The organism is Providencia rettgeri (assembly GCF_013702265.1).
GTDB classification, from domain to species: domain Bacteria; phylum Pseudomonadota; class Gammaproteobacteria; order Enterobacterales; family Enterobacteriaceae; genus Providencia; species Providencia zhijiangensis.
Window position 1 is genome coordinate 3,169,628 of sequence record NZ_CP059348.1, and the last position, 57,671, is coordinate 3,227,298.

Annotated in this window: 53 protein-coding genes, 2 tRNA genes and 3 rRNA genes (2 of these 58 running past the window's edge); 28 read left to right on the forward strand and 30 right to left on the reverse strand. The window is 42.4% G+C overall.

Annotation, left to right across the window (positions count from 1 at the left end; translation table 11 throughout):
* The 15 genes from H0913_RS14535 to H0913_RS14605 form a co-directional block, all read left to right on the forward strand.
* On the forward strand, nucleotides 1–43 hold the final stretch of the coding sequence (locus H0913_RS14535; protein WP_004255431.1) for a hypothetical protein. It extends 137 nt beyond the left edge of the window; the window shows 43 of its 180 coding nt (coding positions 138–180); its start codon lies beyond the left edge, outside the window; its stop codon occupies nucleotides 41–43.
* The gene (locus H0913_RS14540; protein WP_004906529.1) at nucleotides 40–249 is read left to right on the forward strand and encodes a hypothetical protein; all 210 of its coding nucleotides are present in this window, start codon (nucleotides 40–42) and stop codon (nucleotides 247–249) included. The genes H0913_RS14535 and H0913_RS14540 overlap by 4 nt, the downstream gene beginning before the upstream one ends.
* On the forward strand, nucleotides 246–827 hold the full coding sequence (locus H0913_RS14545; RefSeq protein ID WP_181477496.1) for an ORF6N domain-containing protein: 582 nt from the start codon (nucleotides 246–248) through the stop codon (nucleotides 825–827). The genes H0913_RS14540 and H0913_RS14545 overlap by 4 nt, the downstream gene beginning before the upstream one ends.
* Nucleotides 824–997 (forward strand): hypothetical protein, encoded by a 174-nt coding sequence (locus tag H0913_RS18925; protein WP_181477497.1) that lies wholly within the window; start codon nucleotides 824–826, stop codon nucleotides 995–997. The genes H0913_RS14545 and H0913_RS18925 overlap by 4 nt, the downstream gene beginning before the upstream one ends.
* On the forward strand, nucleotides 997–1,191 hold the full coding sequence (locus tag H0913_RS14555; protein ID WP_094960719.1) for a hypothetical protein: 195 nt from the start codon (nucleotides 997–999) through the stop codon (nucleotides 1,189–1,191). Before H0913_RS18925 ends, H0913_RS14555 begins: the two co-directional genes overlap by 1 nt.
* Entirely contained in the window at nucleotides 1,191–1,412 is a 222-nt protein-coding gene (locus H0913_RS18930) for a hypothetical protein (protein WP_094960720.1), read from the forward strand. Before H0913_RS14555 ends, H0913_RS18930 begins: the two co-directional genes overlap by 1 nt.
* Nucleotides 1,409–1,783 (forward strand): hypothetical protein, encoded by a 375-nt coding sequence (locus tag H0913_RS14565; protein ID WP_137021871.1) that lies wholly within the window; start codon nucleotides 1,409–1,411, stop codon nucleotides 1,781–1,783. Before H0913_RS18930 ends, H0913_RS14565 begins: the two co-directional genes overlap by 4 nt.
* Nucleotides 1,770–4,517 (forward strand): DUF927 domain-containing protein, encoded by a 2,748-nt coding sequence (locus H0913_RS14570; protein WP_181477498.1) that lies wholly within the window; start codon nucleotides 1,770–1,772, stop codon nucleotides 4,515–4,517. The genes H0913_RS14565 and H0913_RS14570 overlap by 14 nt, the downstream gene beginning before the upstream one ends.
* 23 nt (nucleotides 4,518–4,540) lie before the next feature.
* Nucleotides 4,541–4,678 carry a hypothetical protein gene (locus H0913_RS14575; protein WP_154632360.1) on the forward strand — a complete coding sequence of 46 codons (138 nt, stop codon included), beginning with the start codon at nucleotides 4,541–4,543 and terminating at the stop codon, nucleotides 4,676–4,678.
* A gap of 158 nt (nucleotides 4,679–4,836) precedes the next feature.
* Nucleotides 4,837–5,274, forward strand: coding sequence for a ProQ/FINO family protein (locus H0913_RS14580; protein ID WP_181477499.1), 438 nt, complete (start codon nucleotides 4,837–4,839; stop codon nucleotides 5,272–5,274).
* 74 nt (nucleotides 5,275–5,348) lie between these two features.
* Nucleotides 5,349–5,864, forward strand: coding sequence for a hypothetical protein (locus H0913_RS14585; protein WP_181477500.1), 516 nt, complete (start codon nucleotides 5,349–5,351; stop codon nucleotides 5,862–5,864).
* A 184-nt stretch (nucleotides 5,865–6,048) separates the two neighbouring features.
* Nucleotides 6,049–6,222, forward strand: coding sequence for a hypothetical protein (locus H0913_RS14590; protein WP_004255410.1), 174 nt, complete (start codon nucleotides 6,049–6,051; stop codon nucleotides 6,220–6,222).
* Nucleotides 6,222–6,563 (forward strand): hypothetical protein, encoded by a 342-nt coding sequence (locus H0913_RS14595; RefSeq protein ID WP_232368793.1) that lies wholly within the window; start codon nucleotides 6,222–6,224, stop codon nucleotides 6,561–6,563. Before H0913_RS14590 ends, H0913_RS14595 begins: the two co-directional genes overlap by 1 nt.
* Nucleotides 6,564–6,574: 11 nt before the next feature.
* Nucleotides 6,575–9,925 carry a hypothetical protein gene (locus tag H0913_RS14600; protein ID WP_181477501.1) on the forward strand — a complete coding sequence of 1,117 codons (3,351 nt, stop codon included), beginning with the start codon at nucleotides 6,575–6,577 and terminating at the stop codon, nucleotides 9,923–9,925.
* An 885-nt stretch (nucleotides 9,926–10,810) separates the two neighbouring features.
* Entirely contained in the window at nucleotides 10,811–11,785 is a 975-nt protein-coding gene (locus H0913_RS14605) for an Abi family protein (protein ID WP_336298347.1), read from the forward strand.
* On the opposite strand, the gene H0913_RS14610 is transcribed toward H0913_RS14605, so the two are convergent.
* Nucleotides 11,782–12,207 (reverse strand): hypothetical protein, encoded by a 426-nt coding sequence (locus H0913_RS14610; protein ID WP_181477502.1) that lies wholly within the window; start codon nucleotides 12,205–12,207, stop codon nucleotides 11,782–11,784. The two genes, H0913_RS14605 and H0913_RS14610, sit on opposite strands and share 4 nt — an antisense overlap.
* A 979-nt stretch (nucleotides 12,208–13,186) precedes the next feature.
* On the opposite strand from H0913_RS14610, the gene H0913_RS18685 reads away from it, so the two are divergent.
* The 5 genes from H0913_RS18685 to H0913_RS14630 all read left to right on the forward strand — a co-directional run bounded on the left by H0913_RS18685 (nucleotide 13,187) and on the right by H0913_RS14630 (nucleotide 19,503).
* Entirely contained in the window at nucleotides 13,187–13,375 is a 189-nt protein-coding gene (locus H0913_RS18685; RefSeq protein ID WP_187710247.1) for a hypothetical protein, read from the forward strand.
* 832 nt (nucleotides 13,376–14,207) lie between these two features.
* Nucleotides 14,208–14,456, forward strand: coding sequence for a hypothetical protein (locus tag H0913_RS14615; protein ID WP_232368794.1), 249 nt, complete (start codon nucleotides 14,208–14,210; stop codon nucleotides 14,454–14,456).
* Between the two features lie 20 nt (nucleotides 14,457–14,476).
* A complete protein-coding gene (locus H0913_RS14620; protein WP_181477503.1) occupies nucleotides 14,477–15,673 on the forward strand; it encodes an ATP-binding protein in 1,197 nt (398 codons plus the stop codon).
* Between the two features lie 2 nt (nucleotides 15,674–15,675).
* Entirely contained in the window at nucleotides 15,676–16,233 is a 558-nt protein-coding gene (locus H0913_RS14625) for a hypothetical protein (protein ID WP_181477504.1), read from the forward strand.
* A 966-nt stretch (nucleotides 16,234–17,199) separates the two neighbouring features.
* Nucleotides 17,200–19,503 carry an FdhF/YdeP family oxidoreductase gene (locus H0913_RS14630; RefSeq protein ID WP_181477505.1) on the forward strand — a complete coding sequence of 768 codons (2,304 nt, stop codon included), beginning with the start codon at nucleotides 17,200–17,202 and terminating at the stop codon, nucleotides 19,501–19,503.
* 110 nt (nucleotides 19,504–19,613) lie between these two features.
* Here H0913_RS14630 and H0913_RS14635 read toward each other — a convergent pair whose 3' ends face one another.
* The 5 genes from H0913_RS14635 to H0913_RS14655 form a co-directional block, all read right to left on the reverse strand.
* Complete coding sequence (locus H0913_RS14635; RefSeq protein ID WP_000082736.1) at nucleotides 19,614–20,594, reverse strand: IS5-like element ISEc68 family transposase; 981 nt, start codon at nucleotides 20,592–20,594, stop codon at nucleotides 19,614–19,616.
* Between the two features lie 24 nt (nucleotides 20,595–20,618).
* The gene (locus H0913_RS14640; RefSeq protein ID WP_181478855.1) at nucleotides 20,619–20,819 is read right to left on the reverse strand and encodes a hypothetical protein; all 201 of its coding nucleotides are present in this window, start codon (nucleotides 20,817–20,819) and stop codon (nucleotides 20,619–20,621) included.
* Between the two features lie 13 nt (nucleotides 20,820–20,832).
* Nucleotides 20,833–22,020, reverse strand: a complete 1,188-nt coding sequence (locus tag H0913_RS14645) for an NAD(P)/FAD-dependent oxidoreductase (RefSeq protein ID WP_154602352.1) — start codon at nucleotides 22,018–22,020, stop codon at nucleotides 20,833–20,835.
* Between the two features lie 242 nt (nucleotides 22,021–22,262).
* Nucleotides 22,263–22,796, reverse strand: a complete 534-nt coding sequence (locus tag H0913_RS14650; protein WP_181478807.1) for a DUF1287 domain-containing protein — start codon at nucleotides 22,794–22,796, stop codon at nucleotides 22,263–22,265.
* Nucleotides 22,797–22,911: 115 nt separating this feature from the next.
* Entirely contained in the window at nucleotides 22,912–23,703 is a 792-nt protein-coding gene (locus tag H0913_RS14655; RefSeq protein ID WP_181477506.1) for an endonuclease/exonuclease/phosphatase family protein, read from the reverse strand.
* Between the two features lie 287 nt (nucleotides 23,704–23,990).
* On the opposite strand from H0913_RS14655, the gene H0913_RS14660 reads away from it, so the two are divergent.
* A complete protein-coding gene (locus H0913_RS14660; protein WP_181477507.1) occupies nucleotides 23,991–24,218 on the forward strand; it encodes a hypothetical protein in 228 nt (75 codons plus the stop codon).
* Between the two features lies 1 nt (nucleotide 24,219).
* Here H0913_RS14660 and rrf read toward each other — a convergent pair.
* The 6 genes from rrf to gmhB all read right to left on the reverse strand — a co-directional run bounded on the left by rrf (nucleotide 24,220) and on the right by gmhB (nucleotide 30,471).
* Nucleotides 24,220–24,335 (reverse strand): 5S ribosomal RNA (gene rrf / locus H0913_RS14665).
* Between the two features lie 142 nt (nucleotides 24,336–24,477).
* Nucleotides 24,478–27,382: ribosomal RNA gene (locus tag H0913_RS14670) — 23S ribosomal RNA — on the reverse strand.
* A gap of 201 nt (nucleotides 27,383–27,583) precedes the next feature.
* Nucleotides 27,584–27,659 (reverse strand) — tRNA-Ala (locus tag H0913_RS14675).
* 133 nt (nucleotides 27,660–27,792) lie between these two features.
* Nucleotides 27,793–27,869 (reverse strand) — tRNA-Ile (locus tag H0913_RS14680).
* Nucleotides 27,870–27,934: 65 nt separating this feature from the next.
* Nucleotides 27,935–29,475, reverse strand: a 16S ribosomal RNA gene (locus tag H0913_RS14685).
* The 16S, 23S and 5S rRNA genes sit together here with 2 tRNA genes alongside, the layout of an rRNA operon.
* 429 nt (nucleotides 29,476–29,904) lie before the next feature.
* On the reverse strand, nucleotides 29,905–30,471 hold the full coding sequence (gene gmhB / locus H0913_RS14690) for a D-glycero-beta-D-manno-heptose 1,7-bisphosphate 7-phosphatase (protein WP_181477508.1): 567 nt from the start codon (nucleotides 30,469–30,471) through the stop codon (nucleotides 29,905–29,907).
* 169 nt (nucleotides 30,472–30,640) lie between these two features.
* Here gmhB and metN point away from each other — a divergent pair, with 169 nt between their 5' ends.
* The 6 genes from metN (at nucleotide 30,641) to proS (ending at nucleotide 36,372) form a co-directional block, all read left to right on the forward strand.
* On the forward strand, nucleotides 30,641–31,672 hold the full coding sequence (metN, locus tag H0913_RS14695; RefSeq protein WP_181477509.1) for a methionine ABC transporter ATP-binding protein MetN: 1,032 nt from the start codon (nucleotides 30,641–30,643) through the stop codon (nucleotides 31,670–31,672).
* Nucleotides 31,665–32,318: a methionine ABC transporter permease MetI gene (metI, locus tag H0913_RS14700; RefSeq protein ID WP_036968878.1), complete on the forward strand. Its 654-nt coding sequence runs from the start codon at nucleotides 31,665–31,667 to the stop codon at nucleotides 32,316–32,318. Before metN ends, metI begins: the two co-directional genes overlap by 8 nt.
* Nucleotides 32,319–32,409: 91 nt before the next feature.
* Nucleotides 32,410–33,231, forward strand: coding sequence for a MetQ/NlpA family lipoprotein (locus H0913_RS14705; RefSeq protein ID WP_036956390.1), 822 nt, complete (start codon nucleotides 32,410–32,412; stop codon nucleotides 33,229–33,231).
* A 164-nt stretch (nucleotides 33,232–33,395) separates the two neighbouring features.
* A complete protein-coding gene (gene rcsF, locus H0913_RS14710; protein ID WP_181477510.1) occupies nucleotides 33,396–33,806 on the forward strand; it encodes an Rcs stress response system protein RcsF in 411 nt (136 codons plus the stop codon).
* A 7-nt stretch (nucleotides 33,807–33,813) separates the two neighbouring features.
* The gene (gene tsaA / locus H0913_RS14715) at nucleotides 33,814–34,533 is read left to right on the forward strand and encodes a tRNA (N6-threonylcarbamoyladenosine(37)-N6)-methyltransferase TrmO (protein ID WP_154603334.1); all 720 of its coding nucleotides are present in this window, start codon (nucleotides 33,814–33,816) and stop codon (nucleotides 34,531–34,533) included.
* A 120-nt stretch (nucleotides 34,534–34,653) separates the two neighbouring features.
* Nucleotides 34,654–36,372, forward strand: coding sequence for a proline--tRNA ligase (proS, locus tag H0913_RS14720; RefSeq protein ID WP_181477511.1), 1,719 nt, complete (start codon nucleotides 34,654–34,656; stop codon nucleotides 36,370–36,372).
* A gap of 106 nt (nucleotides 36,373–36,478) precedes the next feature.
* Here the strand turns inward: proS and H0913_RS14725 are convergent, their stop codons facing one another.
* Nucleotides 36,479–37,135: a copper resistance protein NlpE N-terminal domain-containing protein gene (locus H0913_RS14725; protein ID WP_154603336.1), complete on the reverse strand. Its 657-nt coding sequence runs from the start codon at nucleotides 37,133–37,135 to the stop codon at nucleotides 36,479–36,481.
* Nucleotides 37,136–37,460: 325 nt separating this feature from the next.
* On the opposite strand from H0913_RS14725, the gene rof reads away from it, so the two are divergent.
* Nucleotides 37,461–37,724, forward strand: coding sequence for a Rho-binding antiterminator (gene rof, locus H0913_RS14730; RefSeq protein WP_006658392.1), 264 nt, complete (start codon nucleotides 37,461–37,463; stop codon nucleotides 37,722–37,724).
* Nucleotides 37,725–37,809: 85 nt separating this feature from the next.
* Here the strand turns inward: rof and tilS are convergent, their stop codons facing one another.
* From tilS to tsf, 17 genes are all read right to left on the reverse strand, one after another.
* A complete protein-coding gene (tilS, locus tag H0913_RS14735; protein WP_181477512.1) occupies nucleotides 37,810–39,177 on the reverse strand; it encodes a tRNA lysidine(34) synthetase TilS in 1,368 nt (455 codons plus the stop codon).
* 123 nt (nucleotides 39,178–39,300) lie between these two features.
* Complete coding sequence (gene accA, locus H0913_RS14740; RefSeq protein WP_036956378.1) at nucleotides 39,301–40,260, reverse strand: acetyl-CoA carboxylase carboxyl transferase subunit alpha; 960 nt, start codon at nucleotides 40,258–40,260, stop codon at nucleotides 39,301–39,303.
* Between the two features lie 12 nt (nucleotides 40,261–40,272).
* The gene (gene dnaE, locus H0913_RS14745; protein WP_181477513.1) at nucleotides 40,273–43,755 is read right to left on the reverse strand and encodes a DNA polymerase III subunit alpha; all 3,483 of its coding nucleotides are present in this window, start codon (nucleotides 43,753–43,755) and stop codon (nucleotides 40,273–40,275) included.
* 29 nt (nucleotides 43,756–43,784) lie between these two features.
* On the reverse strand, nucleotides 43,785–44,375 hold the full coding sequence (gene rnhB, locus H0913_RS14750) for a ribonuclease HII (protein ID WP_154603340.1): 591 nt from the start codon (nucleotides 44,373–44,375) through the stop codon (nucleotides 43,785–43,787).
* A complete protein-coding gene (gene lpxB / locus H0913_RS14755; RefSeq protein ID WP_154603341.1) occupies nucleotides 44,375–45,529 on the reverse strand; it encodes a lipid-A-disaccharide synthase in 1,155 nt (384 codons plus the stop codon). The genes rnhB and lpxB overlap by 1 nt, the downstream gene beginning before the upstream one ends.
* 52 nt (nucleotides 45,530–45,581) lie before the next feature.
* Nucleotides 45,582–46,379, reverse strand: a complete 798-nt coding sequence (lpxA, locus tag H0913_RS14760) for an acyl-ACP--UDP-N-acetylglucosamine O-acyltransferase (RefSeq protein ID WP_108478503.1) — start codon at nucleotides 46,377–46,379, stop codon at nucleotides 45,582–45,584.
* Between the two features lies 1 nt (nucleotide 46,380).
* Complete coding sequence (gene fabZ / locus H0913_RS14765; RefSeq protein WP_006658399.1) at nucleotides 46,381–46,833, reverse strand: 3-hydroxyacyl-ACP dehydratase FabZ; 453 nt, start codon at nucleotides 46,831–46,833, stop codon at nucleotides 46,381–46,383.
* A gap of 130 nt (nucleotides 46,834–46,963) precedes the next feature.
* Nucleotides 46,964–48,001 (reverse strand): UDP-3-O-(3-hydroxymyristoyl)glucosamine N-acyltransferase, encoded by a 1,038-nt coding sequence (gene lpxD / locus H0913_RS14770; protein ID WP_108478502.1) that lies wholly within the window; start codon nucleotides 47,999–48,001, stop codon nucleotides 46,964–46,966.
* Nucleotides 48,002–48,004: 3 nt separating this feature from the next.
* Nucleotides 48,005–48,499 (reverse strand): molecular chaperone Skp, encoded by a 495-nt coding sequence (gene skp / locus H0913_RS14775; protein WP_036956365.1) that lies wholly within the window; start codon nucleotides 48,497–48,499, stop codon nucleotides 48,005–48,007.
* Between the two features lie 87 nt (nucleotides 48,500–48,586).
* Nucleotides 48,587–51,001: an outer membrane protein assembly factor BamA gene (gene bamA, locus H0913_RS14780; RefSeq protein ID WP_154603342.1), complete on the reverse strand. Its 2,415-nt coding sequence runs from the start codon at nucleotides 50,999–51,001 to the stop codon at nucleotides 48,587–48,589.
* Nucleotides 51,002–51,042: 41 nt separating this feature from the next.
* Entirely contained in the window at nucleotides 51,043–52,395 is a 1,353-nt protein-coding gene (gene rseP / locus H0913_RS14785; RefSeq protein WP_154603343.1) for a sigma E protease regulator RseP, read from the reverse strand.
* An 8-nt stretch (nucleotides 52,396–52,403) separates the two neighbouring features.
* Nucleotides 52,404–53,270, reverse strand: a complete 867-nt coding sequence (gene cdsA, locus H0913_RS14790; protein ID WP_154599812.1) for a phosphatidate cytidylyltransferase — start codon at nucleotides 53,268–53,270, stop codon at nucleotides 52,404–52,406.
* A 6-nt stretch (nucleotides 53,271–53,276) separates the two neighbouring features.
* Complete coding sequence (gene uppS, locus H0913_RS14795) at nucleotides 53,277–54,029, reverse strand: polyprenyl diphosphate synthase (protein ID WP_036956360.1); 753 nt, start codon at nucleotides 54,027–54,029, stop codon at nucleotides 53,277–53,279.
* A 181-nt stretch (nucleotides 54,030–54,210) separates the two neighbouring features.
* Nucleotides 54,211–55,404, reverse strand: coding sequence for a 1-deoxy-D-xylulose-5-phosphate reductoisomerase (gene ispC / locus H0913_RS14800; RefSeq protein WP_154603344.1), 1,194 nt, complete (start codon nucleotides 55,402–55,404; stop codon nucleotides 54,211–54,213).
* 149 nt (nucleotides 55,405–55,553) lie between these two features.
* Complete coding sequence (gene frr / locus H0913_RS14805) at nucleotides 55,554–56,111, reverse strand: ribosome recycling factor (protein ID WP_036956356.1); 558 nt, start codon at nucleotides 56,109–56,111, stop codon at nucleotides 55,554–55,556.
* A gap of 108 nt (nucleotides 56,112–56,219) precedes the next feature.
* Nucleotides 56,220–56,948 carry a UMP kinase gene (gene pyrH / locus H0913_RS14810; protein WP_006814045.1) on the reverse strand — a complete coding sequence of 243 codons (729 nt, stop codon included), beginning with the start codon at nucleotides 56,946–56,948 and terminating at the stop codon, nucleotides 56,220–56,222.
* A 206-nt stretch (nucleotides 56,949–57,154) separates the two neighbouring features.
* Nucleotides 57,155–57,671: the 3' portion of a translation elongation factor Ts gene (gene tsf, locus H0913_RS14815; RefSeq protein WP_036956353.1), read on the reverse strand. The gene runs 335 nt beyond the window's last position; the window shows 517 of its 852 coding nt (coding positions 336–852); its start codon lies beyond the right edge, outside the window; its stop codon occupies nucleotides 57,155–57,157.

The window sequence follows — 57,671 nt, forward strand, 5'->3', positions numbered from 1 at the left end:
CAACGCAGAAATATGCGAATCCCTCGAGGAGGCGACTAAATGAAAACAATTAAATTAAAAGTTGGTCATTTATCTACCTTGGAAGAAGTCGAGCATATCAACGAGGAGCTCCAAGCGTTGTTAATCCCACTGTTAACGGCTGTAGAGAATGAGGCTGATACAGATACACATTTTCTACTGAGAGCAGTTAATCGCCTTGTACATGCTCAAGGGAAAGAAATTACTCGGTTAGCGGAGGTGATGAAATGAGACAAGTTACTATCAATGCCACCAGCCTAAGCCCATTCATGTATCAAGGTAAGCGAGTTGTGACCTTTGCCATGATTGACGAGGTACACCAACGCCCGAAAGGTACAGCAAGGCGTACATTCACCAAGCATAAACGCCATTTCATTGATGGAGTTGATTACTTTTTGTTAGGTCAGGACGTATTACGTCCACACCTTGATGAAAATATCACCAAGTACACGCCTGAAATAATGGTATTGGCTGAATCTGGTTATCTCATGTTGGTTAAGCCATTTACCGATGATTTGTCGTGGCAGGTCCAACGCTCAATGGTTAACAGCTACTTTCGTTTGTCTGAGTTTCCCGAAATTAAACACATTCAAATACCCACGCTGGCGGAACTTGAAGCCATGCCAATTGGTGAGGCTCAGAACTTGATTAGCCGCTTAGAGGCTGACTCTTATCAGGGGCACGGTAGGCGCGGAAGTTATGCCATGAACCTACGTCGCAAGGAGAAGAAAGCACTTAAACCAATGGTAATGGCCATTGAACAAGCCTCACAGCTACACATTCAGGATATGGGGGATTATCGCTCATGAGAACGTTTCAAATCGCAGGGTATGGCACAACACCGAAAGGGTTAACGCTAGGTATTAGCAAGCGTGTGATATCTGCCACCCAGAAAGACGCTCAATCGCAAGTCATGCGAGAAGCGCAACGTGACGGTTTAACCGATATCCGAATTAACTATGCGCGTGAGGTGAAGTGATGACACCAGAACAGAAGCGTGAAATAGAAATACTGATTGAAACACCTGAGAACCAGACTTCCGCATTACTGACTTTGTTGTCTACATGGTGCGCGGCTGAGGAAGATAACGAAACTCGAAACATGATAAGTATTGCCTTAACGATTGCTTGCCAGATTAAAAAATCACTGGAAGAAGTAACGGAGGGCAAATAATGAAACTCAATTATTTTGACGGGGGCGCAGTCGCCAAAATCACCGTAACTAGCAATCTATTTCAATATAAAAAACATCGTCGGGTTGTGGATGCGGTACTACTTAAAATGAATGTAACAGCCAGCACAAAGCGTGGCTTAGTGATTAAAACCATTATTACAGGTAAGTCCTCGCATGTGTTGAGAGCTTACAAAGTAGCAGTAGCGGAGGCAAATAAATGAGCAACATTATTCCATTCAAAACCAAAGCGAACTCGCTTGATGATGCGCTGAAAGCCTTTGCCTTTGCTGTATTTAAAAGCCGCCCGAATGACTTTGAGGAATGTTACACCTACACGGAAACATGCCAAGGACGTACTAACAAGCAACAAATTTCACCGATTGAGTACCTTTGTTTCTTAACTGAGGTTTGCTTTATTGAGCCGTTAATAGACCAGTTTGAAGAATACGAAACGGCCGCACTGGAAGCCTTAACCAAAGCGGTAGATTGTGGACGCCTTACTCTGGAAGGAGAGGCGTTATATCAATCGATTTTAAGTGTATCGCATGAAATGGCTGAACCTGCAGGAGGCGAAGAGGATGAAACCAATTGATGTTATCCGTGATGTGAAGCTGAAAGCTAACGGACAATGGCAAAACATATTATCTAACCTTGGGGCAGAAGTGCCCCTAAATACTCACACAGCTTGTCCTCATTGTGGCGGTAAAGACCGTTTTAGATTCGACGACAAAGACGGCAACGGCACGTTTATTTGTAGTCAGTGCGGCTCTGGGGATGGGTTGGACTTAGTTCAGCGTGTTCTGGGTGGTAGCGTGACAGAAGCCGCTTATGAGGTGGCTGGCATGATTGGTATTGATACCCGTTCAGATAATCCACCAGCCTATAACACCGCAGAGACAAAAGCGCAACAGGAAGCCCGTAGAGCCGAGCAAGAAGAACAACGTGCAATCGAACAGATAGAGAAGCATAAACGCTTTACAGCGCGATACAGCCGCACTATTGCCAATGCTAAACAGGGCGAATCGGAGTACCTGAAAGCGAAAGGCTTTGATAGTACCACCGTGACCCTGTTAACAGATGGTTCGCTGATTATTCCATTGATGGACGCTGACGGCACAATTACAGCAGCACAAACCATTAAACCTAATGGCGATAAACGGCTATTACTCGATAGTGCGAAGAATGGCAGCTATTACCCCATTAATGAGCCTGTAAACGTTTCTACGGTGATTATCGCCGAGGGATTGGCAACCGCCATGACGTGCCAGTTAGTCCAACCAGAAGCGTACACAGTAGCGGCAATTGATGCGGGTAACTTAATTCATGTGGCTAAGGTGATGCGGACAAAGTACCCAGAGAGCCAAATTATCATTGCAGGTGACAACGATATTAAGCCAGACCAAGACAATATAGGAAAATTGGCGGCAGAAAAGGCAGCTAAAGCGGTTAATGGCATTACGGTTTTACCGCCTACCGATGATAAAGCGGATTGGGATGATTACCGCTTATCACACGGCATTGAGTCAGCAAGACAGGCATTTAATGCTCAAGTGGATCAGCAGAAAGGTGAAGCAGTGAAAGAGGATAACGTGGTCCACATTGGCGCGAAAAAGAAAGTTAGAACCCACGATGATTTAGCCCCATTTTTTGATAAGCGTCACGGTGGTTTGTATTACATCGAACGCAAGCAAAATAACACGACGGGCGAAATTGACGAAAAAGAAACATGGTTTTCGGATGAAATGGCAACGGTAGGCATTGGCTCTGATGGTAAAGACAGTTATTTAGTTATCCAGATGAAGCAAGAGGGCAGTAACCGCATAATTTATGAAGCCATTCCGAGGCGTGAACTAGGCTCACCTCAAGGGTGGGGAAGATTGCGCTCCCGTGGCGTTAATATCACAACAAAGCGCGGTCAATTGGATTTACTGGCTAACTATCTTCAGCGGAAAGGAACGCGCGACGAATGGACAATCACACATACCGCTGGTTGGCATGATGGGGCATACGTGATGCCAGATGGTCATATTATTGGTACACCTAGCCGCCCCGTTGCCTTTTGTGGTGGAACGTCTGCCGTTGCGGGTTATATCGTCAGGGGAACCGCTGAAAGCTGGCGGAAGAATGTTGGTAATTTAATGAAAGGCAACCAATCCATGATTTTAGGTGGGTTAGTCGCGTTAGCTGCCCCACTGAACTCATTATCAGGTGGTAGCTCATTTGGCATTCACTTATTCGCTCAGTCCTCAGCAGGGAAAACCACCACCGTAGAAGCTGCCTCAAGTATTTACGGTGTGCCCGATGAACTGAAATTGACATGGGATGCGACAAAGTACGGGCTAACGATTGAAGCCGCTTCACGAAATGATGGGTTTATGCCGATTGATGAAATTGGACAGGGTAACGATGTGCGGCATGTCGCAGGAAGTGCCTATAGCCTATTTAATGGCACAGGGCGCATTCAAGGCAATAAAGACGGTGGGAATAAAGCTGTTTTACGTTGGGCGATTGTGGCGTTATCAACGGGTGAGGAAGATTTTGAAACCTATCTCATTCGTAATGGCGTGACACCAAAAGCAGGGCAATTAGTGCGGCTGGTTAGTGTGCCATTTACCGATACTGTCGAGTTTCACAGCCTTGATGATGGTGATTTACATTCACGAGCAATCAAACGCGCATCAACGCAGCATTGCGGGGCTGTCGGTAGAGCATGGATTGAGTATTTAGCTAATAATCAGGACATGGCCAACCAGAAAGTAACCTTCAAAGAAAACGAATGGTTATCGAGTTTACCCGAAGAAGTATCACCACAGGTTAAGCGAGTGGCTACCCGTTTTGCCATGTTGGACGCTACCGCAGAGCTAGCAACATCAATCACGGGTTGGGATATTGCCGAATGTAGCCGTTTTATTCGTAATAGCTTTAATGAGTGGCTGGAGAACTACGGCACAGGGAACCGCGAAAAATACCAAGTTGTTAAACGGGCAAGGGATTTTATTCAACGTTATGGATTGAATCGCTTTCAGCCGTACACCTATGGCAAGCGTAATGGAGACCTAGACAGAACTTACGCAGGCAGGATAACAAACCTTGCGGGCTATTTGGTTTCTGGACGCAGAGAGGACGGCAAGGACGAATATCACATTATCCCGTCAGTGTTCGAAGATGAAATACTCTCAGGCATTCAAAAGAAATTGGGGGCAGAGGCACTCGACGAGGCAGGTATTTTAGTCAGACCAGAATCAGGGCGTGTAGACGGTAAGACCATCAGTATTAACGGAAGCCAGCAGCGATTTGTTGTCTTAATTGATAGCGAGGAAGAATAGCCAGCCAGAACAGAATCCCTGTGATGAATCAAAAACGTTGGGATAAGTGGGATAACGGGATAAGAACTAAAAAAGATAACAGTATTATTAAGTTAGGTTACTTCTATTTATCCCATGTTATCCCAAGCTATCCCAAAGGCAATGATAACGAATTGTTATAAATGTTAATTAAAAACCAAAGTTATCCCAAAAATAAAAAGTCTGGGATAAGAAAATAGGGTGTTTGGGATAAGTTAACTTGATGATATTAAATAGAAATAATGAACTTATCCCGTTATCCCAAAGAAAAATCGTTTTTCGCCTATAGAGAGATATTTAAATGAGCACTCAAACATTGACACTAAAACGGGAAAAATCACCAGTGACGAACACACCAAAAAGCATACAAGCTAAAACGCCACAGGAAGCCTCACAGCAACCGAAGAAGAAAAACAAGGCAGATGTTCACGCGAAGAAGAAACAACACCGTATCGACCGTATAGCGAAGCACTGGACGCTATTCAGTGAACCAGAAGCCAAGCCGTTAATGATTGGCATCAAGGAAGCTATGATTGCTGAGGCTACAGATAAAGGGCTGGATATCCCAGAGAGCCACATTAAACAGGGATTACACTCATATATCAGCCGCAAGGCTTATTTGAAAGCTCTTACTCTGGGCGGCAATCGGTTTGATATGTACGGGCAACCTAACGGAGGAATCACACCAGAACAGCAAGCCATAGCAGAGAAAACGCTGGTGGAATGGAACAAAAAATAGCAAGGTAACAACCGCCAAAGCATAAGCCGAGGCGGTTATGTATAATTGGCCTTATCAACTAAAGGGATCACCAAATGAAAAAAATCATGATAACGGCTCTATTGGCTTTGTTTCTATCGGGATGTGATAACAGTCCACCAGCCCCCTACGGATTTAAGTGGGGGCAATCGGTGGAGGAAATTCAAAAGTTAAACTTAGAGGGGACTATATGCTACGGAGAGACAACATGTAACGTTGAAGAAATGGCAGACCACACTCGCGGACACGCCGTGCTAATGTTTAACAAGGAATCAAAATTAGTTCATATACTTCATACAGACACGCTTGAAATCATAAATACGAGCGAAGAACAGGCGCTAAATGAATATGAACAAGCAATCACCAGCTTGACAGCAATATATGACCCCCCGATACAAAATATAAAAAGATTAGATGATACCTCTAATTTGTTTGGGTGCTTACAAAAAGCCGGTTGCGCTGAATTTGCCGCCAAGTTTAGCAAAGATGGATATACCGTAAATTTGTATATGGTAGATGGAAAAAATAACATGATAAAAATCCTTGCTGATTACGCAACGCCTCAAAAATAATCACCTAGAACAGAAAAACAAAAGCCGACCTTGAGTCGGTTTTTTGTTGTCTTAAATTTCAATTAAATCAAGTTAAGTAGAAAATATTTCTATATTTATATCTTTTTATAGCAATATATTATTGTTTATTTTTTGCTCTGGATTATAATTGTAGTGTATATAACAACAGGGTGTATAAATAATCATGGATAAGCAAAAAAGAACCTTCAAAGCAGTGTCAATTGAAAGCGACATAGTAGATCGCGTTAAAAAATTTAAAGAAAAACAGGGTGAAAAAGATGTTTTCATTCAACGAGCGCCTATTAGCCAATTGATTCAAGGGCTATTAAGTGATGCCTTACAGCGTGAGGGGTTCTAATGGAAAAGTTACAGCAGTTAGCAAGCACCATAGCTCAGATTTATGTTGATGGGCTAAAAGCGGAAACGGGAACAACATTAGTGACTTATAACGGCATTACAGGCGAGGTGATCCCTGAGTTGCTGGCGGCAGGGCTATTTGATAATGCGGTGTATATCGTTAAAACGGATGGAGAGCAAATTGACGTTGAAGGTAAGGCGTTTAATTTACTGTCACCACTGATTAACCTTTCAACAAAGCCTTACTCACTAACAGAGCGTGCTTATAACGTGATTAATTTTTTAAATACAAAAGCATTAAAAGCGCGAAATATTTTATCCAATAAAACGAATTGTAATTAATAGGTGATGATATGGCTGACAGTCAAAGTGTAGGTGGTATTCATTATGATGTAGACATGAATATTGAGGGGTTAGTCGGAGGTGGAAAGGCTGTAGAAAAAGAACTAACCAAGCTTGAGAAAGGGTTTGATGGGGCCAGTAAGGGGATTGCCCGATTAGATAAAGCAGCAATGGCAGTATCTAACTCATTAAAAATGCCCGAGCTAAATAGGCTATCCAGAGATATGGCTCAATTATCAGGGAAGATGGGGGCTAACTCCATCGCAACAGATAAGGCCATGCAGTCACATAATAGATTTACAGGTGTACTTAGCACCGTATCAAGCCAATTAAGCGCTGGATATATTGGTAATGTAGGTAGCGCTACGGCATCACTAATCAATCATACTAAAGCAGCCTTAGAAGCGACACAGGCGGAATTAGCGAACGCTGAAGCCAACAAGAAACAAGCTGAGACCTATCAAGCATCAGCGGCGCAAATGGTGTTAAATGCCAAAGAAGAAAAAGCAGCCGCACAATCAGCAATTGAACTCGCTAAAGATAAAGTGGCGGCAGCAGATAGCTTGACGATATCGTTAGAAAAACAGCGAGTAGAGCTAGAGCAGCAGGTAAAAGTCCAAAGGCAGATATTAAGGGACGCTAAAGAAACATATAAAATAGCGCCAAAAGATGAAAATTTTCAAGATGTTGTTGTCGCTAGAAATAAAATGATGGCTACCGAAAAGAAAATACAAGCCATCGGTAATCAGATAGACAAAGAGCAAGTTTCCGCATCACAGGCCCTGAAAAAAGCTAAAGAAGCAGAAATAGCGGCAAGCGCAAAAGTAACAGCCGCTACAGCGCTTGAACAGAAAGCTAAGGCGACACTGGCAACCGCCAATGAAGCAGTTGCTACAGCTAGCGCAAAAGCGACAGCGGCAACCAAAGCACAAGCTATAGCGATGAATGGCTTGCGTGGTGTAATGGCTTTGCTTGGTGGGCCTACTGGTTTATTCCTTTTGGCAGCCGCAGGAGTTTACGCTCTCTATGAGGCAATGACTGATGACACGGCAATAAAAGAGTACAACGCTAAAATCGATGAGATGATCACTAAGATTGACTCACTCACATCTAAACAAGCGGAAGTAGTTTCTAGAGAGCTTGGCATCAGGATTGCCAAAACAAAAGAAGAATTAGCAAAAAGCGTTGAACAGGCTAAAAAGCTAGAGGCTGGCCTAGCTAACATGAATGATATCCCTAATAAAAACTCGGATGTATTACAATCTATCAAGTTGGCTACTAAACAGTTAGGGGAATACAATCTTGTTATTGTTGAGGGAACAAAGCGAATTAGAGAGCAAGAAGCTCAACAAAAACAATTAAATAAAATTGAAGCAGATAGAAAAGGCCTTAAAGATGAACGCGTAGATGCGATGAACATCTTTAACGAGGCTGCTAAAGGTGCTATTGAATCCAACAAAATGCTAGCCAAAACGATAGAACTAGGCTCTCCTGCGCTAGCTAAGATGGAAATGGAAGTTTCCGCACTTGAACTAAGTTTATCTGCGGCAGGAATTAGCTCAGAAGAAGCTGAAATTCAAATTTCCAATTTAAAGCAAACATTAGAAGCTGGAAGATCTGACAGCTTTGAATTAATGCTTCAGGGTATTGAGGAAAATGTTCAAGCTTTAAAAATCGAGATGGAAGAAGGTAAAGACGCTGCTATAGAGTATTTGGCTACAGTCCAAATGGCTAAGGCTGGTATTAGCGATGATGGTATGCTTGACCGACTTATTTCTGGACTAAGAGAGCAACACGCGCTTCAAACTAAGATATCTAATGGTAAGAAGAAAGGTAGTGGCAGCGGCAAAAAAGATAAAGCGGCGGAGGAGCTTAAACGCCAACAAAATGAAGTCGCAGCACTTAATAAAAGGTTTGAATTGCTTAGCACTGGCGTAGCTGATGCCAATAGAGATATGGCGATATTTGAAGCTGTTCAAAAGCTAGGCGAGAAAGCTACAGTTAAGCAAAAAGAGGCTGTGGAAAAAGAAGCAGCGGAAATATATGACCTTACTCAAAAGGTCAATGACTTCATCCAAGCGCAAGAAGCCACTCCAGAATTAAAGCTGGCTCGTGAGTTCGGAGAGGAAGCTAAAACTATTCGCCGCATGTTTGATGAGGGATTCATCGATAAAGAAACGTTTACGCGATTAGGCAGAGAAGCAACTCAGGCATTTGAGCAGGGCATGTCTGATATTCGCATAGAAACAACCTCAAACAATATCATCACAGATATTGGTGAAAACCGCGCCAAGTTCGACCCTATCCAAGCATTGGCTAATGAAAACACCCGTAAGCTTGCAATGATGAAAGAGTATTACGATCAGGAACAGAAGCTACTGGATGATTCATACGCTAAGCAGCAAATGACCCACGAGCAGTACACAGCGGCTAAATCTGCAACCGATATGCAATATCATCTGTTAATCACAGCAATGGATAAACAATATCAACAGCAGCAGTTAGCGGCACAATGGGAGCTAATGAGGCAGCAGAATCTAGGCTATGAAATGTTGGCTTCAGCGGTTGATTCTCTGGCTGGAAATGCTTCAAACGTTATTACTGGATTAATGACGGGTACGATGTCAGCGGCTGATGCTATGCGCTCATTGGGTAATACGATTCTAAACAGTGTCGTTAACTCAATCGTGCAGGTTGGCGTTGAGATGCTGAAAAACTTCATCATAGAGCAGACTATTGGTAAGGCCTCTCAAGTTGCCAATGCCTTAGCAGCCAAAGCTGGTGGGGCGGCAGCATTAGCAGCATGGACGCCAGCAGCAATAGCAGCATCAATTGCTACAGGTGGGGCAGCCTCATCGACAGGGTTAGGTGCTTTCCAAGCATCAATGCTATCTGGTCAAGCTCTCTCTATCGGGTTAGCCGGTGCAAGATATAACGGTGGACCCGTAAAAGGTGGTTCAGCTTATGAACTTGGTGAGAAGAACCTGCCAGAATTGATGCAAATCGGAAATAAGCTCATCGGCATACCCGGTAATAACGGGAGGGTGTTCAGTTATGACGAAATAACAGGCGCACCAGTGATACCCAAAGCGCCTACAGGTAAGCAGTATCTGAACCATAAGAATAATGAGCGAGCAATATCGAATAAAGATATGCAAGGGGCTGGCGTTGGTGGTGGACTTACGGTAATTATCAATAATTCAGGATCCCCGATGGAAATTACAAACCAAAGAGAGTTTACAGCTCAAGACGGGCAAAAATTCTTAGAGTTATGGTGTCAGAACTTTACTATAGGCGGTATTACAAGAGATACGGTAACACGGTATACAACTGCTAATAGTAAAGCTCATGGATCACTATAAGCAATAAGGGCAGGTTTCTGCCCTTTATTTTGGTACTTTCGTGAACAGTACGCGCGCGAGGGAGAAATATGACTTTTCGGGCACGTTAGCAAAGGCAGTTAGATAGTTTTTACACATCGTAGGACGGGAGTTTTTACACACGCTAGACGGAATTATCGGACACGTTAGCGGTTAGTTTTCGGACATCGTAGCAAGAGTTTTCGAAGTCCATAAAAAGGGTTGAATTAGCGACAAATATAGACATTAAATCTTAACAATTCTTAACGTTTTTCTAATGCCAAAATCTTAAGAAATCCTAAGATTATTACTGGTCGGATGTTAACAATTGTAAACATTCAGATGATAACATTTGATAACGTATTTCAGGCTGTACCACCTCACGAAACATCACGCTATTGATATTTTACTACTAGGGAAAACTAGAGTTGCTACTACAGAAAACTACAGGTTGAACTCAGTAAAATTTAGTCATTGCTGGTGGCTTGAGATGTATAGATATGTCGAGGTGAATTGTGCATATCACTACAAAAAAATGGCGTATCATATCGCTCTGTTTAATATTAAGTATAACAAGCACAATTAAATTTTTGTTTGCGACTAATATCACGATATGCAGATAAATAATTTTTCTTGTGCATTAATAGGTAATCCCGATTAAACTATATGTGGTGTGTATATTTGTTCAAGTCATCTATATATTGAATTTTATGTATGTGAAAGTTGGATTAAGGTAAAGCTAGTGTTGTAGCTTCTATTGACTTATTCAGTTTATGTAGTAAATTTTATCTCAACTGAGCCCGATCCTCTGTTTCTCCATGCTTAAATGCTTTGTGAGTCTCATGGTCGGGCCTTCTATTTTATGGCTCAGATAAAAATAAATAAATCATGATGATAGCTGCAAAACCACATAAGGAATATGCCGAGCAATTAAGCCTTTTACTTGAAAGGGGAATGCAGATTTCTGATCATGATCGAGCAATAAAAAAATTAACTCAAGTTGGTTATTATAGGCTATCAGGTTTTTGGTATACAGCTAGAATAATTGTTACTGGTGATGATGGCCTTTCACGCAGAACAGATCAGTTTCTATCAGGAACAACGTTTGAAAGCGCTTATGACCTCTATTTGTTTGATAAAAAGCTTCGCCTATTAATGCTAGATGCCTTAGAGCGTATAGAAATACATATTAGGTCAGTTGTCGCACATGAAATAGGCCGATTAGATCCTCTTGCGTACCGTAAAACCTCCTTTATGAATCCTCGATTTACTTCTGAGGCAAATAATAAATTTGTTCAATGGCTAACAGCTCTTGATGGAAAAATAAAAGCTAGTAGAGATGAGTGTATTCATTGGCATATTGAACAAAAAAAGGAAATTCCATTTTGGGTTGCGGTTGAAACATGGGATTTTGGGCAAATGTCGAAATATTACTCAATGCTCAATGGTAACTTACAAAAGAAAATCACTCGTCGATTCGGTATAAATAACACACGGCTATTTGCTAATTGGCTGAATGGACTTAATATATTACGAAATAGATGCGCACATCATTCGAGAATATGGAATCGTAAATATGTGCCTTTAATGATTCCGCAAATAGCTTATTTTGATTCACTGATCTCTACCAGTCTCCAAAAAGAACGAATCTATGGACTAGTTTGTGTAATCTGGTATTTAGTTAAACGCATTGCGCCAAACTCAAATTGGCTTCGACAAGTTGCTGACCTTATAGACTCTAAACCGAACATGCCAGGATGTAGCTTTAATCATATGGGATTATCTTCTAGAGGATTCCCTCGGGAAGCATTTGGCGCTGATTTAGGATTTATTACTGCAAGCAATGAGGATAATATATCTTAACGCCCAACTTGTAGTTTTCCTGCTATATCCTTGTGACGCTTCCACGCTGAATAAATATCCTTATCCCACGCTTTACCGCCTTTAGTTTGATATCCAGCCTCGTTAATTCGCTCAGCGATAATGCGACCGTTATCTATACCCTCTGATAGCACCAAATTAACCACAGAAACGACAGCAGACTCATTATAGGTATACGGTGGGATATCTGCCTTACCAGCAATCAAAGATGCCACAGACGATTCTAGGCGTTCCACCAGCGATAACATACGAGCATCAGGATTACTGTCTGGTCGATTTAGTTTCTCTTTGATAGCTGAGACTATCCACGCTGTTTTATCAGTACCAGAGTTCGATACAGCATCATTAAACAGTGCTTGCAGTTCAGCAGGTAAACGAAAGGCAATAAGATTAGATTTACTCATGATAATAGTCCGTTATTAACTCAATAAGTATTTATTATACCAGCGTATAACATTGTTATACAGATTAGAAAATATAAAATTGCTAGTAGATTTAATGAGTAATTGTATAACTTAATATAACAAAGTCAGGGTAACTTACTGTAAAACAAGCAGAGCGTATTATTGCGCCTTGTAACTGACTAAATATATGGCAAAGCTCAAATTTGAGCGCAGTCTAATTTTACCAATAGAATCAATCGGCTCATTTTTGAGCCTGTATTTATCAATAGAAACAATGCCCTCAAAATTGAGGAGAGGTAACGATTGTGATTATGGCCATAGTCGGAAAGGGTGACAGTTGAAATGCTACCCTTGATACTAAGGACGGCTTGAAATGAAGCTCTCATATCAAAACCACAAATTAGTGCCTTTAGCCAATGTAGCTAAGTATTAGCCAATACAGCTAACTATCCAAAAAACACGGTGTAGTTATTTTGATAACAAAAAGAATCACAGTAATAACGTACCGAAATGGTACTAATATAAACCACGGCGGTACTATAGTGTTGCTATAGTGATTGTAAGGTATCCGCTTTGGTATCCACCGAAAAGGCTATATTTTACTGGATACTCTATCCGCTGAATGTTGACAATTGTTGACATCAGAACCTGACAAAACCTGACATCGAGTCAAATAAATTTATAAGCCCCGTCCAAAATTAAATAGGTACGCAGTAGGTATGTGTTTAATTCTAACGATTCGTTATAATCAAATAAAATCATGATGTTGTATAAAAGTACGCAGAATGGTACGCAGCAAAACAAGGGTAATAAGTTTTGACTAGTCTTGACGGATTTAACTTGGTTGCTATCTTGACGGTTGCCACTATGGTTGCCAGCAAAACAGCATGTTTTATGCTAGTGGAATGATGGGCTTTGATTATTCCAATTCAGCACAATCAAAGTATAGCGATAATCACAACACCTTTGAGGTATAGCCATGTTACAACGTGAAGCAATAGAAGCCGTTATGATGGAGTTAGCCCACCAGCAAGGACAATTACTCAATGGACGCGATAGGTTAGCAATTAGAACAGGTGTAGCCCAGACAATACAGGCTAAAGAGCGTCACAGGCGTAGAATGACAGCACCTACCTACCAATGGACGAAGCCAGCACAGAAACGGTGATGCGAAGATAATCGCAATGGTCAAATATTAAGCGATGCAAGAAAAAGTGCGACGGTATACAGGCTATAGGTTGCCTTGAAATCAAGGGCACTTAAGGCGACTTAATAGGACTCCTTGATATTAAGGAGTCATGAGGCTCTGAAATCGGAGGCTCGTCACTGGTTGGCAATATTCCAATAATGGCCACGAGATAAAAGTAACCACTTTGGTAACCACTAAAAGTAACCAGAAGACAAATTTGTCCTCTGGGAATTAATTCCACAATGCGAATAATCACTCTGGATAAAAATCAACAACTTAAACCATGCTACCCTCATTGATGAGGGAATCAAAATAAACGTTACCGCAATATTTTAAAATTGATGTTGCCCTCACTAATGAGGGAAAGATAGGTAGCGACAATAACGAACTACGGCAAGATTACGACAAGGTTGAACGGTGAGATTACGGTGAGGGTTAAGCTAATAACGGTAAGGTTACGGTAAGGTGTTAACCCTGATGTTACCCTAATGTTTCAAGTGGTCGCTGTGACCTCTCGTAATGCAAACAATGCGTTGCCACCTCTTACCATTGGTCACTGACACGATGACCAATGAGCGTTAATCTGGTTTTGTGACAGAATTAAACGTTATCAATCAGTTATATTTTGATTCCGTCGATTTAACGGAATTAAGTATAATCAACAACTTATATCTACATACGGGATTATCCCGTATCATCATGGATAAATTGACGTTTGGATTACCCCTAGAAATTGGAATTATTACCCAATCTTCCAGAGTCCCATCAGCATTTTATTTTAACCAATAGCTTATATTGTGATGGTATCAAGATGAATAAACCAGAAATGAGAAAAGCAAAATCAATCAGGATCACCACATCAGGAACGGTAATAAAAGCCCCTGAGAGAGTTAAAACAGCCACAGGTAAAGTTATGGCCACAATGACTATTCAGGCGGAGAGTGACAAGCGTAGCCCGTACCCATTAAAGAAGATAGTGAGAATTAATATCAACAAAAGGTGTGATTTAATGCTAATTTATTTGACTACTGTAGGGAATGAAAATATCATCAGGGTATAATTTCCATAAGGTGGAAAAAAATGATATTCACTAATTTGTATATAGACAATCTTTACTCCTTCAAGAATAGTAATCTTTTACTAAGTTTTGTTAGACCTCCAGTTGATTCAGGCATGATGGTTGATGAATATTTAGACGGAAGAGACAAATTTTATTTCAAAAAGGCGTGTCTGATTTCTGGTGCGAACGCGACTGGCAAGACGTCTTTAGGGAAAATTTTATTGGGTATACAAATTTTCGTCTCAAGAAAGCAGCTTAATTCTGAATATTTATCTATTTGTGATAAAACCAAGTCTGGGCAAATTATTGTTGATTTTGTCACGCCTGATGACTTTTTGCTACACAGGCTTCATTTAGAGATAGAAGAAAAAAATAATACTCAAATTATTTCTAAAATAAAATATGGCAGAATTTATATTAGAAAAGATGATAGTTGTAGAATTGCAACGGGAAGGCTTGATGAGCTATTTGACTGCGGAGTTTCAGATTCTATTAAATCGTACTACCTTGATAGTGATATATTAGGGGTTAGTTCCGCATATGAAAGCTTTACGAAAGAATATTTCTATGGCGGGTGGCATTATATATTCTCGGAGAATGAAGAGGCTACGACTACTCTAAATGATCTTGATTTTGATATTTTATCTAAGATATTAAAAACATTTGACACATCAATTAAGAATGTTGTCAATTTAACATCTAATGAAGATGAACATGACATTAATGGCTTTGCTGTCCGTTTCAATAATGGGGACTCCCCATTAATTGGGAAGGATGGAAAAACTACTGACATGAATAGATTTTCACGAGGGACATTTGAATCAATTAAAGTCGCACACTTATTGTCGAGAATTATTTCTGATCGAGAACTAGAAAACAATAACGCGTCGTTCGTAAATTCAACTTATTTTCTTGATGAGAAGATGGCGTATTGTCACTCAGAATTAGAAAAGATAGTTCTTACTTTACTTATTGATAAATTGCCTAGGTATGGCCAGTTGTTTTATACAACTCATAACTATGATGTTTTAGATTTGAGATTACCTCCACATAATTATACATTTACCAAAAAAAATGAAAAAGGTGAAACCGAGTTTATTGATGCGGTATCTCTTGCTAAAAAGAATGACAGATCATTGAAAGCATTAGTTAGAAGTAATTATTTCGAAACCGATCCAGATAGCACCCTTTTGTTAGAGCTTCTTTTAGAGGACTGAGTATGAAAAAAAATCCTCTTATATATTTTTTTGTTGAAGGTGAAACAGAAGATGTCTTGATAAAAGACTTAAAGAAAAAATATAATTTTACGGTTAAAAATATTAGAATAATAAATCTATGGAACATAGCAGAGAGAAAGATAAAAGCTCTACTAACTACATTAGAGCTAAAAAAATCGCATGTTTTTATTATTTATGACACCGATAGAACGGAAAATATAGCTAATTTTCTAAAGAACATAAATATTATAACAAAATACTCATCGAAAACTTACATTTTACAACAAAATGATAATTTCGAGGAGGAGCTGGCATATGCATGTAATAAATCTAAGCAATTGATATATAGTTGTTTTTGCGCTCAAATTACATCATGTGATAATTTTAAAAATTCATTTATCGACTGTAGAAATAGATTGGAAAAATTAGAGGGATTAGATTTCAATGATAATAGGTTATGGGACAAGGATAGGGACTTGCTGGCACACATAGAAGATCAAGGTAGTTCAAAATTAAAACGTTTTAGCTTTGAAGATTTTAAAAATGATTTTATAGGTTAATTTGTCGTTACTGTCCTATCACTATTCTTGGATAGCCCACTCATTCTATTTTGTACACCTCATATTGAGATGCGCAAATAATCACTGCCGTCACTTGAAATCGCATTAGTGATAATCACTCATTCCGTTTGAAACAGAGGCAGTGAAAAACACGGGGAGGGTTATTTCTGGTTGGTGTTTCATTATCTGCAATAAAATTGCCATTGATGATATTTATGCAATGCTGGTGGCTTTGGGAAAACTGAAGCCTGAACCTCTTAATTTTTGAGTCACAAAATAAAAAGGGGGCATAATTGGGGGCATGACACGAAATTGAATGAGTCTAATGCGTTTATAATCAGTGTATTATGTGTTTATATTGAATCCTGTAGGGGTACCATTCTCAAGTAAGCGCATATCAATCGACATCACGGATGTCTTTTTTTATGCCTAAAATTCAGGGAATCAGCTGATCTTAGCCTTTCTTCGTTCAATTAACGTCCACCTATTCAACTATAAGGTAATTCATCATTAATACCTAAAATAGTTGTAGATTTTGGATGTTGATATCCTTGTTAGGTGATGAATATGGTGCTTTCTGCTCAAACTAAGCCATATAATATTTAACTGTTGATTTTGTTATTTAACACTTCATTAATTGAATTATATTATATTGCAAAATGTCCTATTTGTTTAAAACAGAGCAAGAACATGTATGTGGATTTATATATTTATTTGATAATTTTATATTTTTTAAATTCACTAGAGTTTTAATCTATAGCCGATACATTAAAAGTTATTAATGGAAGATAATTCCTTATTATTATTAATTCTATTTGATATGTTATCCATGAAATAATATTTCATTTTTTTAATTATATTCAAAAAAAGATAAGTCGGTATTCGTCACTCCACATTAATCATAATTACACTGTAATAAAATAACGTTTATTTCTTGTTACATTTAAATTTAAAAGAGTAATGAAAATGAAAGAAAAAATCGAAAATTACACTGGACCTGCGGCGGGTTGGGGGGCAGTTAAAGCTGTCGCTGAAGCTATACGCGAGCAGATGGATATTGTACCCGATATTATTACTATGTTTGAAATGAATAAGCCCCAAGGTTTTGACTGTCCAGGTTGCGCATGGCCCGACCCTAAACATAGTGCATCGTTTGATGTCTGTGAAAATGGTGCAAAAGCGATGGCATGGGAAGCCACGGCAAAGAGAGCAACACTTGAGTTTTTTGCGAAACATACCGTTAGTGAATTGTTAACGTGGAATGATTATGACTTGGAAAATGAAGGTCGTCTAACTCACCCAATGAAATATAATGAGCAAACAGATTGCTATGAAAAAATTGAATGGAACGATGCGTTTGCTCAAATAGGTCAACGGTTATCAAATTACTCAGATCCTAATTCTGTTGAATTTTATACTTCAGGTCGAACTTCAAATGAAGCTGCGTTTTTATATCAGCTTTTTGCCAGAGAGTATGGAACCAACAATTTTCCAGATTGTTCAAATATGTGCCATGAGCCGACAAGTGTCGGGCTTGCCGCCTCAATAGGTGTGGGTAAAGGTACGGTATTACTTGACGATTTTGACAAGGCTGATTTAGTGATTTGTATTGGACATAATCCAGGAACGAATCATCCTCGAATGCTCAGTTCACTTCGTGAAGTATCAAAACGAGGTGCCAAAATTATCGCAATTAACCCTTTAAAAGAAAGAGGGTTAGAACGATTCACTTACCCGCAAGATCCAATTGAGATGTTGGCGCTAGAGTCCACGCCTCTCGCAGGATATTACTATAAAGTTAGAATTGGTGGAGATACTGCATTAATTAAGGGTGTTATTCGCATCATTATTGAGCATCACGATGCGGCGGTAGCAAAAGGTCAAGCGCCTATATTAGATAATGAATTTATAAGTACTCATACCGTTGGTTTCGAGGAGCTTAAGCACGATGTATTGTCTACTTCTTGGGATGATATTTTATCTGTGAGTGGCATGACTCGCGATGAAATGGAACAAATTGCTCAACTTTATATTGAAGCAAAAAGCACTATTATCTGTTATGGAATGGGAATTACGCAGCATCAGCATGGCACTCAAAATATTCAGCAACTGATCAATCTTTTATTATTGAAAGGTAATATTGGTCGGGATGGTGCGGGAATTTGTCCATTGAGGGGGCATTCTAATGTGCAAGGCGATCGTACCGTTGGAATAACCGAAAAGCCAAGCCAATCTTTTCTAGACAAAATTGAGCAACGCTTTGGTTTTAAGCCTCCTGTCGCTTTTGGTCATGCGGCCGTGGCTAGCATGCAAGCAATCTCTGAAGGGAAAGTCAACGCATTGATTTGTATGGGTGGGAATCTTGCTGTTGCAATGCCGGATAAAGATGCGTGCTACAGTGGAATGAAAAAACTTGATATGGCTGTTCATATTGGGACCAAACTTAATCGGTCACATTTGTTGACGGCAAAGAATACATTTTTATTTCCTGTATTAGGTCGTACAGAAGTAGATATTCAAAAATCAGGTCCGCAAAGCATTACTGTTGAGGATTCTATGTCAATGGTACATGCTTCACATGGCAAGCTAAAACCTGCTAGCCCATATTTAAAATCTGAATGTGCCATTGTTGCTGGTCTCGCCAAAGCGACGATTCCTAACTCAAAAGTTGAATGGGATGATTTCATTGATGATTACGATAAAATTCGTGATGCAATGGAAGCTGTATTACCAGGTTTTGAAGATTACAACAAAAGAATCCGAATTCCTGGCGGTTTTCATTTAACAAATGCAGCGGCTCAGCGTAAGTGGTTAACTCAATCAGGTAAAGCAAACTTTATAACAACTGAAGGTGTCATTGAAGATCCAGAGTCTGCGACACATAGCGAATTAGTTTTGGCAACTATACGTAGTCATGACCAGTACAATACAACTATTTATGGAATGAATGACCGCTATCGTGGTGTTTTTGGACAGAGAGACGTCATCTTTATCAGTGAAGCTCAGGCAAAAAAACAAAAATTATCTGCGGGTGATAGAGTCAATGTTATTGCCTTGGATAATCGACAAAATAGGACTAAACGTCGTTTAGATAATCTAAAAGTGGTTATCTATGATATGGCTGATCGCTGTGTTGCCACTTATTTTCCTGAAGCAAATAATTTGATAGCACTTGATAACTTTGACCCTCAATGTGGTATTCCTGCGTATAAAAATATTCCAGTAATTTTAGGGAAGCTGCGATTAAGTGGTCCGCAGCTCCCGATATGACGCCCCAAACCGTCCTTTATCGACGTCCTGTGGCTCAATTTTCCAATTTTCAGCCCAAAATCGTCTCTTCGTGGCTGATTTTGGCCCTGTTTCAGGCCAATTTCCTCATTTCAGGTAGATCTCGCCTGTGCCCGTATCAATTGGTCAACTCGAACCAGGTTCGCCAGGGTGAATAACATCGCCAGTTGACTGTCATTTTTAGCCAGCCCCTTGTACCTGGCTTTGACGAAACCAAACTGACATTTTACTATCCGAAATGGATGCTCAACCTTCGCTCGGATACTCGCTTTCAGGTATTCGTAACGGATGGCCAGCTTGTTCTTGCGCGGGTGTTGCTTCAATGCATTCACTTTGCCGGGACGCTTGGCGATAAGCCAGTCTGCGCTGACATCGCTGAGCTCATCGCGCTTTTCGGCCCCCTGATAACCAGCATCGGCTGAGATAAACTCTTCATCGCCATGCAGTAACTTGCCAACCTGATTGAGGTCGTGCTCGTTAGCCGCCGTGGTCACCAGACTGTGGGTCAGGCCACTTTTGGCGTCCACGCCAATGTGCGCTTTCATGCCGAAGTACCACTGGTTACCTTTCTTGGTCTGGTGCATGTCTTCATCACGGCTGTTGTGTTTGTTTTTGGTAGAGCTGGGGGCTTGAATGATGGTGGCATCCACCAAGGTGCCCTGGGTCATTAGAACGCCACACTCTGCTAGCCAGTGATTAACGGTACTGAAGATTTTGCGGGCCAGTTCATGCTGCTCCAGCAAATGCCGGAAATTCATGATGGTAGTGCGGTCTGGAATGGCTTTATCCAGTGACAGGCGAGCAAATTGGCGCATGGAGGCGATTTCATAGAGGGCATCTTCCATGGCCTCATCGCTCAGGTTGTACCATTGCTGCATGCAGTGAATACGCAGCATGGTTTCCAGCGGATAGGGCCTGCGACCATTACCGGCCTTGGGATACACAGGCTCGATAACGCCAAGTAATTTGTCCCAGGGAAGCAAGTCATCCATTCTGCCAAGGAAAACTTCTTTGCGGGTCTGGCGGCGTTTACTGGAAAACTCACTATCGGCAAAAGTCAGTTGCTGGCTCATCCGGTTACTCATTCTGGGTTCAGGTTACAATACGATGATCTCACATCTCGGACTTATTCGCACCTTCCCTAATATATCGACAAGATCGGATACTAGTGAAAGTAGATCCACAATATTGTCTAGGCGATTTAACTGTAATAACGGTGCTAATTTTTCAGCAAGATGATTACCGGATTCTGAGCTTAATAATTCAACCAGTTTGCTTTGACTTTCATTATTAGACATTTTTAATTCCTTATTAAACTAAGCCACGGATTGCTGCCCAATAAATACCTCTATTGAAGCCATTTCTTAGTAATCCACCGAGTTTCGTTGGCGGAGTCGGAATAACATCGTGCTTGTAATCATATTGCAGAGGCATACCCGCCGTTAATCCCATTTGAGCAACAGCTTGCACTCGACCATCATAAATAGCCGCTGGATAGCCATAAATCAACTCGCCACAAATATTATCAGCGATAATTGCAGCTTGGTTATGGCAGCTACCGCCGGCTTTACTAATTGGTAAATCAACCGTGTCACCAATTACATAAACGCCTTCAACACCATAGACTTGCATAGTTTCATGATCGGTCGGTAACCAACCTTCACCATTATTGTGTTCACTTAACCCTGTATTCACGACCGCCTCTACCGCAGTAATTGGTGGCGTGCTAATTAATAAATCGAAAGGCTGTTCATCCCCTTCTTTGGAATAAGCTAGTTTCTTATCTGGGTCGACTTTACTTAAAGTGAATCCTCGCTGAGCTTTAATATCTCTAGTAACAAATACTTCTGGAATAACTTCACAAACTGGCTGTTGCATGAATAAACAGTTACGCAGTAATTGTGCAACCGTTGGGTAGGTATAAACAATTTCAATATTATCTCTAACCCGACGTTTACGTAAAAATTCATCAATCATGAGTGTTGTTTCCATCGGTGCTATACCACACTGATGGGGAACATTTGGTGTTTCAGGAAATGAAACGGTAATAAAAATACGACCTTTTTCAATCTTAGATAATTGATCGGCTAATTTACGCGAGGCATCATAGGCATAAAAATGGTTACCCATTTCCTTTAATCCTTCAATGCGTTCAGGTCTTGGAATACACCCAGTTGCAACAACTAAATAGTCATAGTGATATTTTTTATTATTTCTTGAGTGTAATTCTTTATTTTTAAAATCAAAAGAATCAACTTTATCAATGACTAATTCAATTTCTGGCCTTAATAATTCACGCTCAGGTCGGCTTAATTCTTCTTTAAAGAACATATTAAAAGCCACATACATAAATGCAGGTTTATAATAATGTATCGGATTATCTGTTATTAACGTTATTTTTATTTTTTTAGAAAAAATGTCTTTATTCAGTTTTCTAGCCAAAATATTAGCTAACATGGTACCGCCAGTACCACCACCCACAATAACTATATTTTTCATGATTTAAAATCCTTAAGAAATAAAACAACTCGATAAATAAAACCTGCTCATCGCCGTGCTTTACACTTAGTAAATATAGTTTAATGCCAATAACAACCAATACAATAAATTGCATATAATTCGAAAATTAACAAAAAAAACTAATCACTTTGAGATATTAAAGTACTTTCTCCGGTAAAAGAAAAGTCATACACTCATAAATAACAAAATAAACTTCATTACAACTCATTGAAATAATAATATTAATATGAATAATGCCCAACTATCTTCCATTTAAACAAGATGTCCTCGGCGACTTGCCCATATCCAATATTATGCATCACTAAGTAATATTGATTATTCGACGCTTTGATGGATGTCACAATTCCTATATGTGGACGACCGTTATCTAAACGCCATGAAACGATATCGCCGGGCAAATAATCCTCCCCTTTTAACGTAATAGGTTTAACCGTGCCTTTTCGAGCAAAAAAGGTTTCTAAGTTAGGTACTCGCCGATGATCAATGTTGGTATCAGGCTTACGAAGCCCCCACATTTTTTGGCTTGGATACTGGCTAAAATTTTTCTTCATATCTTCATGAAGCTGTTTTTGAAGATCAATACCCAGCTTACGATAACTGCGGATCACAACATCAGAACAGACACCATAATGGCTGGGAACATCCCCATTGGGGTAATCTATCTGGCGATAAGATGAATCATAAACAACAAGGCGAGGTAACTGTTCAGCCTGTTTTGCCAATTCAAGGTTATTTTTTCCTAATGCATAGGACATGCAAAATAGTAAAGCGATGGGTAATAATCGTTTCAAGGTATGGTCCCCGCAAAATAGAGAATCAAATCTACAATAATTACAGGGATAAATAAGGTGGGATAATCTTAAAAAGGCATTACTTAGTTAATTTAAATTGGGTAATAATAGGGTTATGATCTGACGCATCCGTCTGTAATATGTGGCTTTCTTTCAGTTTTAAGCCGCGGTAAAACATAAAGTCTAATGGACGACCAAACGCTTTTGTCCGTAAATCTGAATCGTAGAGAACTTCCTTCAAGCCAACGGAACGAATAAAGCGTTTTAATGCATTTACTCGCTGACGGCTCCATGCATTAAAGTCCCCAGCGAGAATAACGGGACCAACATGTTTGCTAATGTGAGAACCTAATTTACTCAATTGCTTCGTATACACATCAACCCCAAAACTAAAGTTGATTGCGTGTACGTTCGCTACCATTAAATGCTTACCATTAGGCAATGGATAAACTGTGATCAACGCCGATTTCGCTAAACGTAATAACGGTTCTTTTTCTCGTAATGGGCAACAATAAATAGGGTGAGCGGTCGCGAGTGTCATTACCCCTGATGGATGAGGAGAAAAAGGTAAGGCAGGGACTTGGTCTGCTATCAACTGATGTGAAGCAGCAAAAGAAACCAATTCTGGTGACATTTGTGCTTCTTGGAGCAATAACAGTTTTTTTTCTTTAACGAGCTCTGCTAACGTAGATTTCCAATTTGGTCGCTGCTGCTTATAAATATTCCACGTAACAACATCCAACGTTTCACCAGCAGGAAACAGAGGAAGACCAATAGGAAGAGAATCTCCCAGCATATGGATTGGCATAGGCTGAATACGTTTTGCAGGCTCGCCTGCAATGTACCGAACAGAATAGGTTCTTTTAGCCACGTACCGGATTCCCTACGAAATTGATAACAACAATATTGTTGTCGACTATGCTAGTTTAGCATTGGTTTGACTGACTCAAGTGCAGTATATCAAATATCTTGCAGGTTATCTTACGGAACTTATTATTCCTTTTTGTGACTTTTCCAGGTTAGCCCAACTATCTTCGTCAAATTACCTGCCATCCGCCATGATAAACTTGCAAGATAATGGCTTAACAAAGAAAAAACATACACGTAATAGAGGCATTCTTTACTACTTGATTAGGATATAAGGCGGGTAAGGTTAATATGGCGGTCGGTTTTCAACTCAATATACAGGGCAATTTTATTGCTGATAGTAAAAACACCGTTTATGGGTTGGGAAGCAAAGCGATATTAGGCGCTTTTAGGCAGTTAGTGAGTAGAGGCATCACCGACGTTGTGAATGGTAAAACAGTTAGTGGTATACCTTTCTATGATTTCCAGTACCCCAAACGCAAAAAAGCCACCCAATGGGTGGCTTCTCGGCTAATTTAATGTCTGGCAGTTCCCTACTCTCACATGGGGAGACCCCACACTACCATCGGCGCTACGGCGTTTCACTACTGAGTTCGGCATGGGGTCAGGTGGGACCACCGCGCTATTGCCGCCAGACAAATTCTGTTTATTCCCGTTTAGCCTTTAATCCACTAAACCAGAATATCAATCCTGAACAAGCTGTTGTGTCCACCTCTCGGCGTCCCACTTCATTGAATCAACTTTAATCTCTCAATCTCGAAAACACCTTCGGTGTTGTCAGGTTAAGCCTCACGGTTCATTAGTATTGGTTAGCTCAACGTATCGCTACGCTTACACACCCAACCTATCAACGTCTTAGTCTTAAACGTTCCTTTAGGACCCTTAAAGAGTCAGGGAAGACTCATCTCAAGGCAAGTTTCCCGCTTAGATGCTTTCAGCGGTTATCTCTTCCGCACTTAGCTACCGGGCAATGCCATTGGCATGACAACCCGAACACCAGTGGTGCGTCCACTCCGGTCCTCTCGTACTAGGAGCAGCCCCTTTCAATCTTCCAACGCCCACGGCAGATAGGGACCGAACTGTCTCACGACGTTCTAAACCCAGCTCGCGTACCACTTTAAACGGCGAACAGCCGTACCCTTGGGACCTACTTCAGCCCCAGGATGTGATGAGCCGACATCGAGGTGCCAAACACCGCCGTCGATATGAACTCTTGGGCGGTATCAGCCTGTTATCCCCGGAGTACCTTTTATCCGTTGAGCGATGGCCCTTCCATACAGAACCACCGGATCACTAAGACCTACTTTCGTACCTGCTCGAGCCGTCACTCTCGCAGTCAAGCTGGCTTATGCCTTTGCACTAACCGCATGATGTCCGACCATGCTTAGCCAACCTTCGTGCTCCTCCGTTACTCTTTGGGAGGAGACCGCCCCAGTCAAACTACCCACCAGACACTGTCCGCACCCCAGATAATGGGGCTACGTTAGAACATCAAACATTAAAGGGTGGTATTTCAAGGTTGGCTCCACGCAGACTGGCGTCCACGCTTCAAAGCCTCCCACCTATCCTACACATCAAGGCTCAATGTTCAGTGTCAAGCTATAGTAAAGGTTCACGGGGTCTTTCCGTCTTGCCGCGGGTACACTGCATCTTCACAGCGAGTTCAATTTCACTGAGTCTCGGGTGGAGACAGCCTGGCCATCATTACGCCATTCGTGCAGGTCGGAACTTACCCGACAAGGAATTTCGCTACCTTAGGACCGTTATAGTTACGGCCGCCGTTTACTGGGGCTTCGATCAAGAGCTTCTCCTTACGGATAACCCCATCAATTAACCTTCCAGCACCGGGCAGGCGTCACACCGTATACGTCCACTTTCGTGTTTGCACAGTGCTGTGTTTTTAATAAACAGTTGCAGCCAGCTGGTATCTGCGACTGGCTTCAGCTCCATGAGTAAATCACTTCACCTAATGCCAGCGTGCCTTCTCCCGAAGTTACGGCACCATTTTGCCTAGTTCCTTCACCCGAGTTCTCTCAAGCGCCTGAGTATTCTCTACCTGACCACCTGTGTCGGTTTGGGGTACGATTAATGATAATCTAGAGCTTAGAGGCTTTTCCTGGAAGCGGGGTATGAGCTACTTCGCCACCGTAGTGACTCGTCATCAGACCTCAGCATATAGTGAACCGGATTTGCCTAATTCACCTGCCTACATCCTTAAACCGGGACAACCGTCGCCCGGCCAGCCTAACCTTCTCCGTCCCCCCATCGCAATTATCACCAGTACGGGAATATTAACCCGTTTCCCATCGACTACGCATTTCTGCCTCGCCTTAGGGGTCGACTCACCCTGCCCCGATTAACGTTGGACAGGAACCCTTGGTCTTCCGGCGTGCGGGTTTTTCACCCGCATTATCGTTACTTATGTCAGCATTCGCACTTCTGATACCTCCAGCATGCCTCACAGCACACCTTCACAGGCTTACAGAACGCTCCCCTACCCAACAATATTTACATATCGCTGCCGCAGCTTCGGTGCATAGTTTAGCCCCGTTACATCTTCCGCGCAGGCCGACTCGACCAGTGAGCTATTACGCTTTCTTTAAATGATGGCTGCTTCTAAGCCAACATCCTGGCTGTCTGAGCCTTCCCACTTCGTTTCCCACTTAACTATGACTTTGGGACCTTAGCTGGCGGTCTGGGTTGTTTCCCTCTTCACGACGAACGTTAGCACCCGCCGTGTGTCTCCCGTGATAACATTCTTCGGTATTCGTAGTTTGCATCGAGTTGGTAAGTCGGGATGACCCCCTAGTCGAAACAGTGCTCTACCCCCGAAGATGAGTTCACGAGGCGCTACCTAAATAGCTTTCGGGGAGAACCAGCTATCTCCCGGTTTGATTGGCCTTTCACCCCCAGCCACAAGTCATCCGCTAATTTTTCAACATTAGTCGGTTCGGTCCTCCAGTTAGTGTTACCCAACCTTCAACCTGCCCATGGCTAGATCACCGGGTTTCGGGTCTATACCCTGCAACTCATTCGCCCAGTTAAGACTCGGTTTCCCTACGGCTCCCCTATACGGTTAACCTTGCTACAGAATATAAGTCGCTGACCCATTATACAAAAGGTACGCAGTCACACCACAAGGGTGCTCCCACTGCTTGTACGTACACGGTTTCAGGTTCTATTTCACTCCCCTCGCCGGGGTTCTTTTCGCCTTTCCCTCACGGTACTGGTTCACTATCGGTCAATCAGGAGTATTTAGCCTTGGAGGATGGTCCCCCCATATTCAGACAGGATAACACGTGTCCCGCCCTACTCGTCGAGTTCACAACACTAACACCTTCGGATACGGGGCTATCACCCTTTACTGCCGGCCTTTCCAGACCGTTCTCCTGATGCTAATGCTGATTAAGACTCTGGGCTGCTCCCCGTTCGCTCGCCGCTACTAGGGGAATCTCGGTTGATTTCTTTTCCTCGAGGTACTGAGATGTTTCAGTTCCCTCGGTTCGCTCGTTTGACTATGTATTCATCAAACGATAGTGCAACGAATTGCACTGGGTTTCCCCATTCGGAAATCGTCGGTTATAACGGTTCATATCACCTTACCGACGCTTATCGCAGATTAGCACGTCCTTCATCGCCTCTGATTGCCTAGGCATCCACCGTGTACGCTTAGTCGCTTAACCTCACAACCCGAAGGTGTCTTTATCAACTGACCCGACGGTCAATTGAACACATTCAAGTTGAGATTTTTGAGAGACTCTCACATTGTTTAAGCGATAAACAATGTGCGTTGTTTTCAATTTTCAGCTTGTTCCAGATTGTTAAAGAGCATAATTATTCGCAATAGACTATTTCTAATCTATTCTGAATAATCAGAAAGTTTATGGTGGAGCTAAGCGGGATCGAACCGCTGACCTCCTGCGTGCAAGGCAGGCGCTCTCCCAGCTGAGCTATAGCCCCATAAAGGTATTTCCAGTATCGAGTCTTTCATTAAGAAAGAATTTTGAGTTAAATTGAATTTAGGCAAGGCATAACTTGGCGACGTTTACATTTGGTAAACGAGCTGAGTTATAACGAAGCATCAATTCGATTTTGGTAGGCCTGAGTGGACTTGAACCACCGACCTCACCCTTATCAGGGGTGCGCTCTAACCACCTGAGCTACAAGCCTATCGATACCGTTACTCTATTTCATCAGACAATCTGTGTGAGCACTTCACAAGTACACTTCAATGGTAAGGAGGTGATCCAACCGCAGGTTCCCCTACGGTTACCTTGTTACGACTTCACCCCAGTCATGAATCACAAAGTGGTAAGCGCCCTCCCGAAGGTTAAGCTACCTACTTCTTTTGCAACCCACTCCCATGGTGTGACGGGCGGTGTGTACAAGGCCCGGGAACGTATTCACCGTAGCATTCTGATCTACGATTACTAGCGATTCCGACTTCATGGAGTCGAGTTGCAGACTCCAATCCGGACTACGACGTACTTTATGAGTTCCGCTTGCTCTCGCGAGGTCGCTTCTCTTTGTATACGCCATTGTAGCACGTGTGTAGCCCTACTCGTAAGGGCCATGATGACTTGACGTCATCCCCACCTTCCTCCGGTTTATCACCGGCAGTCTCCTTTGAGTTCCCACCATCACGTGCTGGCAACAAAGGATAAGGGTTGCGCTCGTTGCGGGACTTAACCCAACATTTCACAACACGAGCTGACGACAGCCATGCAGCACCTGTCTCAGAGTTCCCGAAGGCACTAAAGCATCTCTGCTAAATTCTCTGGATGTCAAGAGTAGGTAAGGTTCTTCGCGTTGCATCGAATTAAACCACATGCTCCACCGCTTGTGCGGGCCCCCGTCAATTCATTTGAGTTTTAACCTTGCGGCCGTACTCCCCAGGCGGTCGATTTAACGCGTTAGCTCCGGAAGCCACTCCTCAAGGGAACAACCTCCAAATCGACATCGTTTACAGCGTGGACTACCAGGGTATCTAATCCTGTTTGCTCCCCACGCTTTCGCACCTGAGCGTCAGTCTTTGTCCAGGGGGCCGCCTTCGCCACCGGTATTCCTCCACATCTCTACGCATTTCACCGCTACACATGGAATTCTACCCCCCTCTACAAGACTCTAGCTGACCAGTCTTAGATGCCATTCCCAGGTTAAGCCCGGGGATTTCACATCTAACTTAATCAACCGCCTGCGTGCGCTTTACGCCCAGTAATTCCGATTAACGCTTGCACCCTCCGTATTACCGCGGCTGCTGGCACGGAGTTAGCCGGTGCTTCTTCTGTTGGTAACGTCAATCGTTGATGATATTAGCATCAACGCCTTCCTCCCAACTGAAAGTACTTTACAACCCTAAGGCCTTCTTCATACACGCGGCATGGCTGCATCAGGCTTGCGCCCATTGTGCAATATTCCCCACTGCTGCCTCCCGTAGGAGTCTGGGCCGTGTCTCAGTCCCAGTGTGGCTGATCATCCTCTCAGACCAGCTAGGGATCGTCGCCTTGGTGAGCCATTACCTCACCAACTAGCTAATCCCATATGGGTTCATCCGATAGCGCAAGGACCGAAGTTCCCCTGCTTTGCTCCTTAGAGATTATGCGGTATTAGCTACCGTTTCCAGTAGTTATCCCCCTCTATCGGGCAGATCCCCATACATTACTCACCCGTCCGCCGCTCGTCAGCGAGAAGCAAGCTTCCCCTGTTACCGCTCGACTTGCATGTGTTAGGCCTGCCGCCAGCGTTCAATCTGAGCCATGATCAAACTCTTCAATTAAAAAGCTTGATGCTCAAAGAATGTTTACTGTCGTTTGATTTCCGAAGAAACCAAATTACCTATTAGTTCATATATATGAATTAACGTGTTAGTCACTCTTCAAGACTTAAAATCAAATATTTTTTTGATAGTGTCCTGTGAGTGCCCACACAGATTGTCTGATAAATTGTTAAAGAGCGGTGCGACTTAATCTTTTGATTATCGACTTTAGGTCGTTGTCGCGAGGTGTCGTATACTACGTTTTTTATTTAGAAAGTCAAGCGATTATTTTCAACTATTTTCTTTCTTCACCTCTGTTATCACGGGGCTTCGAGGTTTTCTTCGAGCCGGTTTGTCGTGACAACGGATGCGCATTATAGGGAGCTCCCAAAATCTCGCAAGTGTTTTTTTTAAAATAATTTCCAAGTGCTGATTTATCACCCAAAATGGTTACTTTGTGATGCTTTTTAAGGCTTTTGGTAGGTCTGCAAGGCTATTAATCACCAGATCTGCACTCGCAATAGCGTCATCTGTAACAGGTTCGCCGCTTTTTACTAATACATTTGTCCCCACAAGAGCCGCTTTACCCGCTTGCATATCTGCAAGTTTGTCGCCAACCATAATAGAAGAAGCCATATCGATGTTTAAAAATTCCTGAGCATCTAAAAGCATTCCTGGTTTTGGCTTGCGGCAATTACATTCTTGCTTATATTCTTCTACCGCTGCATCCGGGTGATGAGGGCAGAAATAGATACCATCTAAATCAACACCACGGTCGGCAAGAGACCAATCCATCCACTCAGTTAGCGTCATAAACTGGTCTTCAGTATAGATACCACGACCAATACCAGATTGATTAGTCACGACAACTAATGCATATCCCATTTTTTTGAGTTCAATCATGGCTTCAATAGCGCCATCGATAAATTCGAAGTCATCGATTTGGTGTACATAGCCATGATCGATATTAATTGTGCCATCTCTATCTAGAAAGATTGCTGGAATGCCTTTGCTCACTGCTTTACTCCTCAAACTGAAATGGTTTTTAGTATCTCATGAAAAGAAATGAAATGAGAATAGAATAAATCCATCAAACTTTGTTGACTTAGACGTCTAGACGCCTTAACATCCAATGCATGTTAGATACAGTATCTTGAATATAATTCGTCAGAGAATAGAAGATAGAATGATAAAGCTCTCAAATATTAATAAAGTGTTCCAGCAAGGAAACCGCAATATACAGGCACTGACTGATATCAGCCTGCATGTTCCTGCTGGTCAAATATATGGTGTCATTGGTGCATCCGGCGCAGGTAAAAGTACCTTAATTCGTTGCGTGAATATGCTGGAGCGTCCAACATCAGGGCAAGTCATTGTTGATGGACAAGATTTAACGTCTCTGCCAGAGAAAGAAGTTACAAAAGCACGCCGTGGAATTGGCATGATCTTTCAGCACTTTAATTTATTATCTTCGCGCACTGTGTTTGATAACGTGGCACTGCCACTAGAATTAGACAATACACCGAAAGAGACCATTAAACAGCGCGTTAATGAATTATTAGAGTTAGTCGGTTTATCTGAAAAGAGAGATGCTTATCCAGCGAATCTTTCTGGTGGTCAAAAACAGCGTGTGGCTATTGCCCGCGCCTTAGCAAACTCACCAAAAGTATTACTGTGTGATGAAGCAACAAGTGCATTAGATCCAGCAACGACGCGCTCTATTTTAGAATTATTGAAAGATATCAACCGTCGCTTAGGTTTAACTATCTTATTAATCACCCATGAAATGGATGTCGTGAAACGCATTTGTGACCAAGTGGCAGTGATCAGTGGCGGTCAGCTTATTGAGCAAGATAAAGTGAGTGAAGTTTTCTCTCACCCTAAAACGCCTGTTGCTCAAGCATTTATTAAGTCAACATTAGTTATCGATATTCCAGATGACTATAAAGAACGTTTGCAGCCAGAATCAGGTAAAGATCTCTCCCCGTTATTGAAACTGGAATTCACAGGGCAATCGGTGGATGCGCCATTAATCTCAATGGCCGTACGTAAATTTGATATCGATATTAATATTTTAAGCTCTCAGATTGATTATGCCGGTGGCGTTAAATTCGGTGTGATGCTGGCTGAATTACACGGCTTAGAAAATGGCATTGAGTCCACTATTACATTTTTGAAAGAGCACCATGTGAAAGTTGAGGTTTTAGGTTATGTCTGAGGGAATGATTTCACTGCTTATTTCAGGAACGATTGATACGATTATCATGACTTTCGTTTCTGCAATTTTAGGTTTTATTTTAGGTATCCCGACAGGCGTCCTACTTTATGTCACTCGTCGTGGGCAAGTTATGGAAAACACCGTTCTGTATAGCGTTATTTCTGCTGTCGTGAACGTATTCCGCTCAATACCGTTTATTATTTTATTAGTCTGGATCAGCCCGTTTACCAAATTCATCGTAGGTTCTGCGATTGGTATCGAAGGTGCGATTGTTCCATTGACTGTTGGTGCAATTCCATTTATTGCTCGCATGGTTGAAAACGCATTATTAGAAGTACCAAATGGTTTAATTGAAGCATCACGCGCTATGGGTGCAACACCGTTACAGATTATCCGCAAAGTATTACTGCCAGAATCTTTACCGGGGTTAATTAACGCAGCAACCATTACATTAATTATGTTAGTCGGTTATTCCGCAATGGGTGGTGCAGTAGGTTCCGGTGGATTAGGACAAATTGCAATGCAATATGGATACTATACTTATAATCCATTAGTTATGAATACCGTTCTGGTTCTATTGATTGTCTTAGTATTCATCATTCAGTTCACTGGTGAATATCTAATGAAAAAAGTGTCACATAAATAGTCCGTAATCTAGATAGTCAGAAACAATAGCAGCGCCAAAAAACGCTATACAGTAGTTAAGGTGCTATAAATAGTGTCTAAAGGGGTAAATTATGTCTATTAAGTTAAAATCAATTGCAGTAGTTGGCGCGCTGTTGGGAACATTAGCTCTCGCTGGCTGTGGTGAAAAACAAAAAGATCCAAATAGCATCAAAGTCGGTGTGATCATGGGCAAAGAGTTTGAAGTTGCTGAAGTTGCACAAAAAGTTGCTAAAGAAAAATATGGACTGAATGTTGAATTAGTCTCTTTCAATGACTTCGTATTACCAAACGAAGCATTAAGCAAAGGTGATATCGATGCAAACGCATTCCAACATAAGCCTTATCTGGATCAGCAAATTAAAGACCGTAACTACAAGTTAGTCCCTGTTGGAAATACCTTTATTTACCCAATCGCGGGATATTCTAAACAAATTAAATCTATTGATGAATTGGCTGATGGTTCACAAGTTGCGCTGCCAAATGACCCAACTAACTTAGGTCGTTCATTACTGTTACTGCAAAAACAAGGTTTAATTAAGTTAAAAGATGGCACAGGTTTAATGCCTACCGTGTTGGATGTTGTTGAGAATCCAAAAGGCTTAAAATTTGTTGAATTAGAAGCACCACAATTACCACGTGCTCTGGATGATCAAAAAATTGCACTGGCTATCATCAACACAACTTGGGCTAGCAGTGCAACACCAAAACTGACTCCAGCAAAAGATGGTCTGTTTGTTGAAGATAAAGATTCTCCATATGTGAACATTATTGTGGCTCGTGAAGATAATAAAGATAGCGAGAATGTGAAGAAGTTTATTCAAGCATATCAATCTAATGAAGTGGCAGAAAAGGCCAACGAAGTATTCGATGGTGGTGCAGTTAAAGGCTGGTAAGCTTTTCTCTTAAAAAAAATGTGTATAAAATGCTAGGTGACTTTATGTCACCTAGTTTTTTTGTATCATACCAACATGCATTAAACCGATTTGTTTTAAATAAATTAGCTTTAAACCGATTACATAATTAATGCGCTAGCGCAGATAATAAAAAGGTAATATTTATGAGATTGTTTTTGCTCGCCCTCGCTACATTTGCTTTAGCTGGGTGCGGAATTAATCAATACACCAGTCCCAGCATGAATAAAGGGTTTTCGAGCATGAAATTATCGAAGCCTTTGCCTGTAGAAACTGAAGAAGAAGATGTCAGTGCAGAAAACATTAAATTAATGAACAGCCCTGAAGAATTATTAGGAATGCCATTTCGTGACTTAGGTATTGTGTCTGGTGAGTCATGCAGAAAAAATGCAAAGAGTCCGCCTATTAATCTTGATTCAGCTAAAAACAGTATGTTGACGCAAGCCGCTTATATCGCTGCGGATGCCGTGTTACTACATCAATGCCAAACCAAATCAGCGCCGGGTTGTTTCCAAGCAACGGTCTGTGAAGGTAGTGCATTGAAAATTGTTGAATAATCAACTTATGCAATCTTTTCAATTTAATGTTATCGGGCATATCGAATCCCCTTATAAAGAAAAGTTTGCTATTCCTCGCCAGCCTGGGCTGGTTCAAAACGGCTTTGGGCGTTTGCATTTACATCCGCCATACAATGACCCCAATGCCGTTAGAGGATTAACTCAATTTAGTCATATTTGGGTGTTGTTTGTTTTTCACCAAACGATGGAAGGTGGCTGGAAACCTCTCGTACGCCCTCCCCGCTTAGGTGGTAACGATAAAATGGGTGTATTTGCCACTCGTTCAACATTTCGACCAAACCCTATCGGGATGTCATTAGTTGAATTAAAAGACGTGACTATCGAAAACAACCAAGTCATTCTTGAACTCGGTAGCCTAGATTTAGTTGATGGCACACCAGTGGTCGATATCAAACCGTATCTGCCTTTTGCTGAAGCTATTACAACAGCCAAAGCCGGTTATGCTCAAGAAGCGCCATCAGAAGATATGCAGGTTATATTTAGTACACAAGCTCAACTTGAATGTGAAAAATACCAATCTCGCTATCCCGGATTAGCCTCTTTTATTGAGCAAGTATTAAAGCAAGACCCACGTCCTGCCTATAAGAAACAATCCAATGAAGCCCGTGATTATGCGGTTCATTTATTAGATTTCAATGTGCGTTGGCGAGTGACTAATAATATCACTGAAGTGTTTGCCATCGAACGTAATGAAAAATCGCGTTAACCTCTTTTGACAAAGCATCGTCACTGGTAGACTAGCTGTTTATTCCGCTGCTTAGCAGCTTTAAATTATTGGGTAGGCGTAAGCCCTACCATGATTTGTTGTTCTAATGGAACCTATACAATGCGTACTAGCAAATATCTGCTCTCAACTCTGAAAGAGACCCCTGCGGATGCAGAAGTTATCAGCCACAAGCTGATGCTGCGTGCAGGGATGATCCGTAAACTTGCTTCTGGTCTGTATGACTGGTTACCCACTGGCGTGCGTGTTCTGCGTAAAGTAGAAAACATCGTTCGTGAAGAAATGGAAAATGCAGGCGCTATCGAGGTATCTTTACCCGTCGTTCAACCTGCTGACTTATGGCAAGAAAGTGGACGTTGGGAACAATATGGCCCTGAGTTACTGCGCTTTGTAGATCGTGGCGAGCGCCCATTTGTTTTAGGTCCAACCCACGAAGAAGTTATCACTGATTTAGTGCGTAACGAGATCACTTCATACAAACAATTACCATTGAATTTATTCCAAATTCAAACCAAATTCCGTGATGAAGTTCGTCCTCGTTTCGGTGTAATGCGTTCTCGTGAATTTATCATGAAAGATGCATACTCGTTCCACACAAGCCAAGAGTCATTGCAAGAAACTTACGATGCAATGTACCAAGCTTATAGCAAAATCTTCACCCGCATTGGCTTTGATTTCCGTGCAGTGCAAGCAGACACCGGTTCTATCGGTGGTAACGCGTCTCACGAATTCCAAGTTTTAGCACAAAGCGGTGAAGATGATGTTGTCTTCTCTACTGAATCTGATTTTGCAGCTAATATCGAATTTGCTGAAGCGGTTGCACCAAATGTTCAACGTGCAGCGCCAAGCCAAGAAATGCATTTAGTGGATACACCAAATGCAAAAACGATTGCTGAATTAGTTGAACAGTTCAATCTGCCAATCGAGAAAACCGTTAAGACTCTGATTGTTCATGCTGAGAAAGACTCTGGTCATACTTTAGTTGCCCTGTTAATTCGTGGCGACCATGAACTGAATGAAATTAAAGCAGAAAAACACCCATTAGTGGCAAGTCCTCTGCAATTTGCATCAGAAGAAGAGATCCGCAAAGCAGTTAATGCAGGTCCAGGCTCTTTAGGTCCAGTGAATATGCCAATGCCAATCGTCATTGACCGCAGCGTTGCCGTGATGAGTGACTTTGGTGCAGGTGCAAATGTTGATGGTAAACACTACTTTGGCATCAACTGGGAACGTGACCTCCCACTGCCAGAAGTTTACGACCTGCGTAATGTGGTAGCGGGTGACCCAAGCCCAGATGGTAAAGGTACCCTGTTAATCAAACGCGGTATCGAAGTAGGTCATATCTTCCAGTTAGGCACAAAATATTCTGAAGCGATGAAAGCCTCTGTGCAGAACGAAGAAGGTCATAACCAAATCGTGACAATGGGTTGCTATGGTATTGGTGTAACTCGTATTGTTGCAGCAGCGATTGAGCAGAGCCACGATGAACGCGGTATTGTATGGCCAGATGCTATCGCACCATTCCACGTTGCTATCCTGCCAATGAACATGCATAAGTCTTATCGCGTTAAAGAAGTTGCTGAAAAACTGTATGCAGACCTGAAAGCACAAGGTATCGATGTTATTTTCGATGACCGTAAAGAACGCCCGGGTGTGATGTTTGCCGATATGGAACTGATTGGTGTTCCATACACTATCGTCATTGGTGACCGTAATTTAGATACTAACCAAGTTGAATATAAATCACGCCGCAGTGATGACAAACAACTGGTTGGTTTAGATAACGTGGTTAGCTTCCTGAAAGAAAAACTAGCTAAATAACCGTTACGTTAGCCTAAATACAAAAAGCTCAGAGTTCAGTGTTACTGTCCCTGAGCTTTTTTATTGTCACTAAGCCTTTTTACTATATAACCAAAACGAATTCAGGTTATTTGCAAGAGCGGGTTTTATCGAACTGAATATTCCCAGTAGGAATAAATGCAGAATCAAATTGGCCATCTTCCATGGATGGGCGAATAGAATAGAAACCATCCACCTCTAAATAAACTGGCGTGCCGCCATCCACATCAGTATCACTATAAGCTTTCTCTAGTTCAATGCCTGACGTTGCATATTTACGCCCAGAACCACATTCAGTAAATATAGCGGCATCCGCCATATAACGATATTCGCCACGTTTTTTACTTGGAGTGACCTGTTTTAAGGTATGGTTCATTGAGCTCTCAATCGCTTTGCCTTCTAAATCCAGCAGTGTGATTGACTGGTTATCAGGAGATTGTGCAAAGTATGTACGCTCTGCTTTCGAGTTAGTTAATGTTAATACATTTTCCGTGCTAGACCAGTTCCCTGTTTCATGGAACATTTGGTTCCCTTCACGGGTTTCTAAATAAAGCAGTTGCTCAACATAGCTACCATCTGGATTGACTAATAATGTGGCTTCAATACCCGAACAATCTGCACAAGGAAGTACACCACTATAAACATGGTCTACAGGAGCGAAGTTCGCTTCGTTCACACTGCTTTGACAACCGGATAATGCCACAGCACCCGCCGAAATAAGAGCCAATAAAAGTACTTTCTTCATTATAATTCCTTTCAGATCATTCAATTATTACTGTTTCGCTTATTAATACATCATAGCATTTCAAGAAATAAAAAAATAAGGTATGCAAAAATTTACAATCGGATAAATAACCAGCTAAAGATATCAGTTTAGTGAATAAGAATTTTCCTTTTCCCACGTCACTGATTATAGTTATTAAATTACTATGCTATTATCGAGCGAAGCACTTTTTGATTTAGCTTTTTATTTCATCGGTAAATGCTTAGTCGATAAATGCTAGTGTTTTTAGATAAAACAAACATGTTCAAGGCGGCAATAACCGCCACTAACACAGTGGTGAGGGAATATGTCTACAGATAATGAATATCAACCAATCAATTGTGATGATTACGAATATCTAGAAATCGCATGCCAGCGTCAATTAAAGCTGCAAATTAAGCTTAATGACGGCGAGAATATTGAAGGGCAAGCCAGTGATTTGCTCCTACGAAAAAAAATTGAGTACCTCGTCCTGATCACACAGGAAGGCACTAAGGAGCTACGACTGGATATTATCTCATCCTTCAGTCATCCTGAAATCGGCACTATCGTTGTCGACCACTCCCACTAATACTCGTTTTTTCTGAGTTTCTTCTATGCCCCTTATGGTAGTCACAGTCATAAGGGGTTTCTAATTTATAGATAGTTTATTCACGTTATTCTCTGGAAAACTCATCGGTATTAATCCAATACTCGGAATTTTGCCAATCAATAGCAATGCCAATATTATTCTCTCCCACAAATCCGTCCGGGGTAATAAAACAGCCTACTGCACAAATAAGAGTTTCATTATAGTAAATTAGTGGGGTTCTTTCCCTCATCCACGGTGCAACGCCCAGCTCTTGCCAAATTTTCTTGCTGCTACGTGAATGATGGCGACCAACAATATTTAGCGAGCCTTGCAATCCAAAGCGAACTGTCACCTTTTCTGTTTCTTGTGGTGGACGGATCTGCCCTTCTCCATCCATCACAACCAGCGTTCCCAGTGATTCAGGTAATAAATAATCCTCAGGATAATTCCACTGATATTGTTTTCCCACCAGGCTATTAATGCGCTTAACCACCCACAGAGCCCCTTGATAACGGCGAATTTCCACGCCCCCCAAACGGCAGATAGGTTCTGCATCCTGCCGAGCAAGTGCCACTTCCTGCCAAATTCGTTCTAATTGATTAAATGGTGGCATAGCAAGATGATGGAGGCCAATCCAACGGCGGATCAAGGCGTTACGCTTGGCAGTTGAGCACTGGATAAGCCCATCAATATATAATCCACCACGGTAATCAATGATATCATCCAGTGAATCTTGCAGTAGCTCGTCCAGCAGCGCCTCTTGTTCTGCACATAATGAGGCGCTTCGGGAAACTGCATTCGCAAAATGTGGCCAGCGTTCAGATAATCTTGGCATAATATGCAAGCGCAGGAAATTACGATCATATCGGTCGTCTTGATTACTATCATCTTCAACCCAAGGAAGTTGATATTCCGCTCGATAGTTTTCTAATTCATGGCGAGAAATGACTAATAAAGGTCGTAGTAGAATCGTTTTTCCATTTTTCGCTTGAAAAGGAAGTGACTCTGGCATTGAGGAAAGTCCTGCGGGTCCACTGCCTCGCTTAAGCGCCAGCATGAATGTTTCAGCTTGATCATCAAGATGCTGAGCCGTCACTAAAATCTCATCGTCGAGTAGCTCATCGCGATATGCCTGATAACGTTCAGCTCTTGCTGCTGCTTCAACACCAATCTGAGTGCTGTCTACGGTTACACGCTGGCAAATAAACGGGATATTCCATTGTTGACATAATGAAGCACAGTGAATTTCCCACTTATCCGCTTGAATATTTAAACCATGATGAATATGAATGGCGCGGATTTCTAATGACGGTAATTCACTGATTTTTATCTGATAAAGAGCATGAAGCAATACCGTGGAGTCGATACCACCACTGAATCCAACCAGAATTTTTCGGTAGCTTCCGATTTTTTCTCGAACTGTTGCGAGAATATGCTGTGAGGATTTCGCCATTATCTTCCCTTTATTCCACTCACTTCTTAATTCAATATTATATTAAAGATAATAAAAAACGGGAGTTGGCTAAACCGACTCCCGTTTCAAAATAGAATGGATTGCACTTAATAGGTTAGCTAATTAGCAGTAACCATATCCCATCAGACGTTGATAACGACGATTTTTCAGTGCTTCTTCATCCAGAGTTTCTAACTCATTCAAGTCTTGCGTGATTTGTGCTTTCAGAGATTCTGCAATTTCATCGTAGTTACGATGAGCGCCGCCCAGAGGTTCAGGGATCACACTATCAATCAGCTTCAGCTCTTTCAAGCGAGGCGCCGTAATACCCATCGCATCAGCCGCTAATGGTGCTTTATCGGCACTTTTCCACAGAATAGATGCGCAGCCTTCTGGTGAGATAACGGAATAGGTGCTGTATTGCAGCATATTCACTTTATCACCCACACCAATCGCTAATGCACCACCTGAACCGCCTTCACCGATCACAGTACAGATCACTGGAACGGATAAGCGAGACATTTCACGTAAGTTACGCGCAATCGCTTCGGATTGACCGCGCTCTTCTGCACCAACACCCGGATATGCACCCGGTGTATCGATAAACGTAATAATTGGCAAGTTAAAACGCTCAGCCATTTCCATCAGACGCAGTGCCTTACGGTAGCCTTCTGGTGCCGGCATACCAAAGTTACGGCGAATTTTCTCTTTCGTTTCACGGCCTTTTTGATGGCCAATAACCATCACTGGGCGGCCATCTAAACGAGCCAGACCACCAATAATCGCTTTGTCATCGGCATACGCACGATCACCCGCTAACTCTTGGTAATCTGTAAAAATACGGGAAATGTAGTCCAAAGAGTATGGACGACGTGGGTGACGAGCGAGTTTAGCAATTTGCCAAGCCCCCAGATCAGAGAAAATCTTACGTGTCAGTTCAACACTTTTTTCACGTAAACGAGCAACCTCTTCATCTAGGTTGACTTCTAAGTTGTTATCTTGACGGCTAACTGCAGTTAGGGAATCGATTTTCGCCTCTAATTCAGCAATCGGCTGTTCAAAATCAAGAAAGTCCAGACTCATAATATTCCTATTTTAGTCAAATTCTAATTCTACCTGCTCACTACCCAGCAGAGTTCGAAGGTCGTTCAGAAGGGGATCCACGGGTGTTACACGCCAAACAACGCCAAACTTAAGCTTAGCTCTGGCATCATCCTTCTGATAATACAAGTGAACCGGTATCGTGCCTGAACGGTGAGGTTCAAGCGCATTACGAAGCCGATTCAGTAATTGATCGTTAATCTGTTTATCGGACAGTGAAATTGCAAGGCCGCGCGCATACTTTTCCCTTGCTTCGCCGATATCCATCAATTCGCGCACTGTCATTTTATTACCACCATTGAAATCATCAAAGCTGACCTGACCGGTGGCAATTAAAATATTGTCTTTTTCCAACATATGTTGGTATTTATCCAGCGCATCTGAAAATAACATAATATCCAGACGACCGGAACGATCATCGAGCGTGCATATCCCAATTCGGTTTCCACGTTTAGTGGTGATCACTTTGGCAGAGAGCACTAAACCTACCACAGTTGTCACTTGACCACGAGGGGTTGGGTTCACATCTTTCAATCTCAAACCATTTGTATAACGCTCTATCTCACTTAAGTATCGCGTTATTGGGTGACCTGTCAAATAGAGACCCAACGTTTCGCGCTCACCTTCTAGCACGACTTGCTCAGGCCACTTCGGCACACTCGCGTAAGAACTTTCAACCTGCTCCGGGGCTTCGGCAAGCACCCCAAACATATCTCCTTGCCCGATAGCTTCTGCTTTCGCATGCTGATCTGCCGCTTTTAATGCATCTTCAAGGGATGACATCAAGGCCGCGCGGTGAGGACCTAAATGATCGAATGCCCCTGCCATGATCAGCTTTTCCATCACGCGGCGGTTGATCTTTTTAATATCCACGCGAGCACAAAGATCGAAAATTTCTTTAAAGATCCCACCTTGTTGGCGAGCTTCAATAATCGCTTCGATTGGCCCTTCACCAACGCCTTTAATTGCGCCGATGCCGTAAACTATCTCACCTTCATCATTCACATGGAAGTGATATAACCCACTATTGATATCTGGTGGCAATACTTTCAAGCCCATACGCCAACATTCATCAACCAGACCCACCACTTTTTCCGTGTTATCCATATCCGCAGTCATTACTGCAGCCATAAATTCAGCCGGATAGTGGGCTTTTAGCCATAATGTTTGGTACGAGACCAGCGCGTAGGCTGCGGAGTGTGATTTGTTAAATCCATAACCGGCGAATTTTTCCACCAAGTCAAAGATTTTCATCGACAATTCGCCATCTACGCCATTTTTGATGGAACCTTCCTCAAAAACGGAGCGCTGTTTTGCCATCTCTTCAGGTTTCTTTTTACCCATCGCACGACGCAACATATCCGCGCCACCGAGGGTATAGCCTGCTAAAACCTGAGCAATCTGCATAACCTGTTCTTGGTATAGGATAATACCATAAGTTGGCTCTAGAACAGGTTTTAATGATTCGTGCTGCCAATTTACATCAGGATATGAGATCTCTTCACGACCATGTTTACGGTCGATAAAGTTATCTACCATCCCCGATTGCAGCGGGCCTGGGCGGAATAACGCCACCAGAGCGATCATATCTTCAAAACAGTCCGGCTGCAGGCGTTTAATCAGATCCTTCATTCCTCGGGATTCTAATTGGAATACCGCCGTGGTTTCCGAGCGCTGCAACATATCGAAGCTTTTCTTATCCTGTAAAGGAATAGCTGCAATATCAATCGGTTCTAAATTTTGCTTCGCTCGACGGGCATTGATCATCTCCAATGCCCAGTTAATAATGGTTAGCGTACGCAGACCTAAGAAGTCGAATTTTACCAAGCCAGCATATTCGACATCGTTCTTATCGAATTGTGTAACGGGGTTATTACCTTCAGCATCGCAATAGAGCGGTGCAAAATCCGTAATTTTAGTTGGTGCAATAACTACCCCACCGGCGTGCTTACCGGCGTTACGCGTTACCCCTTCAAGCTTACGCGCCATATCGATTAGCGCTTTAACCTCTTCATCTGCTTCATAAATTTCAGGCAGCTGCGGTTCTGCTTCAAAGGCTTTTTCAAGGGTCATTCCCGGATCAGGGGGAACCAGTTTAGAAATTCGGTCAACGAAACCGTAAGGGTGACCCAGTACACGTCCCACGTCACGAATAACGGCTTTTGCTGCCATCGTACCAAAGGTAATAATCTGGGATACCGCGTCCCGCCCATACATTTGAGCAACGTGATCAATAACTTGGTCGCGTTTTTCCATACAGAAGTCAACGTCGAAGTCTGGCATTGATACCCGCTCTGGGTTCAAGAAACGCTCAAACAGTAGGTCAAGTTCAAGTGGGTCTAGGTCAGTGATTTTTAGAGCATAGGCCACTAAAGAACCCGCACCTGAGCCTCGTCCCGGACCAACAGGGACGCCGTTATCTTTCGACCACTGGATAAACTCCATCACGATCAAGAAGTAGCCGGGGAACCCCATTTGGTTGATAACGTTGAGTTCGATTTCCAAACGTTCATCATATTCAGGGCGTCTTTCTGCTCGGACTTTTTCATCTGGGAATAGGAATTTGAGGCGCTCTTCCAGACCTTCTTTTGAACGCATGACCAGAAAGTCTTCCGTTTCCATATCCCCTGTTGGGAATTTCGGTAGGAAATATTCACCAAGACGAATAGTGACGTTACAGCGCTTAGCAATCTCTACACTGTTTTCTAATGCTTCAGGGATGTCGGCAAACAGCTCGCACATCTCTTCTTCAGTACGTAAGTATTGCTGAGGACTATAATTTTTTGGACGCTTCGGATCGGCTAACGTGAATCCATCATGAATCGCGACACGAATTTCATGGGCATCAAAATCACTGCTTTCAATGAAACAGACATCGTTGGTTGCCACAACAGGCAGGCCACGCTGAGTTGCTAACTCGACAGCGGCATGTAGGTAGCTCTCTTCATCAGGTCGCCCAGTACGAATAAGCTCAAGATAGTAAGCATCTGGAAAATGGGTTTGATAAAACTCAAGGCTTTCATCCACTAACGCTTGATTGCCGCGCAGTAAAAATTGCCCCACATCTCCTTTTCGCCCACCTGATAATAGGATTAAACCTTCTTTATGTTTGACAAGCCAATCCCGGTGAATCGTTGGGCCAATGGCACCATAGCCTTTTTGGTATGCTTCGGAGATGAGTAAGGTGAGATTTTGATAGCCTTCGTTGTTGCGAGCCAGAACCGTTAAATGCGCAACCTCATCACCAAGTTGCTCACTTTCCATATAAAAATCAGCCCCAATGATTGGCTTGATACCCGCACCATGAGCCGCACCATAAAACTTCACTAACCCACAAAGGTTAGTAAAATCCGTGATGGCAAATGCAGGCATGCCCATGGCGGCGACTTTTTTCACTAATGGGCCGGTTTTTGCCAGCCCATCAATCATGGAGTAGTCACTGTGAACACGTAGATGAATAAAACGAGGAGAAGCCATTAACCTTATACCTATTTTTCTTATGCCGACTATTTAATGTCTAACGCACGTCTTACAGGCGCGAAGCTTTTACGGTGAAACTCGGTAGCGCCAAACTCAGCTAATTTTTCTAAATGATACGCTGTGGGATAGCCTTTGTGTTTCGCAAAACCATATTCAGGGAAAGCTTTATCAAGCTCGACCATTTCTCTGTCTCTGACCACTTTCGCCAGAATGGATGCAGCGCTGATCTCTTGGACTAAACTATCACCTTTAACAACGGCCTGTGATGGCATGGTCAGTTTAGGGCAGCGGTTACCATCGACTAAAACGAACTCTGGTTGAATGGAAAGGCCTTCTACCGCTCTTTGCATAGCTAACATTGTGGCATGCAATATATTCAATTGATCGATTTCTTCTGGTTCTGCGCGGCCAATACACCAACACAGCGCTTTTTCTTTGATCTCATCGAACAGCTTTTCACGCTTTTTTTCGCTCAGTTTTTTTGAGTCCGCAAGCCCTTCAATCGGATTGTTGGGGTCTAAAATCACAGCAGCGGTCACGACGGCACCGACAAGCGGTCCACGTCCCACTTCATCAACGCCAGCAATTAAGTTGGCTTTTGGGTATATAAATTCCATTATTTTCTAACCAAATCTAATACAGCATCAGCGGCTTGTTGGTCTGCATCACAACGAATCAGTTGATGCAATTGTAAGAAAGTTTCCTTCAGCGCATCGACTTGCTCTCCGCCTTCCAACAATGGAAGTAACTGGTCGGCAAGCTGCTGTGGCTGGCACTCTTCTTGGAGTAGTTCTTTCACGATTTCTTTCCCTGCCAATAAATTTGGCAAAGAAACATAAGGCGTTTTGACTAAGCGTTTCGCGAGCCAGAATGTAAAGGGCTTCATACGATAGCCCACTACCATTGGACATTTGGTTAGCATACATTCTAAGGCGGCGGTGCCTGAAGCGAGTAATGTCGCATCTGCCGCAGTCATTGCATCGCGAGCCTGTCCATCCAGAATATGGACATTCAACTCTGGAGCAACCTGTTGTTTTATCTCATCGAATTGTTGGCGTCGTTTCTGATTTACCAGAGGCACAACAATATGTAGATCGGCAAAGTGGCTACTTAATAGTGTAGCGGTTTTTAAGAAATCAGCACTGAGCATTTCGACTTCAGAATGACGGCTTCCCGGTAACAATGCTAAACATTTTGCAGTCGTGGGGATATTTAAACGCTCACGGGCAGCCAGTTTATCAGGATTTAAGGGGATTGAGTCCGCCATAGTGTGCCCAATAAAACGGCAAGGAACATCAAAACGGTCATAAAATGCTTTCTCAAACGGAAGAAATGCCAAGACTAAATTGGTGGAGCGACCGATTTTGAAAACGCGTTTTTGGCGCCATGCCCATACCGATGGGCTGACATAATGGATAGTTTTGATACCTTTTGATTTTAAACGACCTTCAAGGGTGATATTAAAATCAGGCGCGTCAATACCAACAAATACATCAGGTTGTAACTCAGTAAAACGCTGAGTTAGATCTTTACGGATGGATAATAAACGAGGTAAACGACCGAGGACTTCAACAATCCCCATGACGGCGAGCTCTTCCATTTCATACCAAGCTTCACAACCTTCTGCTTGCATGAGTGGGCCAGCAACACCGACAAAACGGGCATTGGGAACTTGTTGTTTTAAAGCGCGGATGAGCCCAGCGCCTAAGATATCACCAGAGGTTTCTCCGGCAACAAGGCCAATAGTAAGTGGGCGGTTGCTATTCACCAAAATTCGCTCCTTATTAAAGGCCTTTTCTTGTGTTCATCTACAGCTGAAAAAATTAACGAATAATTCCGCGCTTAGATTGTGCTGAGTCTTCTAAGAAATCACTAAATACTTTGACGTGTTCGTCAGTTTTTGCCATTTCAGCAATTTCTTCACGTGCTTCTTCTAAAGATTTCCCTGAACGATATAACGTTTTGTAAGCGTTACGAATAGCGTGCAGAGATTCTTTTTCAAAACCACGGCGTTTTAAACCTTCAAGGTTTAAACCAAATGGAGTTGCATGGTTGCCCTGTGCTATAACGTATGGAGGTACGTCTTGTGCAACACCAGAGCATCCACCGACCATTACGTGCGCACCAATCTGACAGAATTGATGCACCGCAGTCATGCCACCAATAATAGCGAAATCACCAAGAGTGACGTGACCACCTAACGTTCCGTTATTCGCGATAATACAGCGGTTACCAATGATGCAGTCATGCGCAATATGGACGTTAACCATCAGTAAATTATCATTACCAATTTTAGTTAGATCGCCACCTTGTGTGGTTCCACGGTGGATAGTCACACTTTCACGGATGCGGTTACGGTCGCCAATCTCAACGCGAGTTGGCTCACCTTGGTATTTCAGGTCTTGGTTAATTTCACCAATCGAAGCAAATTGAAAAATAACGTTGTCACGACCAATTTTCGTGTGTCCGTTGACAACAACGTGAGATTTCAGCTCAGTACCTTCACCAATTTCAACATTAGCGCCGATATAGCAAAAAGGACCAATGCGAACATTGGCACCAATAACAGCTCCATCTTCTACAATAGATGAGGGATGAACATAGGCAGTTTTGTCAATCATATCAGACCTCACGACGACGGGCGCACATCATTTCTGCTTCGCAGGCCACTTCTCCATCAACTTTTGCTACACCTTTAAAACGTGCAACACCGCGACGTTCTTTGATAAATTCAACTTCCAGGATCATTTGATCTCCTGGCAGAACTGGACGTTTAAAGCGTGCGTTATCAATCGCTGCAAAATAATACAGTTCGCCGGGTTCAAGTTTGCCTACGCTTTTAAACGCAAGAATACCAGTAGCCTGAGCCATTGCTTCTAAAATTAAAACACCCGGGAAAATTGGTTTGCTAGGGAAATGTCCCTGAAAGAATGGCTCGTTAAAAGAGACGTTCTTTACCGCGCGCAAAGATTTACCTTCTTCAAAATCCAATACACGGTCAACCAAAAGGAATGGGTAACGGTGCGGAAGTAGTTCTAAGATTTCTTCTATATTCAGAGTATGATTATCACTCATCGAAATACTCTTCCTGTCTATTAATACTATCTAATTAATGAATCGGCCCGCTTTAACTCAAGGGTGAGTTAACAGGCAGGCCGGAAAAAACGTAACTCAAGAAACTATTTTAGCTTGAATTACCAAATAATTACTGATTTTTTTGATTTTGGCTATCTAATTCACGTTCAAGTGTCTTTAGACGCTTATTCATCTCATTGATGCTTAAGACTAAAGCCGCGGTTTTACGCCATGCTTTATTCGGCTGTAAAGGAATACCGGAAGAGTAAACTCCTGGCTCAGTAATTGGTCGCATGACCATTCCCATACCTGTTACGGTAACCTTGTCACAGATTTCCATATGACCATTGATAACACTGGCTCCGCCAATCATACAATAGCGACCGATTTTTAAACTACCAGCCATGATGACGCCACCCGCAACTGCGGTATTATCGCCTATTGTTACATTGTGCGCAATTTGGCATTGGTTATCGATGATAACGCCATTACCAATGACTGTGTTATCTAATGCGCCACGGTCAATTGTTGTACACGCGCCGATCTCAACACGAGACCCGATGATCACGGTACCTAATTGTGGGATCTTGATCCAATTACCACGATCGTTGGCATAACCAAAGCCATCAGAACCGATCACTGTACCTGACTGGATCAAGCAACTTTCACCAATCTCAACATGATGGTAAACACTGACATTCGCCCATAAACGAGTGCCTGCACCAATGCGGGTATTTTTACCAATAAAACAACCTGCACCAATCACAACGTTATCGCCTAGCACAACGCCACTTTCGATAACAGCATTCGCGCCAATTGCAACATTCTGGCCAAGCTGGGCATCATCAGCGATAACCGCTGATGCATGGATATTCTCTGCCGGGGCTGGAGTGGTATCCATAATTTGCGCCATATGCGCATAAGCAAGATAAGGATTATCTACAACCAGTGCAGCAACCTTACAAGCACTCAGATCTTTTTCAGTTAATACCACAGCAGCAGCTTGGCAATCTGCCAATTTATCGCTGTAACGGCTATCAGATAAAAAAGTAATCTGCTGATTGTTCGCTGAATACATCGGTGCAATACCGGTGATGACGATATCGCCATCACCGTGTAACTGTGCATTCAACTGCTGAGCGAGGTCAGCTAATCGAATTGAAGACATCTATTATTTAACCTGTTTTTGAACCTGACTGGTGATATCGATACCATCTTTTGCATACGCAACCGCGTTTGCATCGATAACAACGTCATAGCCTTCTTTCGCTGCAACAGATTTAATAGAATCTTGGATACGGCTCAGGATCTTATTACGCTCTTCAGCTTGACGACGACGGTTGTCTTCTTCAAATTTTTGAGCTTTCTCAGCGAACTGGTCACGTTTAGTGATTAATTCTTTTTCCTGCTTTTCACGATCGCTAGTGCTCATAGTCGCACCGTCACGACGCAGTTTTTCTACGCGTGATTGCAGATCTTTTTCCAGATTCTGCAGTTCAGTAGCACGGCTTTTGAATTCACTCTCAAGCTGTTTAGCAACGGCTTCACGAGCAGGCATGTTTTGGAAAACTTCGCCAACATTTACGATAGCGATTTTTTCAGCATACGCACCCGCAGACATTGCTAAAGCAATACTCACACCCGCTGCACACAACAATTTTTTCACACTAAACTCCTTAACCCATTCTTATGGCTGGAAATTTTGGTAGCCCTCATTATTTTATGAGGGCTGATTTCGATAGAGACTGAATTATTACCAAGTTCTACCAATATTAAATTGGAACTGTTCTGATTTGTCGCCTTCGTAATCCTTGATAGGTTGCGCATAGGAGAAGACCAGAGGCCCAAGTGGCGAAATCCACTGTAAAGCAATACCCGTAGAAACACGGACGTTAGTTGCTGTACCGTAGTCAGGCATGCCTGCACGCCATGCTGGGTTAATACTGTTCCAATTGGTATCCCATACGGTTCCCGCATCTACAAACAGAGATGTACGGATCGTATTCGCATATTTCTCGTCGATAAATGGCGTTGGTGTAATCAGCTCAAATGAACCTGCATACATCGCGTTACCACCAACCGCATCGCTGGATGGACTACCCGGTTCAGGTCCGTCAACACCATTAATATTCTTCAGATAAACCGCTTTCGGACCGATATTATTCGAACGGAAACCACGGATGGTGCTAGAGCCCCCTGCATAGAAGTTCTCATAGAATGGCATTTGCTTACTACCAATACCATCACCATAGCCCGCCTGCGCGCGACCTAATACAACCCATGTTTCATCATCATTCAATGGGACGTATTGGGCGGTATCAAAACGCAGTTTGTAGTATTCGTTATCAGAACCAGGGATTGTCACTTTACCTGAAACGCTAGTTTTGTTACCCGATGTTGGGAAGAAACCACGGTTTAAGGAGTTATAAGTCCAACCTAAATTCAGTGTAAAGTCATCCGCTCTGAAGCTTTCTTTGTTACGACCATCTTTAGTCACCGGTGGGTTTTCACCCATGGATTGTAGATAGTCCCACATTGCAGCTTGCGCACGCATGTCAGACAGGTCGTTATGAACATAACCCGCACCAATACGGAAGGAGTTATTTTCATTGAATGGGAAGCTTAATGTACTATCTAAACCATACGTTTTGTTGTTATAGCCAGATAAGTCCGCATCTTTCGCACTAAAGTCGTTATAGAAAATACGTCCACCCAGACTCACACCGTTAACAGTGAAGTAAGGGTCTGTCATTGAAAACTCGACGTTTGTTGAGTAGTCATTTCGGCTAGCGTTAATGCCAACCGCATTACCTGTACCCAACCAGTTATCCTGAGTGACACCGACTTGGAAGCTCACGCCACTTTCAGTACCAAAACCAACACCAAAGTTCATTGAACCGGTATTACGTTCTTTAACTTTATAGATAACATCAACTTGGTCTGGGCTACCCGGAATACGCTGAGTTTCAACATCAACCGTTTCGAAGAAACCAGTACGGTTCAGACGCTCTTTACCTAATTCAACTAAATCGTTACCTAACCAAGCACCTTCCATTTGACGCATTTCACGGCGTAAAACGGAATCTTTACTGGTATCGTTACCTTGGAAACGAATTTGACGAACATAGAAACGGTTACCTGCATCCACGTTAACATGCAGTTTAACTGTCTTATCAGCATCATTAATTTCTGGCTGAGTCATTACGCGCGGATAGGCATAACCATAACGACCAAACAGGTCTTTAATTTGGTTTTCCATCTGAGTCACTTGAGCACCATTGTATAACTCACCTGGTGTGATGGTGATCAGCTCTTGGATATCCGCTAAATGCTCTGCCGTATTACCATTAACGTCCACACCAGAAATCTTATATTGATCTCCTTCAGTGACATTAATCGTAATGTAGATATCTTTTTTGTCTGGTGTCAGACTCACTTGCGTTGAGTCAATATTGAAACGTGCATAACCACGATCAAGGTAGAAACTGCGCAGGGTTTCTAAGTCACCCGCCAATTTTTGTTTTTGATATTTTTGGTCAGCCGCAAGGTTCCACCATGGCACATCGTCACGTAATTGGAGTTTGTTCACCAATTCCGCTGTTGAGTAATTTTTATTACCTACGATGTTGATCTGTTGGATTTTTGCAGACACGCCTTCAGAAAACACAAATTTTAAATCCACGCGGTTACGTGGTAATGGCGTGACCACCGCTTTTACTGTCGCGTTGTATTTACCAACACTGTAATAAAAGTCCTCTAAACCTTTTTCAATATTCGCAATTTTAGTGCGGTCTAATGCTTCACCCACACGGACATTGGATGCTTCCAAGTTCTGCTTTAGCATGTCATCTTTTACAGATTTGTTACCTGTAAAAGTGATACTCGCGATGGTTGGTCGTTCTTTAACTTGAACGATCAGCGTATTTCCATCACGCAGGACCCTAACATCTTCGAAGTTACCTGTAGAGAATAGTGAGCGAATCGAACGACTAATATCTTCGTTATCGATTGAATCCCCGACCCTGACAGGCATGTTCAATAATGCTGCACCAACGGCGACGCGTTGTAGACCTTCGAAACGAATGTCTTTAACTACGAATCCGTCTGAACCGTATGCAGTGGCGCTACCTAAAAGCAGCGACGCTATGAGCAACTTTTTCATCGCCATCGTTGTTATGCGTATTCCTTACTGGTCCCAAGCTTACAAAATTAGAAGCGAGAGAAATCATTAAAAAGTGCAAGTCCCATTAACAGAATCAATGCCATTGCACCAATTCGAAAACTAAAGTCTTGTACTCGCTCAGACACTGGACTCCCTTTAATTTTTTCAATTAATAAGAAGAGTAAGTGCCCCCCATCTAACACAGGCAATGGAAATAGATTGATGATGCCTAAGTTCACGCTAATCAGCGCAATAAACATCAGATAATATACCAAGCCTGACTCCGCCGAAACCCCCGCACCTTTTGCGATAGATACCGGCCCGCTCAAGTTATTGAGTTTGACATCCCCAACAACCAGTTTACCCATCATATTGACTGTCAGTTTCATCAACTGCCAAGTCTTGTCGCTAGCTTGAAATAGTGCAGATACAGGGTTGTATTGCTGCACTATTTTATATTCATCAGCTAGCGGTAATACAGTTAGTTCGACACCAGCAACGCCAAAACGCTCACCTTTTTTACCTTCCTGAACATCAGGAACTAAGGTTAAATCAATCAATGTCGAATTACGTTGTACGGCTAATTTTAATGGTGTCCCCGGATTATTTCGGATTATTCTCGTCACTGGATTCCAAGTATCCAGTAGCTCTCCGTTGACACTGATAATTCTATCTCCCGGTTTTAAACCGGCACGCTCGCCCGCTAAGCCTTCCGTCACTTTATGGATGACAGGGTCAACCTTCGCAGACACTGGCATAATCCCTATTGATAAAATAGGATCCTGCTTTTCAGGATCAAACTGCCATGCGCTTAAATCTACTGTTTTAGAAACCGGCTCATTATATCCTTGAGGTAAAACTTGTGCAGTAAATTCCCTATCACCAATTTTACTCACTAGTGCTAAACGAACTGAATTCCAATCAGGTGTTTCGATACCGTCTATCGATTTTAGTTCCATCTGAGGCTCAAAATTTGCCTCAGCAGCAATGGAATTTGGCTTAATGTTATCAATGACTGGGCGAACAGACGGAATCCCAATCATAAAGACAATCCAGTAGACAACAATAGCGAGCAAAAAGTTCGCAAGAGGCCCCGCGCTGATAATGGCAGCACGTTGTCCAACGGTCTTATTATTGAAAGCTAAATGACGGCGTTCTGGGCTTACTTCACCAACACGCTCATCGAGCATTTTGACGTAGCCACCAAGCGGGATCAACGCTAAAACAAACTCTGTCCCATGTTTATCGACTTTACGCCATAGCGTTTTACCAAACCCTATAGAGAATTTTTCAACGTAAACACCGCAACGGCGTGCGACCCAATAATGCCCAAATTCGTGCACTGTAATCAGCACACCAATCGCAATAATAAACGCCGCTAAGCTCCAAATAAATCCCATTAATCTTCCTAAAGACCAAAACCGTTAAAAACTAACAAATTCAGCCCTGCAAATACAGGGATTGCCGCAGTTAGACTATCAATTCTATCGAGTATCCCACCGTGACCTGGAATTAAATGACTACTGTCTTTAATACCGGATTGGCGCTTAAACATACTCTCTGTTAAGTCACCGAACACCGATACTACAACAACAATAATTGAAGTCACTAGTAAATAATCTGGCATTGCAGGGATTGGTGCATATAAGCTAAATAACCATGAGATAATTCCAGCGGTAATTAAACCACCGATTAACCCTTCCCATGTTTTCCCTGGAGAAACTTTTGGTGCCATTTTATTGCGACCAATCGTACGTCCAAATGCATAAGCACCAGAGTCAGCACCCCATACCAGTAACATAACGTAGAGTAGCCACCATGCCCCAACAGAGGTGTCAGCTTGGTAACCAATGGTTCTTAATACCATCATGCCACTATAGAAAGGCACGATAGTTAATACGCCAAACAATAAGCGAATGATGACCGATTTACCCCATGAGGCAGAGGCGGGGTATGTCACAACCAATAAAATGGCGGCAATCCACCAGATTAAACCCGCCCATAGGCTATATAAAATAAACGGAGAACTTGAAAGTGCGGTCATGTCTGGTAAAGAAAATTGAATTGCGAGTAATACCGCCGCAAATACAACCGCTAAACCGATACGTTTAGTTTGTGAATGCCATCCTGCAAATTGTGCCCATTCCCATGCGCCCAACGCACAGACTGCGATCACCACTAAACCGAAATTTGCTGGGGACAGTAAAAAAAGTGCAGCTATAACAATTGGAATTAAAATCACCGCAGTGAGTAAACGATACTTCAGCACATCCATCCCCTTTTATTTGACGAGTTCGTCATCTGATTCTGCTCCACCATAGCGCCGTTCTCGCTTGCTAAAAGCATCGACTGCATCCTGAAACACCATTTCATCAAAATCTGGCCATAAAACGTTGGTGAAATAAAATTCCGCATAAGCAACCTGCCATAACAAGAAATTACTAATGCGATGTTCTCCACCTGTACGGATCACCAAATCGACACACTCTTGGTCATGCATACAAACATGGTCGCTAATCGTACTTTCAGTTACGTCATCAATAGATAACTCACCACGACTCACTTTTTCATAAACTTGTTTAACGCTATTAACAATATCCCAGCGTCCACCGTAGTTAGCGGCAATATTCAGTTGTAAACCTGTGTTACCTGCGGTTAATGCTTCCGCTTTATCAATTCTTTTTCTTAAGGTTTCACTAAAGCGACTAACATCACCAATAATTTTCAGTTTTACATTATTTTTATGCAGGTTTTTGACTTCATTATCTAATGCAAAAACAAACAGATCCATCAACGAACTGACTTCTTTTTCTGGTCTTTTCCAATTTTCACTGCTGAATGCGTAAAGTGTCAGGGAACGAATATTATTCTTTACTGCAAAACGCACAGAACTACGTACAGATTCAACACCTGCTCGATGACCAGTAATTCTGAATTTTCCTCTCTGTTTTGCCCATCGCCCATTACCATCCATAATGATGGCAACATGCTTAGGCATCATAGAATCAGAGAGATTTTCACCACTAGAGTTCATTAAATGTTAATCCTTGTCTGTACTACTTGGGAAATCTGACTCAATCATAACTCTTATGATTATAATTGCTGATAAGACACATCCTTAATATGCTTATTGTTGATAAGCTTTCTATTCTCAACACGCCACATATTAAAGATATATTATAGTTATCAGCAACTAAATAAATCACATATCAAGATTAAAATTCTTGAGCAATTAGCTGAGCTGCTTCACGACGAGCACAAGCATCGATTTCTAAGACCTCGTCAATGGACGTGGGTTCCGAAAAATCTAATTTATCCATAATCTTGTGATTGATTTTTGCAATATCTGTAAAGCGAATTTTCTCTTCTAAGAAAGCACCGACAGTAATTTCATTCGCGCCATTTAATACGGTAGTCGCCGCTTGCCCTTGGTGACATGCATCAATAGCCAGTTTCAGACAAGGATAACGTTGGTAATCAGGCTCCACAAAAGTCAGTGAAGATAACGTAGTGAAATCCAATGGCTTAGCGCCCGACATAATGCGCTGAGGATAAGCCATACTGTACGATATTGGCGTGCGCATATCCGGTGTTCCTAACTGGGCGATAACACTCCCATCACGGTAGCGAACCATTGAATGGATCACAGATTGAGGGTGAATAATCACTTCCATCTGTTTTTCGTTAGCATTAAAGAAATAGCAGGCCTCAATATATTCCAGACCTTTATTCATCATAGTCGCGGAGTCTACCGAGATTTTACGCCCCATTGACCAATTAGGATGATTACATGCTTCATCAGGTGTCACCTGATCAAAATATGATAACGGCGTATCTCTAAATGGCCCACCAGACCCAGTTAATACGATGCTGGAAATCCCAGAAGCCGTCAGGTCGGCAAAGCCTAAATTCAATTGAATTTCTTCAGGTAGGCTTTGAAAAATCGCGTTATGCTCGCTATCAATCGGAAAAACTGTCGCTTGGTGCTCTCGAATCGCATTAAAGAATAAACGGCCGCTGGTAATCAGAGACTCTTTATTCGCTAATAATATTCTTTTCCCTTTGCGGATTGCAGACAACGTTGGGAGTAGCCCCGCCACGCCAGTAATGGCAGACATCACTTGATCCGCTTCATCCAATCCAGCAAGTTCAATTGCAGATTCTGTACCGGATAAAACCTCTGTTTTGCAGTTATTTTCCGTCAGAATAGTGCGTAACGCTTTCGCTGCGCTTTCGTCAGCCATTGAGACATACTTAGGATTAAATTCAAGGCATTGGCTTGCCATCTCAGTCACATTTTTACCTGCGACTAATGCAAGAATTTGGAATTGATCAGGATTTTGACGAACAACAGAAAGTGTACTTGTACCGATTGAACCTGTAGAACCCAGGATAGTAAGACGTTTCATAGTGATCAGATACTCTGTATTAATTCAATACTGAGATTATATCAGCTTAGCGATGAGAAAGGATTGTTTAATAGAAATGATAAATAATAAAGCCATACTAAAGCACACTTTTAAAAAATGTGTTCAGATGGCTTTATTATCAAGATGGATTAAAACTCCATCAGCTCCGCTTCTTTCTGAGCTAAAGCTTCATCCACTTTTTTGATGAAGTTATCAGTCAGTTTTTGGATGTCATCCTGTGAACGGCGCTCGTCATCTTCACTGATTTCTTTGTCTTTCAGTAAAGCTTTAACTTTATCGTTAGCGTCACGGCGAACGTTACGAATCGCGATACGACCTTGCTCAGCATCACCACGAACCACTTTGATTAAGTCTTTACGACGCTCTTCCGTTAATGGAGGAAGTGGAACGCGAATAACAGTACCTGCTGAAGATGGGTTCAGACCTAAGTCAGACGCCATGATCGCTTTTTCAATTGCAGGTGACATGCTACGGTCAAAAACAGAAATTGCTAATGTACGTGAATCTTCAACAGTCACGTTAGCTAATTGACGCAGAGGCGTTGCTGAACCGTAATATTCAACAGAAATACCGTCTAACAGGCTTGGTGAAGCGCGGCCAGTACGAACTTTGCTGATTTGACTTTTTAGTGCTTCAAGGCTCTTTTCCATACGGTCTTGAGCATCTTTTTGGATTTCGTTAATCACGTTATCAACCCTTAAGAACTTGTTATTAAAGGCCGCAAAGCAGCCTCGCTTAAATTGTCTGAATTTATGTTAGATAATACATTCAAACTCAGGTCATGTCTCTGAGTATTAATTGTGAGAAATCAGAGTTCCTTCGTTTTCACCCATCACAACACGGCGTAATGCGCCTGGCTTATTCATGTTGAAAACACGAATTGGCAGGTTGTGATCGCGTGCTAGCGTAAATGCAGCTAAATCCATAACTTTCAATTCACGCTCAAGAACTTCTTGATAATTCAGGTTTTCATACAGAACAGCATCAGGATCTTTGGCAGGATCTGACGAGTAAACGCCATCAACTTTTGTGGCTTTCAGTACAACATCCGCTTCAATTTCAATACCGCGTAAGCAAGCTGCTGAGTCCGTTGTGAAGAATGGATTTCCTGTTCCCGCAGAGAAAATAACCACACGGCCGTGACGCAGTAAGCTGATAGCTTCAGCCCAGCTATAGTTGTCACACACACCATTAAGTGGAATAGCAGACATTAGTCTTGCGTTAACGTATGCACGGTGCAGCGCATCACGCATTGCCAGACCATTCATCACGGTTGCCAGCATCCCCATATGGTCACCAACAACGCGGTTCATGCCAGCTTGTGCCAGACCGGCACCACGGAACAAGTTACCACCACCAATAACCACACCGACCTGTATACCCAGTTCTATAAGTTCTTTGATTTCCTGAGCCATACGATCTAAAACGCTAGCATCGATACCAAAACCTTCTGCACCTTGTAGAGCCTCGCCACTTAGTTTAAGCAGAATACGCTGATAAACGGGTTTTGCATTGGTTGCCATGAGTTGTGTCCTAACAGGTCATTATTGGAGTCATACATATAGAGCCTCGCTCTATATGCCGAAAAATGTATTTGATACAGAATGCTACACAAAAATAGTTCAAGTTACAGGACGTTGAGTCGCTACACCAAAAGAGGCGAATGCATGCAGCTTGAAATATGTAGTGTATTAAAGAAAGGCCGCCAATCGGCGGCCCTTTTCGTTGATTACTTGCTCATTGCAGCAACTTCTGCTGCGAAGTCAGTTTCAACTTTCTCGATACCTTCACCAACTTCAAAGCGGATGAAGTTAGTTACGTTAGCACCTTTTTCTTTCAGTAAGTCACCAACAGATTTGCTTGGATCCATTACGAAAGGCTGGCCAGTCAGAGAGATTTCGCCAGTGAATTTGTTCATGCGACCGATAACCATTTTTTCAGCGATTTCGCGTGGTTTACCAGATTGCATAGCGATGTCTAACTGAATTTGGTGCTCGTGAGCAACAACGTCAGCTGGAACGTTTTCTGGAGTTACATATTCTGGCTTGCTTGCAGCAATGTGCATAGCGATGTGTTTCAGCAGTTCTTCATCTGCGCCTTCGCCAGCAACCAGAACACCGATACGAGCGCCGTGCAGGTAGCTACCTACTTGTGCGCCTTCCAGAATAGCAACGCGACGGATATTGATGTTTTCACCAATTTTCGCAACTAAAGCAGTACGAGCTTCTTCGAATTTTGCTTTCAGA

Bases quoted from the DNA above. Each gene is read 5' to 3' on its own strand.
- accA (WP_036956378.1), bottom strand. From the start codon at position 40,260: ATGAGTCTGGACTTTCTTGATTTTGAACAGCCGATTGCTGAATTAGAG.
- H0913_RS14545 (WP_181477496.1), top strand. From the start codon at position 246: ATGAGACAAGTTACTATCAATGCCACCAGCCTAAGCCCATTCATGTAT.
- H0913_RS14565 (WP_137021871.1), top strand. From the start codon at position 1,409: ATGAGCAACATTATTCCATTCAAAACCAAAGCGAACTCGCTTGATGAT.
- H0913_RS14605 (WP_336298347.1), top strand. From the start codon at position 10,811: ATGATGATAGCTGCAAAACCACATAAGGAATATGCCGAGCAATTAAGC.
- pyrH (WP_006814045.1), bottom strand. From the start codon at position 56,948: ATGGCAACCAATGCAAAACCCGTTTATCAGCGTATTCTGCTTAAACTA.
- H0913_RS14580 (WP_181477499.1), top strand. From the start codon at position 4,837: ATGAGCACTCAAACATTGACACTAAAACGGGAAAAATCACCAGTGACG.
- lpxA (WP_108478503.1), bottom strand. From the start codon at position 46,379: ATGATTGACAAAACTGCCTATGTTCATCCCTCATCTATTGTAGAAGAT.
- metN (WP_181477509.1), top strand. From the start codon at position 30,641: ATGATAAAGCTCTCAAATATTAATAAAGTGTTCCAGCAAGGAAACCGC.
- dnaE (WP_181477513.1), bottom strand. From the start codon at position 43,755: ATGGCTTCTCCTCGTTTTATTCATCTACGTGTTCACAGTGACTACTCC.
- tilS (WP_181477512.1), bottom strand. From the start codon at position 39,177: ATGGCGAAATCCTCACAGCATATTCTCGCAACAGTTCGAGAAAAAATC.
- rcsF (WP_181477510.1), top strand. From the start codon at position 33,396: ATGAGATTGTTTTTGCTCGCCCTCGCTACATTTGCTTTAGCTGGGTGC.
- H0913_RS14640 (WP_181478855.1), bottom strand. From the start codon at position 20,819: ATGTCTAATAATGAAAGTCAAAGCAAACTGGTTGAATTATTAAGCTCA.
- H0913_RS18925 (WP_181477497.1), top strand. From the start codon at position 824: ATGAGAACGTTTCAAATCGCAGGGTATGGCACAACACCGAAAGGGTTA.
- rnhB (WP_154603340.1), bottom strand. From the start codon at position 44,375: ATGGAATTTATATACCCAAAAGCCAACTTAATTGCTGGCGTTGATGAA.
- H0913_RS14585 (WP_181477500.1), top strand. From the start codon at position 5,349: ATGAAAAAAATCATGATAACGGCTCTATTGGCTTTGTTTCTATCGGGA.
- uppS (WP_036956360.1), bottom strand. From the start codon at position 54,029: ATGAACTCTAGTGGTGAAAATCTCTCTGATTCTATGATGCCTAAGCAT.
- H0913_RS14660 (WP_181477507.1), top strand. From the start codon at position 23,991: ATGGCGGTCGGTTTTCAACTCAATATACAGGGCAATTTTATTGCTGAT.
- H0913_RS14555 (WP_094960719.1), top strand. From the start codon at position 997: ATGACACCAGAACAGAAGCGTGAAATAGAAATACTGATTGAAACACCT.
- H0913_RS14650 (WP_181478807.1), bottom strand. From the start codon at position 22,796: ATGTCCTATGCATTAGGAAAAAATAACCTTGAATTGGCAAAACAGGCT.
- fabZ (WP_006658399.1), bottom strand. From the start codon at position 46,833: ATGAGTGATAATCATACTCTGAATATAGAAGAAATCTTAGAACTACTT.
- H0913_RS14625 (WP_181477504.1), top strand. From the start codon at position 15,676: ATGAAAAAAAATCCTCTTATATATTTTTTTGTTGAAGGTGAAACAGAA.
- H0913_RS14615 (WP_232368794.1), top strand. From the start codon at position 14,208: ATGAATAAACCAGAAATGAGAAAAGCAAAATCAATCAGGATCACCACA.
- bamA (WP_154603342.1), bottom strand. From the start codon at position 51,001: ATGGCGATGAAAAAGTTGCTCATAGCGTCGCTGCTTTTAGGTAGCGCC.
- tsaA (WP_154603334.1), top strand. From the start codon at position 33,814: ATGCAATCTTTTCAATTTAATGTTATCGGGCATATCGAATCCCCTTAT.
- H0913_RS14635 (WP_000082736.1), bottom strand. From the start codon at position 20,594: ATGAGCCAGCAACTGACTTTTGCCGATAGTGAGTTTTCCAGTAAACGC.
- H0913_RS14540 (WP_004906529.1), top strand. From the start codon at position 40: ATGAAAACAATTAAATTAAAAGTTGGTCATTTATCTACCTTGGAAGAA.
- H0913_RS14620 (WP_181477503.1), top strand. From the start codon at position 14,477: ATGATATTCACTAATTTGTATATAGACAATCTTTACTCCTTCAAGAAT.
- cdsA (WP_154599812.1), bottom strand. From the start codon at position 53,270: ATGGATGTGCTGAAGTATCGTTTACTCACTGCGGTGATTTTAATTCCA.
- H0913_RS14630 (WP_181477505.1), top strand. From the start codon at position 17,200: ATGAAAGAAAAAATCGAAAATTACACTGGACCTGCGGCGGGTTGGGGG.
- H0913_RS18930 (WP_094960720.1), top strand. From the start codon at position 1,191: ATGAAACTCAATTATTTTGACGGGGGCGCAGTCGCCAAAATCACCGTA.
- H0913_RS14595 (WP_232368793.1), top strand. From the start codon at position 6,222: ATGGAAAAGTTACAGCAGTTAGCAAGCACCATAGCTCAGATTTATGTT.
- rseP (WP_154603343.1), bottom strand. From the start codon at position 52,395: ATGGGATTTATTTGGAGCTTAGCGGCGTTTATTATTGCGATTGGTGTG.
- H0913_RS14575 (WP_154632360.1), top strand. From the start codon at position 4,541: ATGAATCAAAAACGTTGGGATAAGTGGGATAACGGGATAAGAACTAAA.
- H0913_RS14705 (WP_036956390.1), top strand. From the start codon at position 32,410: ATGTCTATTAAGTTAAAATCAATTGCAGTAGTTGGCGCGCTGTTGGGA.
- H0913_RS14590 (WP_004255410.1), top strand. From the start codon at position 6,049: ATGGATAAGCAAAAAAGAACCTTCAAAGCAGTGTCAATTGAAAGCGAC.
- H0913_RS18685 (WP_187710247.1), top strand. From the start codon at position 13,187: ATGTTACAACGTGAAGCAATAGAAGCCGTTATGATGGAGTTAGCCCAC.
- H0913_RS14610 (WP_181477502.1), bottom strand. From the start codon at position 12,207: ATGAGTAAATCTAATCTTATTGCCTTTCGTTTACCTGCTGAACTGCAA.
- H0913_RS14645 (WP_154602352.1), bottom strand. From the start codon at position 22,020: ATGAAAAATATAGTTATTGTGGGTGGTGGTACTGGCGGTACCATGTTA.
- lpxD (WP_108478502.1), bottom strand. From the start codon at position 48,001: ATGTCTTCAATTCGATTAGCTGACCTCGCTCAGCAGTTGAATGCACAG.
- H0913_RS14600 (WP_181477501.1), top strand. From the start codon at position 6,575: ATGGCTGACAGTCAAAGTGTAGGTGGTATTCATTATGATGTAGACATG.
- ispC (WP_154603344.1), bottom strand. From the start codon at position 55,404: ATGAAACGTCTTACTATCCTGGGTTCTACAGGTTCAATCGGTACAAGT.
- metI (WP_036968878.1), top strand. From the start codon at position 31,665: ATGTCTGAGGGAATGATTTCACTGCTTATTTCAGGAACGATTGATACG.
- H0913_RS14725 (WP_154603336.1), bottom strand. From the start codon at position 37,135: ATGAAGAAAGTACTTTTATTGGCTCTTATTTCGGCGGGTGCTGTGGCA.
- rof (WP_006658392.1), top strand. From the start codon at position 37,461: ATGTCTACAGATAATGAATATCAACCAATCAATTGTGATGATTACGAA.
- H0913_RS14570 (WP_181477498.1), top strand. From the start codon at position 1,770: ATGAAACCAATTGATGTTATCCGTGATGTGAAGCTGAAAGCTAACGGA.
- proS (WP_181477511.1), top strand. From the start codon at position 34,654: ATGCGTACTAGCAAATATCTGCTCTCAACTCTGAAAGAGACCCCTGCG.